Consider the following 55,775-nt stretch of genomic DNA (forward strand, 5'->3'; position numbering starts at 1 on the left):
GCGTAAATAACGCAAATTTACCCTACGCAGAATCTCCGCTTTTTTCATACTCCAAAACGGACAAAAATATCGTGGTAATCGTGCTTGATATGTTTAGCGGTTCGCATACGCCTTTTATTTTCACGCAGTTTCCGCACCTAAAAAGCGCATTAGATGGATTTACGCTTTTTCCAAACGCGATTTCTTCGGGTAATGCGACAATGCAAACGATGGCAACGCTCATCGGCGGGGAGCATTACGCGGTTTATAATATGAATAAAAGGGCGCAGAATCTCGCAGAGCAAATAGATTCTGCGTTTATAAGCACTGCAAATGCCTTTGCGGATGGCGGATTTCAAACTTCGCTTTTGCCATTTGTAGCGACAAATATTCAAAATATTGCGCCAAAGTTTCGCAGTGAGGTTTTCGCCATTAGTGCGAGTAGCAGGGCGTTTGATGAGTATTATCAGCGCAGAGAAAATCTACTTAAAAAAAATATTTATCGAAGCGTTTTAGGGACGCAAATCGCGCTACTGCTGAACTTTGGACTATTCAAATTCGCCCCAGAGTATCCATTTCGCGCAAAAATTTATCGAGATGTGGATGGTTGGATGGTAGATTCTGCGAAGCAAAGGACGCTAAATGCGATGAGTGCGATAAGTTACTCTGCTAGTTTTTACGCATTTACGCAGAATCTGCGCGTAGATTCTGCGAAACCGACTTTTAAATTTATCCACTCGATGATTACGCATTATCCACTCGCGCGATATTTTGATGGGCGGAGTTGCGACTTTTTTAGCGCAAAAACGGCGTGGGATGACTTCCCGCACACAGCGCAGATGAATTATGAAAGTGCGATGGATGCGCGAGATTCATATCAGCATTATGACACCGAAGCGTGTGCCTTGCATTATTTGCGCGATTTCGTGAAAAATCTCAAAAATGCGGGGATTTATGATAACACGCAGATTTTGGTTGTGAGCGACCACGGCGGATATGATGCGATAAATATGCCAAGCGGCAATGCGGATGTGCTGTTTTTATTCAAGGATTTTGGGGTGCGTGGGGAGTTGAAGGTGGATAAGCGCTTGATGGCAAACTTTGATATTGTGAGCATTTTTTGTGCGAATCTAAAAGGCGGATGTCCAAATGTGCCGCCAAATATTTTGCAAAATTATCCGCAAAATAGGGAGTTACTTCACACGATTTTGTATTCGTGGCGATTGGAGCAAAATGAGGCAAATCGGTGGATAATTAGCGATGTGCTCAAAGTGCGGGGCGATATTTATAAGGCGGAGAATTGGGAGTTTGTGAATATGAAGTAGATTTGTGCGAATTTTGCTTTTAGATTCTGCGAAAATTTGGATTTTTTGCATTAGATTCTGCGATTTGACGAAAAACGCAGAATCTCGCACGAAAATCGCAGAATCTAATGTGTGGATTGCTTCGGCACTTCGTGCCTCGCAATGACGACTTTTTTTGAGATATTTCGCTTCGCTCAATATGACAATTTAAATTGGATTGCCACGACTTGCATTCGCAAGTCTCGCAATGACGAAATATTAAAATAATTTGCGTTAGCAAATTACAATCGAAGTAATGGCGGTGTGGCTTTGCACGAAGTTTGCCCCGTTGCTAGGAAATAGAACTAGTGGTTCATTGACGACGCAATGGGGCAAACTTCGTGTGAATTGCATACCCCAGAACAAATTGCCCCCAAAAATCATTCTTAAAACGAATACCCCATTGATAGATTCGCTAGTATCAACCTCCCCAAATCGCCTGATTGATAAATACTCTTTGAGCCGTCTTTTAGATACATTGTCGCACTTGCGCCAAGCGTGAGATTTTCTGTAACGGGGAAGTTTATGCCACCGCCCACGATATACGCGGTGCTATCGGGGATACCGATTTGCTCTTGCGGGACGGGGCTTTCATCATACGCCACGCTCCACATCATTGTGATGCCATTATCCATTCGGTATGTGAATCCCAAGCGATAGGCGTTTGTGTCCTTCCAGCCGTTGCCCATCGCCACTGCGTTATAATTTGCCATATCCATCATACTATCGATTTTCCCAGCCTTTATGAGTTGTGCGACAAGGCTATCGGGGTTTAGTGCGGTAAATGTGGGATTGCTGAAACTAAAATCAAACTTTTTCCCGCCACTCCACCAGATTTTTTCATAGACAAATTCGATGGTTAGATTGTAGATTCGCTGTGCTATGCCGACTTTGAGCTGTGCGGGGAGTTGCGTTTCTAACGCCAAATCTGCTTTCATATTCACATCGCCAATGGGGTCGCCTATGTAAGTATCCGCGTCCAATTTGCCCTTAAACTTAAACTTCACAGGCGAATCAAACACCACACTTGCGCTAAGCGCGTAGTTTTTTGTATTTATGGGGCGATAGGTTATTCCAGCGCGATAGCCAAACGCCAAATCCGCGCCATTGCTTCGCTGCTCGACTTTGGTAGAGCCCTGCAAAATCGTCTTTATATCCATATCGCCCATACCAAAGGCATTTGCGACTTCTTTTGCGCCCCAAAGGTGCTTATATCCGCGCGGTGCGCCGTTTTCATCTTTTTCGGTGGGGTTTGGATAGTTGCAAGGTCCCGGGTCGCCTGTTTGCGGAGAGCCATCAAAGTTATACACCGTGCCCGTGTAGCAATTCACATATAGCGAATTTACGCCAAGCTCGTTTTTCAGCCTATCTAACTCGCTGTAATTCATATTTTGACAGCCAAAAAAGACAGACCAGCCGTTGCGATTGTTAATGCAGTAATTTACGCCATTTACGAATTTAAATCCTGTCGCCTCTTTGCCATTTGGCAGAGTGGTTTTGTAAGTGCGGTAAGGCACGGGATTAAAGTAGGTAGGGAGGCAAATCGTATCCTCATTCGCGCAAGTTTTGTCATTATATTTCCAGCTTAAATTGCCATTTTTCCACTCATTTTGGTAAAAATTCCAATTTTCCTTCATTATCGCATTTGCAGAATCTACGCGCTTATTATACTCGGCGATTTTTTTATAATCGCCCAAAGTGCCGACATTTGGCAGTCCAAACCACCGCTCGGGATTGAAAAGCGTAGGATTATTATACCGCTCTCTATTATTCCAATGCGCCCCGCCACCGACAAAAAATCCCGCAAATCCGCCCATATTTTGCGCGTTATTGATATTATCTATCAGCTCTTTCATCACAGGCGGGATTAGCGCGTCAGGGATTGAATCAAAATCTTGCAATTTTAGCAACACATCGCCTTGCAGTGGGACATAAACGGTGTTATTAAAATTCCCCATTCCATATAAGATTCGCGGGCTAAAACCAATCGAAATTATCTCGCGGAATTGATAAGAAATCGCAGGGCTAAGCTCTAAAATCGCAATCATTACATCTTTTAGAAAATCTCCCGCTTCGCCATTCCAAGTCATCGCCAAACCGCTAGGCGCAGTAAATGCAAGTCCAGCGTTGAATCCGCCCCCGCCGTAGTTTAAAAAACTCTCACTCTTATAAAACACCTTTGGCACGGGGAAAATAGTCGTATCCGCGCTCCCATCGACCATCGCACCATTTGCGCTGTAACCAAAAGTGCCGTGCTGATTTGGGACGGCGTGTTGCACGACAATGGGATTTTTCAGCGTATCAAGTCCGTTAATCCCAAAAAACTTCGCAACCGCCGCCAGAGTATCGTCTATGGGGGGCTTCATAGAGCCGTCATTTTGCAAATAGCCCATATAAGTGCTTGAAGTAAGCCCCCAATTTATGCTACCCTCGCCGATTTGCTTTGTGCGCGTGTCAGTGGTAAAGTTAAAGCCGGGTATATAAATCGCCGTGAGACTCACCTCCAAATCGTGCTTGTCTTTTCGAATGCCGTCCAAAAAGCCCATATTTGCGGGATTAAAATAGCTCGAATCTGCCCCATAAGCAGCCGCCACATACGCGCTACTAAGCGCGATAGAGCGCAGACTTTGCTCATTTATCTTAAAGCCAGAAGCGTGAATCTGCACCGACAACAAAGCTAGTATCACAAGAGCTATTCGAAACATTTTTGCGCTTTATCTCCCCAAAAATTTATCTCCAAAAAAATTGCAAAAAAGTTAAGCATTATAGCAAAATAAAATTATTTTCGCTATAATCCGCAGTTATGAGTAAAAAAGACGATGTTAAGGCGAAAGTCAAATTTTTTCAAGGTTTTATTATGTTGTTTGTAGCCACGCTATTTGCGATATTTGGCTACACGGCGACACATTACAAAGAATTTGACTTGGCGTCTAGGGATAGGCGTTGCAATAGGCATTATCCTATTATCTATTGCGATTTGGATTTTTGTGAAATTATTTTTGCAATATACAAAGAAATTAAGGAAATTAAAATGATTGGAATTTTTGTTTTGATATTTGCGTTTGTGGCGTGTGCTTGGTCGCTATTTTATATCGCTTATGCTGTGGGCGGGGATTTAAAGGATTAGATTCACGCTAAATCGCAGAATCTGCGATATTTTCTACCTCAAATCTACAAATCTTTTATCCGCCAAATATTTCGCCCTTTCATCGCCACCTATAAAATTAAGATTACCATTTTTGTCCCTGCCCTGCCTTGCATTGTGCCTTTTGCAGTATTCATCCAAACTATGAATTTGCAAAAAATCCACCTTTTGCGCGAGCGCAGAATCCACAAAAAATAGATTTGTTCCGCTAGATTCTGCGCCAATAAATTTCATCCCTTTTTTCTCACCAAGTGCGATAAGTGCGCAAATGCTCGCCCCAAAATACAATCCACTATAATCCGCGCTAAATCGCTCAAACTCCGCGCTGTAAGGCACACTTTTAGATTCTGCGCTACCCAAAAGCGCATTATATTCCACAATCACAATCGCAGGGCGGACGCACTCTATCGCCTCCCACACGAAGTAATCCACGCCATCAATATCCACACTCAAAACCGCGACATTTGATAATTTCGCAGAATCCATCCAATTTTTTATAATCTCATTTATGTTTTCACGCGTGATAAAGGCGCACTTCGCGCATAAATCAAACTTCCAATAAATCTCATCATTCCGTATAAAATCAACATTTTTTGCGCTCCCATCGATGACTAATCCCCTAAAATTGCGCTTTTTGAGCAAATATCGTGTATTGCTTTCGCTGTAATTTTGCACGCCAAACTCCACAAACGCCCTTGGATACGCGCTATTTTCCAAATCCAAAATTTCGATTAAAAAGTCGATTATGCCATCCTCGCCATTTTGTGAATACGCGCTAAATTCGAAGTTTTCTATGCTGATTGTTGCGGGAGATTTGGTGGAAGATTCTGCGGATTTGGTGGATTTTACGGGAGATTCTGCGTTTTTTAATCTATTCTGCCCCCCCCCTATTTGCACTTAAAAAATTATGCAAAAATTCCATATTTTTTCGCGCCAAAATCGCAGAATCTAACATTATAATTTTGTCTAATTTAGCATTGATTTCACGGGTGAAAAAATGGTAGATTCTGCGCTTTATACGCATTAAAAATGATTTCATATAACACTCCAAATTTCAAAAAATAAATGGCAATTTTATCTAAAAATAAGCAAAACTTCACGCAAATCTAAAAACCAAAATATGCAGTTTAGATTTAGTTTGGATTTAGTTTAGGTTCGTTTAGATTCGCATTTTGTGCGAATCTAAAAAATTTATCGTTTATGAACCTCATTTGTGTAGAATCTCACAGATTCTACGCCCTCTTTTTGCGCCCACTCAAATGCGCTACTTACAAACGCCCAATTTATGTGCGCAAAATACTTCTCCAAATACGCAGGACGCGCATTTTTGTGGTCGATATAGTATGCGTGTTCCCACACATCTACCACAAGCACGGGGATTTTGTCCTCTGTGATGGGCGTTTGCGCGTTGCTAGTTTGGATAATTTCTAGCTTTTTATTCGCAGGATTATACGCAAGCCAACACCAGCCCGAGCCAAAAAGCGTAGTGGCAGCGTTCAAAAACTTCTCTTTAAACGCCTCCACACTGCCAAATTCTGCCTCAATCGCGCTTTTTAGCTCCGCACTCATCGCCAAATCGCCCTTTGGCGCGATGCAATCCCAATAAAAATCGTGATTATACACCTGCGCCGCGTTGTTAAAGACGCCTCCACTTGCCTTTTTGATGATATCATACAGCTCTGCGCCTTCAAACTCGCCACCTTTGATAAGGTTGTTTAGATTATTGACATAAGTTTGGTGGTGTTTGCCGTAGTGAAAATCAAAGGTAACGGGGCTTAAAAAGTCCCCAAAGCCGTCTTTTTCGTAGGGTAATTTTCGTAGTTCAAACATTATTTTTCTCCTTAACTTTAAAAATATTTTTTTTAGCGCGTTTGATTTGCGACTAAAATTTGCAATTATAGGCAAAATTCCTTGCATTTTCTTTGAAATGCGATAATTTTTTGCAAATTTTGCAATTTCACACACGAAAATGCACGATAAATCGCAGAATCTCGCCCCTGCCAAATCAACTTTTTTCAATCAATTTTTCTTAATCAACTCGCGCAATCTCATCGCGCACTCTTTTAACTCATCCAAATCTTTGCACTCGCCAAAATACTCGCAAAACGCCTCTTTCGCAGAATCTAGCGCATCAAACGCCTCTATTGCCTTAATGCCGTCTTTTGTTAGCCTCGTTCCGCTGCCGCCCTTCCCACCGATAAATCGCTCCACAAGTGCATCGTCGCTTAGATTATTTATCGCATCGACACTATCCCACGCCGCTTTGTAGCTCATCTTCATTTTTTTGGCACTTTGGGAGATTGAGCCCGTTTGCGCCACACCTCGCAGAATCTCAACTCGCCCCACGCCTAAATAATTTTTATTATCTTTTTTTACCCAGATTCTGCTACAAACTTGCATTTTGCGCCTTTTAGTCGAAAAATAAATTGACTTTGTGTCGCTTTTTTTCTTTATACATTAGTGCGTCTGCTTCGATTATGCAGTCTTGGATATTTGCGCCACTGCGATATTCAATCACGCCCTTGCTTACGCTGATTGTGTATGGAAACTTGCCTTTTACATTTTTGTTGTCAAAATCGCTTTGGATTGCCTTCCAAATGCGCTCAATATCGCTCATATTGCGATTTATGAAAATAATCAAAAATTCATCTCCGCCTATGCGGATTATCATCTCATCTTTTTTAATGTGCGATTTTATCGTGGCAATGGTGATTGAGATGAGTTCATCGCCAAATTTATGTCCTAATTTATCATTCGTCTTTTTTAAATTATCAATATCCACTAGGCAAATATGAAGCGAGTTGAAAAATCGCCTAAAAAATATCCCCCTTACAAAAAAGCGATTTAGCGCACTTTTATTTGCCAAACTATAAAAATGCGTAAGTTTTTCTAGCAGTTGAAATCCTCGTCTGCGATTATATGCGCCGGTGAGCTGGTCGGTGTTTGCAAGCAGACTATTTTTAATCCGCCCGATGATGATAATATACATCACAACACTTGTAAAAGTTATGAAAAAATATCCAATAATCCAATATGAAATCCTATCTTTGAAATCCACATATTTTATAAACGCACGAATGCTATCAATGTGATATGGACTATCTTTTTTATCAATCGTCATCATCGATAAAAAATACAAATCCCCCGTTTCGATTACAAATTCATTTACCTTTTTCTCCGGCACGAGCAGTTTATATGTGAAAAGCGCAGAATCTGTCCTAAACTGCCCTTCATTTTTTTCCTGTATTTTTTCCCACTCTTTTGGATATAAAAATCCAAAAGTTTTATTACCCAAATAAATGCTGTTTATATCGCTATTATTTAGCACAAAACTATCTTGCGAGATAAGATACATATCGCTAATATCTATAAACGCATTCACATCCAAATATCCCACGATATATCCTTCAATTGCGCCATTTGTGACGATTGGATAACTCAAAATGCGGTAAGTTGTAAGCGTGTGTGTGTCATAAAGAATGGTGGATTTTATGGTTTGCGTTTTTTTGTGCGGTTTGAAAGTAAAGATTTTCGCTAGATTTGGGTTGTTTGAGTAGATGAACTTCCCATCATTATTCATAATACCCACAAAATCATACATTACACTTTTTGGCAAAAACTTAATCAACTTCTCTTTATCGCTTTTGTAAATATGCTCTAACAATCGCGCAGTGTCTATAAAATATCGCAATTGACGGAAATTCACAGATTCTGCGATATTTGCCGTGCGGGAAATGTGAGTGGATATCATCTGCTCTTTGCGGTTTAACTCCGCCTTAATGGCGTCAGTTCGATTTATGTAAAATAAAATCAAATAAAAAATCGTAAATGCCGTTAGGATAAACATTAAAATATGAATATATTGCCTTGCGATTGAGCGTCTCATTATGCGCCTTTTGTGATGGGATTGCTGATTGCTTCGCCGATGAAAAATCCTTGCGAAAATTCAATGCCTAGATTCTGCGTTAGATTCTGCGTGACTTTTGAGTGCACATGCTCAGCAATGCACTGCACGCCGATATTTCGCGCAAACTCCGTAACCGAGCGGACGATTTTGTGACTGATGGGATTTGCGTCCATATTTTTGATAAATCGCCCATCGATTTTTATGTAGTCAATTTGCATTTTGATTAACCGCCCGAAGTTTGAGTTTGCATACCCAAAGTCATCCACCGCGATTTTAAATCCCATATCTTTCAAAATCAAAATATTGTTAATTATCAAATCATCATCATCAAACTCAATATCTTCAAGCAACTCAATAATTATGCGTTTAGGGTTGATGCCGTGCTTTTTGCAGCGATTGCGGATATAGTCAATCATCTGCGTATCGCGGATATCCTCTTCTGTGATATTGATTGAAAATTCAAAATTATTTTTTGAAAAAGTTTGAAAACTATGATTTATAATCGAATATGTAATACTTCGCATAAATCCCATTCTCCGCACTTGCTCCAAAAAATCAAATGGATACAAAACTCTATCATTTTTCTCATCAAGCAATCTTGCCAAGCACTCAAATTTCGTCACTTTTTGCAAAGCATTATCAAAAATCGGTTGATAAAATGGGATGATATTTCCGCTCTGCACGGCATTTTTTATAAGTGCGTTATACTCAATCTCTTTGCTTTGCTGCTCTTTGAAAATCTCATCATTTATATCCAAAAAATACACTTTTGAAAATAACTTTTTGGCACATTTAATCGCGCTAAATGCCTTTGGCATAATGATATCCGCCCCGCCAATCACAAGTCCGCTAGAAATCGTCACATCCACTTCGCTTAAATTCGTGCAGGACTTTCGCTCAATTATTAGTGTCTTTAAAATATGCGCAAATTCAATGCCCCGCCTCGCATCCACTTCGCCAAACAAAATGCAATATTTATCATCAGATATTTGGAAAAACTTCGCCCCCAAAGGCAAGATTTCATTTATCACACCCAAAATCTCTTCACCTGCTTTTGTCACGATATTTGGCGCATAGATGGAAAACCACTCATCCAAATCCTCCATCTCAAAAAGCAGCAGCATTACTTCCCTATCGCGCGGATAGTCCGCCAAATAATACAGCAACGCCTGCCTATCAAACAAATAATCAAAAAATTCTCGCCCTTTTACGCCCTGCCTAAATGGTATCATTCTAACGCCTTATTTAAAAGATTGCTTTCTAACTCTTGAAATCGCATTCGCATCGCATCAACTTGCTCTTTTTGGATTGGTTGCTGTGTATTATAACTATTTGTAGATGAATTTTGCGACTTTTTTGCAGAATCTTTTGGTGGATTCTGCGAATTTTTAAGATTTGGCGGAATTTCGCCCGCAGGCATTTTGATAAATTTATCCTCGTAGTTTTTCCCCTCGCCCCTATGGCGGATGAAAATATCGCCACTTATATTGTTATAAATGTAAGTATCCTCGCCGTCATTAAACATTACCCACGCGCCAAATAAATGCGTCCAAACCACCGCCATAAAAATCAATATTTTCATAATTTTCCTCCAAAGATTCTGCGAAATTCCCTTGCGTTGCCATTGCCTACGCCCTTTTTCCGTCATTGCGAGATTTTGCGTAGCAAAATCGTGGCAATCCATTATTTTGTCATTTTGAGCCGTAGGCGAAAAATCTCTTTTGTTTTGAGATATTTCGCTTTGCTCAATATGACAAGATTTATTAGATTCTGCGATTTTATCACAAAACGCAGAATCTAGCAAATTCTCCCCCTCCCAAATGCACGCGGGGGATTAAGTGGGTGGGTAATTTTCGCATTAGATTCTGCGTTTTTAGTTTCATTCGCAGAATCTGCGACAGATTCGCCATTTTGATTTTTAGATTCGTTTATTTCTTTTCGCAAAAAGGGCTGCACCCCCCCCCTACCCCGCTCCCCCGACCATTAAATTGTGTCCCAAAAGCTCACGCTTTTTCGCTTTTAGGGGGAGAGCCTCGCTTAATCCGCTTCTAGCAAAAAATCGGCGGTTGCACTACTGCAACCTTGAATCCGATTTTTTGCACCACGAAGCGGGCGAGATTCGGGTGCTTCGCACGGATTATTTTTTTGGATTGCCACGCTCGCTTCGCTCACTCGCAATGACGAATAGATTTTTCCTCCCTTGCGGAGAAAATTCCCACAAATTCCCCCTCCCTTGCGGAGGGGGATTAAGGGGGTGGGTTTTTTAGATTCTGCGAATTATTTTGCATTTTCCAATTTCTCATATAAGTCCAAAATCTCCCTTTTTTTCGCGTAAAAACTATTTTGATTTGCGATTAAATACGCACTTGACTCCATAATAACTTCATCGACTTTTAGATTGTGCTGTTTCATCGTGCTTCCCGTCTCCACAATATCCACGATTGCATCCGCCAATCCCACAAGTGGCGCAAGTTCAATCGAACCATAAAGTTTTATAATCTCTGTCGCCACCGCTTTTTTGGAGAAAAATTCGCGCGTTATGTTTGGCATTTTGGTAGCGATTTTAATCTGCGGTTTGTTAAAGTCCAAAACTTCGCCATTTTTTGAACCAAGCACAACCTTGCACTTGCCGATTTCCAAATCCAAAAGGCGAATAATATCGCATTTATTTTCCTCCAAAACATCCAATCCCACAATGCCTAAATCCGCCGCTTGGTGCAAAACATAACTTGGCACATCTTGATTTCGCACGAGCAAAAAGCGAAAATCGCCCTTTTGCAAAATGAGTTTCCTATCCAAAAAGCAAAATTCATCATCAAATATCCGCCCAATCATCGCCAAAACTTCATCTGCGATTCTGCCCTTTGGCAGTGCGATTGTAATCATCTTTTCCCCTTGTTTATTGCTTTTGTCATCCCTTTGAAAATTAGCGTGCTATCAAAAATCGCATTACTAAAAAACTGCGCTAAAAATTTCCCATCGCCACCTGTGAAATAAATCGCAGAATCTTTTGCAATATCGCCAATATTTAGCACAATGCTTTTTAGCGTCCCGTAACTAATCGCATCTCGCGTATTTTGCGGAATGCAATCAAGCGAAACACCTAAATTAAAATCAACGCTCAGCACCTCGATTTTTGAAAACATTCTTTTATAACTCTCAATGCCGGGCATTATATATCCGCCCAAATGCACGCCCTTGCGGATGATATCGATTGTGATGGCACTTCCTGCATCCACTATTATGCCCTCATCCACGCCAAAGCACGCCGCCTTTCTATCAATCCCCAAACCTTCATAAATCGTATCAAGCGTAATTAGCGGGGCGATATTTTCGCAATTATTGTGCGTTTCTAATAACTTTTTTTCACTTCTAGGATTTACGGAGATATAGTAAATGCGGTAATTTTCATTTTTTTTGGTTAGGGCGTTAAATCCCTCTTTCCAAACTCTGCCTTTGTAATAAAAGTGAAAAAAGGAATTCCCAATATCGCACAAAAGCATCGCTACTTCACTTTTATGATTTTGTTATCATAATAGATGATTTTATCTGTCGCAAAACTGCTTTTATACGCGCCAATGTTGATTTTATAAATGCTATCGCTAAAATCTTTTGGATGGATTTTTATCAAAAATCCCTGCGATTCTAATGCGTAAATATATTCATTCACCGCAAGCGAAGATAGCGTGGCAAAGGGGAATTTCTTTTTATTGAGTTCATTTAAAAGCAAATCTAGCATTATAACTTCGCCCTCCAAACTCAAAATATAAATTTTGTCATTTTTATGCAAAATGTCATTGATATTCACCGCGTAATTAAACTCTTTTCCGCTCACTATCGTGCTAACCTTGCTATTTGTCGCGGCGATTAGATTTTCGCCCTTTACGCTTAAATAAATGACATTGCCAAAATAATTTCCCCCGCCTAGCGTAATATTTCGCAGAATCTTATAGTTATTCGCGCTCACCACGAGCAGTCTCGCATCTAACATAGGAAAAATAATCGTAGAATCCAAAAAATACGGCGAGGCATTTTTCGCACTTATGGCATAAACGCTTCCGCCTTTATCGATGAAAAGTTGCTCATTTGTCTTTGTATCCCACAAAATCGCCGTATTATTCGCAAGCACCACCGCCAAAATATCGCCCTTCACACTCGCACTCAACGGCATAAACTCAAATTCAAAACTTTTCAAAATCTTCCCATCACTGCTTAAAAAATGCACGCTATTATTGCTGTAATCTCCCACAACTATCGCAGAATCTGCCACATTTAAAAATAAATAGTTTTCATTTAATCTCGCCTCAAAAATGCCTTTTTTTGTCACAAGTGCGCCATTTTCCAAAACCGCGCCATTTTTATTTGCCAAAACAATATCGCTTGGCAGTTTGTCATAAATCTCAAATTCGCCACTTATCATTTCCTTTTGTGGCGTGAAATATTGCTTTTCACTGCACCCAAAAAACAAAAGCGCAATCGCCAAAAAAACTATTTTCATTTATGTTCCTTATGCAAGTTGATTGTCGAGTGGTAGAGCAAATCTACCAATTCTTTCAGCGCAGAATCGCTTGAAATCGCACTCAAAATATTTTTTGCCTCGCTGATTTTGCCCTCTTTTAGCAAAATATATGCTTCCTGCACTTTGGCAAAATCGCCGATGGCAAACTTCCCACTTTTGCTTAACGCCCCCGCATCGCGCTCAAAAGAGGCAAAATGATAGTTCGCCAAAAACTGCGCCAAATCGCTTTCTGCGCCTTTTTTGTCCGCATTTTGCGCGACTTCTTGCAGTTGCGCGATATTGCCATTATTTAGCGCGTCTTTTAGCAAAAATAATTCATATAAATTTTTATTGCTTTTTTGCAAGTCCGCGCGGAGATTTTCATCGCTTGGATTTTCAAGCAGTTTTTCCAAAATCGCACTTGATTTTTTTGCATTAGATTCTGCGATATAATTTTTTATCCCAAGCACCGCAAAAAGCGCAATTACCGCAATTACCGCGCCCCAAATAATATGCCGATACCGCCGATACAAAATCTCTAATTTAAACGCACCTTCGATGATTTTCTCATCACTGCTAAATTCATTTTTTATGAAATTTAGATTATTTTTTATGCTCATTTTATTTCCTTAAATGTGATTTTTGGATTCTGCGTTTTTGTGGCAGATTCTGCGAATTTCCCGTCATTGTCATTGCGAGATTTTGCGTAGCAAAATCGTGGCAATCCAAAAATCCCCCCTCCCTTGCGGAGGTTTTCGCCTTTTGTTCCCCCTCCCTTGCGGAGGGGGCTAGGGGGTGGGTAGATTCTGCGTTTTTCGCGTGAATCGCAGAATCTAATTTGCTATTTTCCGTCATTGCGAGATTTTGCGTAGCAAAATCGTGGCAATCCACATTAAAATCATCGTGCGAAGCACCCTTAATCTCGCCCGCTTCGTGGTGCAAAAAATCGGATTCAAACGAGCAGTAGTGCGAGTGCCGATTTTTTGCTAGAAGCGGATTAAGCGAGGCTCTCCCCCCTAAAAGCGAAAAAGCGGCTGCTTTTTGGCGCGTAGGGGGAGCGGGGTGGGGGGTGCAGCCCTTTTGCGAAAAAGAAATGAACTTCAAAAAGTGTTTTGGCGATGGATTTACAGAATCCAAAAGAGACACTTCGCTTCGCTCAAAATGACAAATTGATTTGGATTGCCACGATTCTGCATTCGCAGAATCTCGCAATGACGAAGTATTCGCAAAAATTCCCGTGCGAGTCGCAGAATCTAAATTCGCAGAATCTGCATTTTGGATTGCCACGCTCGCTTCGCTCACTCGCAATGACGAAGTTAGGACAGATTCTGCAAATTTTTGATTTTTTTTCACTAGATTCTGCGAATTTATATTAGTTTCTGCGATTTTCGCGTGAAACGCAGAATCTAATTTGCCATTTTCCGTCATTGCGAGATTCTGCGAAGCAGAATCGTGGCAATCCATTTTATTTTTTGCGAATTGCTTTGTTGTTTTCGCTTCGCTCAATCCGTAGGATTGGATAAAGAAACTTCGGCTTTGCCTTGTTTTGCGAACGAAGTGAAGCAACCAAATGACAAATGAAGTAGATTCTGCGTTTTTGCGTAAGATTCTGCGATTCGCAGAATCTGCGAAATGTTTCCCTAAAAGCAAAAAAGGCGCAGTATCCCATAAAGGCACATTAAGCATCCCAAACGGCGCACACCTAAATCCCCGTGCTGCCAAATCCGCCCTCCCCTCTTTTCGTAGAATCTAGCTCATCGCTTAACGCAAAGTCCGCCAAAAACACCTGCGCCAAAACCGCCTGCGCGATTCTATCGCCCTTTTTTATCTCAAACTTTTCTTTTCCAAAGTTAAACAAAATCACCATAATTTCCCCGCGATAGTCGCTATCAATCGTGCCGGGCGTGTTTAAAACGCTAATGCCGTTCTTAAACGCAAGTCCGCTTCGTGGGCGCACCTGCACTTCGTAACCTTGCGGGATTTCAAAGGCAAGTCCCGTTTTCACCGCGCAAAATCCCCCGGGCAAAATCTCGCTAGATTCTACGCTATGCAAGTCAAATCCCGCAGCACCCGCACTTTGATACTTTGGCAAAATCGCAGAATCTACCAATTTTTTCACCTTTATTTTCACAGCTCAATCTCCCTATAAAAAATCTCCGCAATCTCAAATTCACTCTCGCCACGCGGCAGTTTGATACTCACCTCATCGCCCACACTTTTCCCAATAATGCTTTTTGCAATGGGCGAGTGAAAGGAAATGTAGCCATTCTCCGGCGCACTTTCATACGAACCTACAATCGTATATTCAAATTCCTTTTCGCTCTCAACCTCCACTAACCGCACCGTGCTCCCAAAGCTAACGCTTTTATGCGCGCTCTTTGATGGGTCGATAATCTTAATATTCGCCAAAATCTCGCTCAGCTCGGCAATCCGCGCTTCGATAAACGCCTGCTTCTCGCGCGCCGCGTGATATTCGGCATTTTCCTTCAAGTCGCCGTGTGAGCGCGCGATATCAATCTCTTTAACGATATTTGGTCGCTCAACCTCTTTTAATTCCTTTAATTTCGCGCAAATCGCGTTGTATCCGCGCTCAGTCATTGGCTCTTGTCGCATTTTTGTCCCTTATTTGATTTTCGCTAAATTCTCGCAACTTGGCTTGTATCCGCTATCACACGCCTTTTTAAAGAGTGCCTGTGCTTTCTTTTTGTCGCGTTTTATACCGCCCTCATCGTTGTTGTAAATCACGCCCAAATTATTGCACCCCTGCATTTTCCCGCCATCGCACACTTGCTTAAATAGCGAAAAACTTTGCTTTACATCGCGCTTAACGCCATCTCCGCGATAATATTTCACGCCAAGCACATAGCATCCATCAAGCGATTTTAAATCACACGCCTTTTTGGCAAACGCCACGCCAAGCGCATAATCGCCCAAATCATCGCCATAAATTTCAGCAATATTCGCGCAAGATTTTGCGTCCTTATTTTGGCAGGGTTCAAGTAGCGATTTTATCGCATCTATTGCTTGTTTTGGGGACTTTTTTGGTTTTTTCGCTTCTTTTGTGCTGTCTTTTACGGGAGACTTTTTTTCTAGTGGATTTTTCGCAGAATCTGCGCCTTGTCCGCCCTTATTTGCGGAGGGGGCAAGTGTTTGTGTCGCAGAATCTGCCCCACACTCATCAATCGCGCAAGTCTCACTTGGCGCAGAATCCACCGCATTTGGCGTAAAATCCGCAGATTCTGCGCCTTGCGGTGCTTGTGGCAGTGGCATTTCCAAATCTTCCACTATTTGACTTCCACCGCCAAATCCCACAAGCGAGAGCAAACTATCCTTATATAAAAACCCCGTAACGCCCAGCACCACGACTAAAACAACCATATAAATTATCTTCTTTTTTGACTCCATCTCTACTTCCTTCACAAAAATTTATGAGATTTATAGCATAAATTTCATTTATAAATCATAAAGCAGTTTTGCAACCGCCTGTGCGCTACCTTTCTGCAAGTATTTTCGCAGTGCAGTAGATTTTTGCAAAAATTCATCTTTATTCGCAGAATCTAGCGCATTTAGCAGATTTTCCGCGCTCATCTCATCCTGCACCAATTCCGTGTGAAACGCAGAATCTTCCGCGATTTTCTCATACAAAATATTCGCCAAACCAATGTATTTGATTTTCAAAAAGCACCTCGCGATAAACGCCTCAAATGCGCGAGTTTTATACCCAAGCACAAATGGCGTCCCAATTAGCGCACACTCCAAAGTCGCCGTGCCCGAGCAAATAAAGGCAAAATCGCTTTGAAAAAGCGTCCTATGCGCATCAAAACTAATCTCAAAATCGCTCAAATCGCCGTAAATCTCGGCGAGATTCTGCCCTGCGAATTTGTGCGGGATGATTAAATGAAACTTCGGAGCGCGGCGCGTGGAATGCTGATTTTTGTCGCTAGATTCTGCGAATTTTATATTGTCATTCTGAGCGAGTGAAACGAGCGAAGAATCTCTATTTTTTTGAGATACTTCGCTTCGCGAAGTCAGACAATTCGCAGAATCTACTGCGTCATTTTCCGTCATTGCGAGATTTTGCGTAGCAAAATCGTGGCAATCCATTTTGTCATTCTGATCGGAGTGCGAAGTGCGAAGCGAAAAATCTATTTTTAGATTCTGCGCTTTTATATGGGATTCTGCGCTTTTCATTTCATTCGCAGAATCTGCGATAGTTTCGTTATTTTGTTTATTTGATTCGTTTGTTTTTTCTCGCAAAAGGGCTGCACCCCCCGCCCCGCTCCCCCTACGCGCCAAAAGCTGCCGCTTTTCGCTTTTAGGGGGAGTGCCTCGCTTTTCCGCTTCTAGCAAAAAATCGGCGGTTGCACTACTGCAACCTTGCTCCCGATTTTTTGCACCACGAAGCGGGCGAGATTCGGGTGCTTCGCACGGATTTTGTTTGGATTGCTTCGTTGCACTCGCTTCGCTTCGTGCGCCTCGCAATGACGAATCTATTTTAGATTCTGCGAATTGCGCTTGATTTGCAGAATCTGCTCGCTTTTTTAAAATATCCTTTACCTGCCGAAAAATGGGGAAAATGCGCCGAATTTCACTCAATCGACTGCCGGGCATAAAGGCAAAAATCTCGCTAGATTCTGCGATTTTATAATTTTTCGTGCAAGTCGCAGAATCTCTAAAATATTTTATCTCATCCATCAGCGGATGCCCCACAAACTCCGCTTTTTTCGCATATCTCTCCACCTCAAAGGGCAAAATCGCACAAAGTTTATCGCAATATCGCTCCACCGCCTTCGCACGCCAAGCCTTCCACGCCCACACCTGCGGGAGAATGTAATACATAATTTTTCTTTGCGGAGCGATTTTTTTAATCTTTTTTGCAAGGGGGAGGTTAAACGAACTGCTATCCATAAGCAAAATTTTATCGGCGGAAATGGCGAGATTTAGGCACTTTTTCCGCAAGTCCAAAAAAAATCGCATTTTTTTCAAAACATCCACAAATCCCATCACGGCGACTTTGTTTATATCGCAGATGGATTTGCCGTTGATTGCGAATTGTTTTTGAGTCGCAGAATCTAAAATATTTTCATTAAAAATCCCGCATAGTTCGACATTTTCATACTTCGCCAATTCACGCAATAAATATCGCAAATGCACATTTGCAGAGTATTCAAGCGCGCTTACAAATAGCTTCATTTCGCACTTTTATCTTTCAAATCCCTAATTTCTTTCCGCAACTTGGTATTTTCCAAATCGCTATCAACTAACTGCGCCTTTATGGACTTCAACTCCCAGAGGCACTGCAAATATTTCTCCGCAATCTCCCTGCTATACACATCATCGGCGGGATTTGCCTTCACGACAATGCCATCTTTCAAGCGAATATCAACCTTTGCAAGTGGCGTAAGCGGGAGATTTTTCCGCAGGTTATCAATCGAGTCCGGCACGCTCTCCCTAATTTTCTCGCTTCTATCTTTTAGCAATTCTAACTCATCTTTTGCGCTTTTTATTTCCTCTTGCAGTGCCAAATACTCGCTTCGCAAGTCTTTTAGCGCGTTTTGCTCTTTGCTAATGTTGAACTCATAGTCATTTAGCTCATCTTTAAACTTCTGCATCTCATTTTCAAAAAACTCGACAATCTGCCACGACTCGCGGATATTTTCGACATTTTGTATAAATCGCTCAAACACGCCATCAAACTTTTGATTACCCATCATCCACCTTCCATTTCTAATCTTAGCAAATCTAACTCCATCCCTTTTGCTATCTCAACGCTTCTGCTTCCGCAAAAAATGCAAAGTCCGTATTCTAATCCCTTTGCCTTAAAGTTTGCATTGCAAGTTTGGCAGCGCAACTCAACTGCGATTCTGCGGACTTCTAACGCAGAATCTACGCAAATTTCGCTTTCTTTTTTAAACACCTCAAACGCGCTTTTTAATAGCTCCACCTCCACCGCGCTTCGCTCACCTACGGCGATTGTGATTTTGTGAATTTTTTTTGCGTTATTTTGGCGGGCGTTTTGCTCGCTTAGCTCGATTAAATGCTGGACTATGGAGTATTCGTGCATTATTTTGTCGCTTTTTTTGCTAGAAAAATGATGATTAAAATCACGCAAATGCCTATCGCAGGGAAAATATATGGATTTGAATATTTCTCATACACACGGCGCAAAGTCTCGCCCATCACAAAGGCACTCCCGCCAATCGCCCCCGCCCAAAGAAATGACGCTAGAATATTATACGCCATAAATTTTCTCCCGCTATACTTGCTAAACCCCACAACCATCGGCACTATCGTCTTTATGCCATATAAATATTTGTGAATGAAAATAATCCAAAAGTCAAATTTCTTAATCCAAATGTGGCTTAGCGCAATCTTTCGGCGGTGATTTTTTAGAAATCGCATAACTTCGCTTTTTTGATAGCGCGAGAGATAAAAAAGTGCCGATGAGCCGATGAGATTTGCAAATCCTGCCACAAAAATGCAAAGGGCGATATTTAGGGAGGCGGATTGGATACTTGATAAAATCCCCGCCGCCAAAAGCGCGACAAATCCCCCGCCAAGCGAGTAAAAAAACAAAATCACATAGCCCCACAAGCCAAGCGATTCGCTTAAAGTCTGCAAAAGTGAATCCATAAAAATCCTTTGCATAAATTGCATAAAATTGCACAAATTTTAAACGCGGATTTTAACATAGATTCTGCGAATTTTTGGCATAGATTCTGCAAACTCGCATTTATCGCACGAAAATCGCAGAATCTAATATTTTATGCTACAATTTCGCTTTTTTAAGGACAAATGATGATTACACTAAATCCGCAATATGCGCCATTAGAAATCAAAAGTTTTTTGGGTGGCGATTTGTATTATGGCTCTAAAATCAAGCCCGAGCAGTGCGAAGATTTTCGACAAAAAATCAATAATTATTTGCCCAAATTAGACTTAAATCAAAACGAAGATTATTTAGTCGCAAACGCGCTAAATCCGCTGTTGCAGTCGCTAGGATTTACCACCGCAATAAAGCAAAAATCGCAAGGCAGAAGCGAGATTGACTTAATTATCACGCAAGAAAATAATGTCGCTGTGATTTTTGAGGCAAAAAAGCCCCAAAATGCCGAAATGATAAGCGCGGACAATCCCAACAAAACCGCATTGCACGAGGCGATTTTGTATTATTTGAGAGAAAAAGAACGAGCGATTTTGCAAGGCAAAAGATTCGAGCTAAAATATATCATCATCACGGATTTTTATGAATTTTTCTTTTTCAAAGAGAGCGAATTTGAGCGCGTTTTTTACAAAGATGAGTTTATAAAAAGCCTTTATTCGCGCTACAAATCGCTAATCAAAAGCGATTTGGCGCACGATTCAAAGCGCAATATTGACTTTTATGACGAGTTAAAGGCGTATTTTGGGGCTGAATCTTTTAGCACAAATCTTATGCCCTTGCACCTAAATTTGCAAAATATTGCAAATGCCACAGATTCAAGCGATTTTAAGCCCTTTATAAAGGCGTTTGCGCCTGATTTTTTGCTTGATAGATATATCCACAAAGATGAAATCAACGAAGCATTTTATAAAGAATTGCTCTACATTTTGGGGCTAAAAACTATCGAATCTGGCAAGGATAGAAACAAAATTATCCCAAATAATGTAAGCGGGACGCTCTATCACAATATCGCTGATTCGCTGCCAAATGACGCTGATAAAACGCAAGAAAATATCATCTCACTAATCATCGTGTGGCTTAATCGAATCTTATTTTTGAAGCTGATTGAAGCAAATTTGGTGCGATTTAGCACAAATAGGATTGACAAAAATGCAAACAAATTTTTAACTACCGCGAACATAAAAGATTTTCAAAGTTTGGAGCATTTGTTTTTTGAAGTTTTTGCAAAATCGCACGACAAGCGCGACAAAGATTCGCCCTTTTTTGCCTTGCCATATCTTAACTCATCGCTTTTTTCTCCAAGTCAAATCGAGCAAAATCTAATCCATATTCGCGCTTTAAGCAATGACAAAGAGTTGCTTTCATACAAATCGCAAACCAAAATCAACCTTTTGCGCTATCTTTTGGATTTTTTAAATAGCTATGATTTTGGCAGTGGCGAGGAATACGAAGCCGATACGCTCATAAATGCGAGTATTTTAGGCAATGTCTTTGAGCGAATAAACGCCTACAAAGAAGGCTCTTTTTACACGCCAAACGCGATTACAAGCTATATGTGCGAAGTTGGTTTGCAAAAAATCGTAGTGCAAAAGTTTAATGAAAGATTCGCGTGGGATTGCGCGAATCTCACTGATTTGCGCATACAAGTGGATAGAAATTTCAACAAACACAAAGATGATTTTTTGCAAATTTTGCGCGAAGTAAAGATTTGCGACCCTGCGGTGGGCAGTGGGCATTTTTTGGTATCCGCCCTAAATGCGATGATAGGGATTTATGACGCGCTTGGGCTTATTGAAAATATCGCTTCGGGCAATGTTAGTATTATCGGCGATGAAATCATTGTGCGCGATAGATTGGGGCTAATTTTCACCTATCAAAAACCCCGCGTAAATAGTGAAAATCACAAGATTCAAGTCGCCATTTTTAATCTCAAAAAATCCATAATCGAAAATAATCTCTTTGGCGTGGATATAAATCCCAATTCTGTGGAGATTTGCAAGCTCCGCCTTTGGATAGAATTGCTAAAAAATAGCTATTATTTGGTGGATTCGGCGGAGGGATTTGATGCGAATCTAAGCGATAAGATTCATCAAATGCAAACGCTCCCAAACATTGACATAAATATCAAATGTGGCAATTCGCTTTTATCGCGTTTTAGCCTAAATGATTCGCTCCCCACTACGCAAAATATCAAAAATCAAATTAGCGAATATAAAAAATTAGTGTTTGACTACAAAAACGCCGACAGCGCGATTTTGAAGCCAAACAAAAACGACATAGAAAAAAAGATTGACAATCTAAAAGCGACATTTCGCCTAACGCTAAAAGATTCAAAGACGAAAAAAGAGTTAGAAAAGGCAATCAAAAATCACACCGCGCTTTATGGATTAGTCGCTTTGGAGGGCGAATCGCTGTTTGTGGGATTGGATTGTGGCATTAGCAATTCATTTGCAGGTGTGAATCTAAGCGAAAATGAAAAAAGAGCAGCATTCGCAAGTGCCGCAAATATCAATTTTTTGCGCGATAAGTTAGATTCAAATGGCAATGGCAACGCATTTGAGTGGCGATTTGAGTTCCCAGAAGTGTTAAATGAAAATGGCGACTTTATGGGATTTGATTTAGTCATCGGCAATCCGCCCTATGGCGTGGATTTAAGCGCGGAGGATAGGCAAAAATATAAAAGCATTTACAATCTCATCTCTACAAACACAGCGCAACTTTTTATCCTACTCGCCGACAAAATCGCAAGTCAAAACGGCATAAATACCTTTATCGTGCCAAAATCCCTAGTCTATGTCGCACAATGGAAGCCACTGCGCGATTTTTTGCAACCAAATCTCTTTTTGCTTACCGATTGTGGCAAGGCGTGGAGCTATGTTTTGCTTGAAATGGTGATTTACGCGGTGCATAAAAATCACAAATATGAATCTTATACAAATACATTTTTGCCACCGCTAAATCAGCCCGTAAATGAGCGTGATTTGGGCGTTATCGTGGATAAGAAACTCATCGATTTATTTGGGCTTTTTGTGAATGGTTTGAGCCAAAAGGAAATCGATTTGGGCGTAAAGATTCGCAATACAGGGGAAATGATGGGGAAATATTGTAAAAATATCGGCGGTTCATCATATCAAAACAAACTAAAAAAGCGTGGCAAACACGCATTTATTGGCGGAAAAGAAATCGGCAGATATGGAATCAAATCTTTTAAAGGATTTTGCAATGATATTTCAAAATTGCCAAATTGCGCTAGAATAGTGCCAAATTCGATTTTGGTGCAAGACATTGTCGCACACATTCAAAACCCAAAACCGCATATAAAAATTATCGCTACATTGCCTGATTCGCAAAAAGTATTTTTGCTAAATACGATAAATCAACTTGTATTTACGGAGTTAGATTCGCGCTTTGCTTGGGCACTTTTTAACTCAACTTTGATAAATTGGTATGTTTATAAATTTATCTTTTCAAATTCTATTAGGACAATGCACTTAAACACCACAGCCACCGATAAAATACCGCTCCCAAAACTCACCGCCAAAAATCAAAAAATCACAAATGAAATCATAAATTTAGTGGATAAAATTTTAGCACTAAAAGCGCAGGGCAAAGAAATATCCGCATTTGAATCTAAAATCGATGATTTAATCTACAAACTCTACGCCCTACATTCGCACGAAATCCAAATCGTAGAATCTAAGTAATTTTCGTCATTGCTTTGGTGAATCTAGTTTCGCGCAAAGCAATTCACGCACTTTTAGCACAAATCGCGCGAATGGCACGAATCTTGCTTAAAAACTACAAATTTTTTCATATTTTTTTCACATTTTTTTATAGGATTTGATAAATGCTAAATGGATTTTACGGTGCAACAGGCGGTATGATAGCGCAATTTAACCGCCTTGATACCATTTCAAACAACCTTGCAAACGCAAATACGAATGCCTACAAGCGCGATGATGTCGTAATCGGCGACTTTTTGCGCCTTTACCAAGAGTTTAAGCACGAGTTGCCCTTGCATAATCACACACGTGAGGCGTCCAAATTCTTAAATCGCACGATAAATCGTGTGCCCGGTGTTGTGGAGGAATACAGCGATATGAGCGTGGGGAGTTTTGAGAAGACGGACAATCCGCTAGATTTGGCACTCAAAAATAAGGACGCATTTTTTGCAATTCAAACCCCAAATGGCGTGAAATATACGCGAGATGGGGCTTTCACGCTAGATAATAACGGCGTTCTTGTAACCAAGCGCGGATTCCCCGTGCTTTCACGCGAGGGCATTGATGAGCGTGGCACAATCACCATTGATTTGGCGGTTAGCAATGTTGAGGTAAATCCAAATGGCGATATTTTCGTGCGAAGTATCACAAATGACAGCGTGGGCGTTGCCGAGCCTATCGGTGCGGTTGCGATTGTGAGCTTTGTGAATCCAAAATATTTGAAAAAAATCGGCGACAATCTCTACGAATTGCCAGATGAGCGCATAGATGAGCGCGTGAATATCAACGATGACAATGTCATTGCAAGTGGATTTATCGAAAAAAGCAACATAAATCCTGTGGTAGAGATGACTGCGCTTATCACCACAAACCGCCTTGTGGATATTTATAGCAAGGTGATGAAAACTTATCAAGATGACCTTGCGCCAGAGGCGATAAACAAACTAGCGCAACACAGAGCATAATTTTGGAGCATAAATAAAGGGAGGATAATATGATTCGAGCATTATACACGGCGACTACGGGTATGATAGGAATGCAAACGCAAGTGGATACCACTTCAAACAATATCGCAAATGTCAATACCATCGGCTACAAAAAGCAGCGTGCGGAGTTTGCGGATTTGTTTTACCAAACGATGCAATACGCGGGGACTTCGACAAGTGAGACTACGATTTCGCCCACAGGCATTGAGATGGGGCTTGGTGTGCGAAATGTCGCCATCGCAAAGCATTTCTCACAAGGCAACCCAAAAGAGACAGAAAATAATTTAGACATCGCAATCACAGGGCGCGGATTTTTTCAAATCGAGTTGCCCGATGGGACGATTGCCTACACGCGCGATGGGAGTTTTAAGCTTGATAACGAGGGCAATATCGTAAATAGCGAGGGTTATCGCCTTGTGCCAAATATCACAATCCCCGAAGATTCGACACACATAAATATCGGCACGGACGGCATTGTAAGCGTGGTGCAGGCGAACTCTACGCAGATAAATACGCTTGGGCAAATTGAAACGACCGTTTTCATAAACCCAGCGGGGCTTCATTCGCTAGGCGACAATCTCTACCTAAACACAAATGCTTCGGGTGAGCCGATAAATGGCGTCCCGGGAATGGAAGGATTTGGCGCACTTCGGCAAGGGTTTATTGAGATGAGTAATGTGAAGTTAGTAGAGGAAATGACGGACTTAATCACAGGACAAAGGGCGTATGAGGCAAATTCAAAATCCATTCAAACCGCCGACTCAATGTTGCAAACGGTGAATACGCTAAAAAGAGTATAGATTTTAACGCAGAATCTTAAATAAAAAATGCCTTAACACTCCGCAGAATCTCGTGCGAAAATTTCGCAGAATCTAATATAATTCGCAGAATCTGTGAGATTTTCGCCGTTTTGTCCCTTTAATTCGCAAAATTTATGGATTGCTTCGTTGTTTTCGCTTCGCTCAAACTGCCTCGCAATGACGAAGTGGTGCGTTGTTGTCCGTCATTGTGAGATTTTGCGTTAGCAAAATCGTGGCAATCCAAAAATCCCCATACCTTGCAGAGAAAATTCTCAAAAATCCCCCCTCCCTTGCGGAGGGGGCTAGGGGGTGGGTTTTTTAGATTCTGCGATTTTTATTTGAATCGCAGAATCTGCGAGATTTTCGCCATTTTGTCCCTTTAATTCGCTAGATTTTTTCGCAAAATTTTGGATTGCTTCGTTGTTTTCGCTTCGCTCAAACTGCCTCGCAATGACGAATCGGGCATTGTTGTCCGTCATTGCGAGATTTTGCGAAGCAAAATCGTGGCAATCCATTGTCTTGTCATTATGAGCGAACAAAGTGAGCGAAGAATCTCTATTTAGATTCTGCGATTTTATGTCAGATTCTGCGTTTTTCGCGTGAATCGCAGAATCTACGCCGTTTTTTAGATTAAATTCGCTTTCTTTCTCGCAAAAGGGCTGCACCCCCCGCCCCGCTCCCCCTACGCGCCAAAAGCTGCCGCTTTTCGCTTTTAGGGGGAGTGCCTCGCTTAATCCGCTTCTAGCAAAAAATCGGCGGTTGCACTACTGCAACCTTGAATCCGATTTTTTGCACCACGAAGCGGGCGAGATTCGGTTGTGCTAACGCACGGATTATTTTTACTAGATTCTGCGTTCGCAGAATCTTGGATTGCTTCGGCACTTCGTGCCTCGCAATGACGAAGTGAGGGCAGATTCTGCGATTTATTCCCCCTCCCTTGCGGAGGGGGTTAGGGGGGTGGGTAGATTTAGATTCTGCGAATGAAATAAATTTGGATTGCCACGAAAATGCTACGCATTTTCTCGCAATGACGAAGTGGGGTAGATTCTGCGATTTTCGTGCGAGATTCTGCGAATTTCGCACGAGATTCTGCGAATTTCAAATAAGATTCTGCGATTCGCACGAAAAACGCAGAATCTACCTCGCATATCGCCTCATATCCTCATTAAATCCTTCAATCGTTTGAAGCACGCGGATGAGTGCCATCATAAGCTCTCGCGGGATAAATTCATCCACTTCCACGAGGCGATACAGCTCGCGCGCAAGTTCCTTATTCTCGCGAATGGGGATATTATTCTCCCTTGCAATCTCTTTTATCCGCACGGCGAGCAAATCCGTCCCCTTTGCCACCACCTGCGGAGGTATGCCCTCTTTCACATCCAAATAAATCGCCACAGCATAATGCGTGGGATTTGTGATGACAACCTTTGCCTTTTTGACGCTTGAAAGCATTTTTGATGATGCCATCTTACGCATCATTTGGCGCACGCGGGCGCGGATTTGCGGGTTTCCTTGCAGTTGTTTGAACTCATCTTTGACTTCTTGCTTTGTCATTTTTAGCGAATTTATATATTGCCTTCGCTTTACAAAATAATCCACAACCGCCATAAAGAAAAACAGCACGAGAAGCGCGGATGCGAGGATTAACGCCTTATCTTTCAACCACAAAAGTTGCTTAAAAATATTTAGAAACGCAACGCCCTCTAACTCCCTCAAAAATGTCGCAAAAATGAAAAATCCAAGACACAGCGCGATGCCGACTTTTAGCGTGATGAGCGCACCATCGAGCAGTTTTTTCGCCGAAAAGAGATTTTTTAGTCCATTTATCATATTTATTTTTGAAAATTTTGGAATGATGGTTTTGATGGTGACTAAAAATCCAAACTGCAAAATATTCCCGCCAATGCCGACTAAAATCAACGCCAAAAATATCGGCGCAACGATTAGCAAACTCTCGCCAATCACGCTAAGCGCGAGATTTGCCATCCCGCCACTATCAAAATCCTCTAAATTAAAATCCATCACCAAAATAAATAAATTTCGCACGCGCCCCGCAAGGTAGGGAAGCAGGGCAAAAATCGCGCCAAATCCAAAAAGCAGTGCCAAAAATCCCACGACTTCTTGGGACTTTTTGACATTGCCTTCCTCGCGCGCCTTTTGGAGCTTGTGCTCACTAGGTAGCTCGGTGCGCTCTTCGCCCTGCGCCATTTACGCGCCTAACGCTTTTAGCGCGACTTTGTAATCGCTAGCTGTGTTGATATTCAAAAACTCCGCCCTGTCGAAAAAAATCGACTTTATGTGGGTAGGAATATTTTGCAATTTAAAGTCGCCTTTTTCAATCATTTGGCGCAGAATCTGCGCTAGTGACGCACTCCACACACCCACCAAATAATGCACATTCAAAGAATCTCTAGCGCAAGTAATCTCATAATCCTTTGAGTTTTTGCATAAAATATCGATGGTTTTTGCCCTAATGAGCGGGGAATCGCAGCTTATGAAAAATGCTTTTTTGGATTCTGCGATTAGATTCTGCGAAATGGTTGATTTTGTGGCAGATTCTGCGAATTTTGCAGAATCTACGGGGTTTGCGTTTTGTTCCCCCTCCCTTGCGGAGGTTTTCGCCCTTTGTTCCCCCTCCCTTGCGGAGGGGGCTAGGGGGTGGGTAAAATCAAGATTCGCAGAATCTAAAATTTTTGCGGTGGATTCTGCGAATTTCGTGCTAGATTCTGCGGTGGATTCTGCGCCAAAAAGATGATTTAGCGCATTATAAATGCCAAAAATCGGCGCGAAAATATCGCCATTTTCCACAATAAAAATATCATTTAGATTCTGCGAATTCGCAGAATCTGCGAGATTTGCGGTAGATTCTGCGATTTTCGTGCTAGATTCTGTGATTTTGAGATTCGCAGAATCTATGGCGTTTTTTGAAATAAAATTCGCAGAATCCACATTTTTCGCAGAATCTCCCGCCAAATCCGCCAAAGATTTTTTAATATTTTCCCTTTGATTTTCCTTGCACGAAATAAATACTTTGGGGAAAATTTCTTTCATTTTTTTAAATTGAAATGCGACTAAATTCGCCCCGCCAAATGGCAAAAAGATTTTAGATTCTGCGTTTTTAGTTTTTATGCGTTTGCTTGCTCCACCGCATAAAATCACGCAAGTATCAATATTTTTCAGCATTTATCAAATCTCCAAAAATTTATTACACGATGAAATGATAGCATTTTTGATTTCACTTTTGCTAACCGAAATGCAATTTACTTCATCTTTGTCAAATAAATTTCTTATATTTTTGTGAATTTTTAGGTTGAATTTTTGGCTAATTTTTAGCATTGCGTCTTTTTCGGATTTTTTAGATTCTTCGCTTCGCTCAGAATGACAAATGGGGGATGATTCGGCATTTAGATTCATTAGATTTGCCGAATCTAGCGCGTTTTTGATTGTCGGCACGAATTTGCACCATTCTGCCGTAGAGCAAACGATAATTTTTCGGCTTGAATCTACCTTTTTTGCGCCTAAAATCGCATTTGCCGTATGTGGGTCGATGATAATATTTTGCTTTGCATAATGTGCGATGATTTCTAGCACCACTTCATCATCAAAGCTAAATGCGTCAAAAATTTCTTGTATTTTTGAGAGTTCATTATCGCTTAATTTGTAGCATTTTTTGGTTTCTAAATCGCTCATCAAATCTTTTGTCCGATTCGCCCCAAATAGCGCAAAAAGCACTCGCTCGACATTTGAGCTTTTCAAAATGTCCATCGCAGGGGAGTTTGTCTTAATCAGTGTGCGATTTGAAATGTCATAAATCCCGCGTGTGATGAGCGATTTAAGCACATCGTTGGCGTTTGTGGCGATGATGATTTTAGCAATAGGGACGCCCATAAGTTTGGCATAAAACACACCCAAAGCATTGCCAAAATTCCCGCTAGGCACGACAATATCAAAGCTCTCACCATCCGCAATCTCCCCCAAATCACACAAGAAAATATAGCTGTGAATGTGATAGATGATTTGAAAAGCGATGCGCCCGAAATTCACAGAATTACTCGCGCTTAAATGCAAGTTTTTTGCACTCAAAAATGTGCGAAAATCGCTGTCGTTTAGCAAGGATTTTAGCGCGTTTTGCGTGTCATCAAAGTTACCATCAACCTCCAAAACGGCGATATTTTTGGCGTCATTTGTAGTCATTTGAAGCCGTTGCACCGCGCTTGTGCCATCTTTTGGGAACATACAGATTCCAAAGATATTTGGTTTATTTTTGATTGCCTCCAAAGTCGCTGGTCCCGTGTCGCCACTTGTTGCTGTTAAAATCAAATATCTTTTATTTTGTGCTTTTGATAAATCGCAAAGAAGCGCACCAAAAGGTTGCATTGCCATATCTTTAAATGCGCGCGTTGGTCCTGTGAAAAGGTTTTGTAAAAATATATTTTTCTCGATTTTAGTGTAGCTTAAAGGCAAGTTTGGATTGTCAAAATTCTTGTAAGATTCAAGGCTAATTTTGCGACAATCAATGCCGATTCGCTCAAAAATATAAGAAATTAGCTCGTTATAATTTAGACTTTTAATGGCGCTTAAGTCGATTTTTGGGAGCAATTTTGGCTCATTTGGTAAAGTCCATAATCCGCCAAAACTCGCCTCTGGGTTAAGAGTCGCGCTAAAAAAGTCGCTCTTTTTGTCTCTAATCCCATCATTTCCGCGTGTTTCTACTAACATTTTTTGCATTTTTGCCTCCGTGTGTTTTGTTTGGATTGCTTTGATTCGCGTTGCGAATCTCGCAATGACGAAGTGGGCGTGGATTGCTTCGTTGTTTTCGCTTCACTCAAACTGCCTCGCAATGACGAATCTGTGCTATTTTCCTTTAAAAACTCGCGCACTTTTTTATATTCTTTTTTATTTAAAAAGCGACTTTTACCACAAGGCAAGGCATTTAAGTGGATAAAGCCAAAACTCACGCGCTCTAAATCCACCACTTCCAACCCAAAGTGCGCGAAAAATCGGCGCAATTCCCTATTTTGCCCCTCATTTATGCCGACTTTGATTTTCGTATATCCGCCACTTGTCCGCACAATCTCAAAAAACGCAAATGGCGCAAAATCCATTCCCACAATTTTGCTATTTTTATGCCCTCCAGCCCTTGCGTCCGCCAAACTCAAACCATTTTGCGCCGAATCCAAAATCTTTGCTAACACACTATCTGTGATTTTGCCACTCACTTTGACATTGTAGATTCGCACCAAATCGCTTTTTGTAAGCGCGGTGGCGATTTTCACGCTATCACTTAAAATCAAAAGCCCACTACTCGCAAAGTCCAACCTCCCCACAGGCGTAAAATGCTTGAAGCGAGTTTCAAGCGAATCAAAAATCACTTTGCGCCCTCTATCATCTTTGCGACTTACAAGTTCGCCCTTTGGCTTGTTGTAGGCGATTATGGTGTATTGATTTTGTGGCTTAATTTGGCGCGAATCGATGAAAACTTTGTCATTTTCGCCTACTTTGTCGCTCAAAACCGCGACTTTGCGCCCTATTTTTACCCTGCCACTTTGCACCAAAATATCCGCTTCTCTGCGTGAAAACTTCGTGTTGTGCGATAAAAATTGATTTATTCTCACGCGATTTCTTTCACTTTGCTTTTAAAATTATCATTTATTTTTAGCGCAGTGGTGATTTTGTGCGTGTGTGCGCCGTCCTTTACCATAAAAATCAGCACTTCATCGCCGACATTATTTAGCGCAAGATTTTGAATCTCTTTTAGCTTCGCATACGAAATATCGCAGGGCAAGGCAAAAGTAAAGTTTAGGCAACTATCATTTAAGGCATTTGCATTTATCGCAGAATCTGCCAAATTCGCAGAATCTACGCTAGATTCTGCGTTTTGCGCGTTTGATTCTGCGCTAGATTCTGCGTCTTTTTTAAACTCAGGGATAATCTTTCGCTTTTGCGCCTCTTCAAAGCTCAAAACACCGCTTAGTCGCAGTGAAATGCTTTTATCCCTGCTATCCTCCCCTGCTTGGCACAAAAAGCACAGCGGCACTCCCTGCGCGGCGTTTTCAATCACGGGCAAGTCCTTTTCAAACACGCTAATTTGCACATTTCCCACGCTATCAACTATCAGCACTTCGGCAAATCGCGTCCCCTTTTTGCTTATGCGAAACTTTATATCCTTAATCACGCCCACGATAAACGCCCGTGAGCGGTCTTGCAAATCCTGTATTTGATACCCAAGCACCACGCCTTTAATTTTTTTGATTTTGTCCTTGTAATCCTCCATCGGGTTGCCACTCATAAAAATGCCTATCATATCGTATTCAAAGTCCAAAAGCTCCGCTTTGCTAAACTCATCCACCGCCTTAATATCAAGCGAAATACTTGGCGTTTCCTCCACAAATAGCGCGTTTGAAGTATCATAGCTTGAATTTTCGCGCACTTTATCAGCGAGTAAATCCAAATTTTCGATAATCGTGCGCGTATTGTAGCCCAAATTACCCAAAGAGCCGGATTTTGCGAGAGATTCAAGCACTCGTTTATTTATGACTTTGCTATCCATTTTGCTTAAAAATTCTTCTAAATTATTGAATTTACCGCCATTTTTCGCCCGTGCCTCCAAAATATTTTCGATAGGCTTTTCGCCAATGCCCTTAATCGCGCTAAATCCATAAATGATTTTTTTTGTCCCATCGATTTCAACCACGCTAAAATCTTTATTTGAATAATTTATGTGCGGTGGGAGCACTTCAATCCCCATATTTCGGCACTCTTCGATATATTTGTTGATATTATCGGGCTTGTTTTTCTCGCTTGTCAAAAGTGCTGCCATAAATTCATAGCGGTAGTAAGTCTTTAAATACGCCGTTTGAAAGGTGACAAAGGCATAGGCTGCGGAGTGAGATTTGTTAAATCCATATTCGGCGAATTTTACGATTAGCTCCCAAAGAGATTCGCATTTTTGCCGTGCAAAGCCCTTAGATTCTGCGCCATTTAGAAATTTCTCTTTATTATCCTGCATAATTTTGGCGTCCTTTTTCCCCATCGCACGGCGTATCAAATCCGCCTCACCAAGTGAAAATCCGCCGATGACTTGGACTATTTGCATAATTTGCTCTTGATAAATTATCGCGCCATAGGTTTTTTCTAAAATGGGTTTTAGCTCATCGAAAATGTATTCAATCTTTTGCGTCCCGTGCTTTCGTGCGCTAAACTCATCAATCGTCCCCATCGGTCCAGGACGATAGAGCGCAATCATCGCCAAAATATCCTCAAAAGTGCTAGGACGCAGAATCCTAGCGGCTGAGCGCATACCATTTGATTCAATTTGAAACATTCCTAGCGTATTTCCCGCTTGAATCTCATCATAGACTTTTTTGTCGTTTAAATTTACATTGTTAAAGTCAATTTTTTGTGGGATAATTTCAAGCGCGTTTTGAATCACCGTCAGCGTTTTTAGCCCCAAAAAGTCAAATTTTATGAGATTCACCTTCTCTAAATAATCCATCGAATACTGCGTAACGACTTCGTTGTTGATTAGGCAAAGCGGGATTTTGTCCCAAAGCTCATTTTCGCTATCAATGACAATCGCTGCGGCGTGTGTGCTTGTGTTGCGCTTTTGGGACTCCAAATTTAGACTCATATCCCACACTTTTCGCAAAACTTCATCGCCATTTATCGCATTTGCGATTTTTGGCTCTTTTTCAAAGGCGTCATTTAGGTGAATCTTCAGCTCATTTGGGATTAGCTTTGCAAATTCGTCCGCCTTTTTATACTCCACATCAAAAACCCGCGCCACATCGCGAATCACAGACTTTGCCGACATTGAGTTAAAGGTAACCACGTGCGCGACATTGTATTTGCCATATTTTTGCTCGACATATTCGATGATTTCGCCCCGCCTACTTTGGCAAAAGTCCATATCAATATCAGGCATACTCACGCGCTCAGGGTTCAAAAATCGCTCAAAAAGCAAATCGTGCTTCAATGGGTCAATGTCGGTTATCTCTAAACAAAACGCCACCAAACTCCCTGCCGCACTACCACGCCCGGGACCGACAGGAATCTTTCGCGCCTTTGCTTCTCTCACAAAATCCCACACAATAAGCATATATCCGCAAAATTTCATTGTTGCAATGACTTGCATTTCATATTCTAGCCGTTTTTTGTAGGTTTCGTGCATAGATTCATCGATAGTTTTTAGGCGCGATTCAAGCCCTTTTAGGCATTTGTAGCGAAAATATGGCTCATCATCGCTAAAATCTAACCCATCATTTTTGGCGTATTCGCTTGTAAATTTAAAGCTAGGTGGCGTGGGCGCGGAGTATGGGATAATCACTTCGCCTTTGTCATTTTTAAGCTCAATGCTTTTTAAGTCAATGATGAGATTGCATTTATCTGCGATTTCTTGCGTATTTTCTAGGACTTCGGGTATGTCTGCAAAGATTTTTCGCATCTCTGCTTGGGATTTCACATAAAATTCATTCACAGAGTGCTTCAAGCGGTTTGAATCTTGGAGCTTTTTGCCTGTGGAGATACACATTAGGATTTCTTGGCTAAATGCGTGTTCTTTTTGCGTGTAGTGCGCATCATTTGTAGCGATGAGTTTAATGTCGCATTCACGCGATAATTTTATCACTTGCTCATCGATAAATTTCTGCTCTGCAATGCCGTGCCGCATAATCTCTATGTAAAAATCATCGCCAAAAATGTCTTTGTATTCTAACGCGACTTGCTTTGCGTAGTCATAGCCTTTTGCGCCTGTATTTTTGCGCCCGATTGTGTTTAGGTGGTAATTCACTTCGCCTTGCAAACACGCCGATGAGCAAATAAGCCCCTCACAACGCTGCCTTAAAATCGCTTTGTTGATTCGCGGTTTGCGATAAAAGCCCTTTAAACACGCCATCGAGCTTAAATACATTAGATTTTTGTAGCCCACTTCGTTTTTGGCAAAAAGGCACAAGTGAAATGCGGGGGATTGCGGGTCTTTGGTGTCAAGCGATTCGCCGTTGTGGATATAGGTTTCAATGCCGATTATGGGCTTTATGCCCTCTTTTAGCATTGTGGTATAAAAGTCAATCGCGCCGTGAAGGACGCCGTGGTCGGTAATCGCAACCGAATCCATACCAAAAGATTTGAGTTGTTTTGCGAGTTTTTTGATTTGATTTGCGCCATCAAGCAAAGAATATTCGGTATGCAAGTGCAAATGCGTGAAATTGCCTGAAAAATTGCTCATAATGTGTCCTTTTTGATTTTAGATTCTGCGAATTTTAGCAAAATCATTATTAGATTCTGCGAATTTTATGCGAGATTCTGCGAAACAAATAAAAAACGCAGAATCTAGCGCAGATTCTGCGTTTTTTGTATTAGATTCTGCATTCGCAGAATCTCAATCGAAGTAATGGCGGTGTGGCTTTGCACGAAGTTTGCCCCGTTGCTAGGAAATAGAACTAGTGGTTCATTGACGACGCAATGGGGCAAACTTCGTGTGAATTGCATACCCCAGAACAAATTGCCCCTAAAAGCTATCGATAAATTTCCATATCAACACCGCTACGATTACTATCGGCGCGACATATTTCACAATCACATACCACACATTAAATAGCTTTCGGCTCATAAACCCACGCGCAAATTTATACACAATCTCTTTTCGAACAAAATACGTAATGAAAATCAGCGCAGAGAGCGCGCCTAGTGGCATTATAATTGCCGCTGTGATAAAGTCCATCCAATCAAAAAAGTTCTTGCCAAAGAATGTAAGATACGCCTTCGTCCCTTCACTCATCGATAAAATCACCAAAACCCCTACCAAAAATATCATCACACACAAAGCATAAGACGCCTTTGTGCGCGAGATTTTGTAGGTGTTTGAGAGATATGCCACAGGCGGCTCTAAAATGCTGATTGTCGAAGTGATACCCGCAAAAAGCACCGCCAAAAAGAACAGCGCAGAGATTATCCACCCATAGCTCATATCGCCAAAGACAATCGGCAGACTGATGAAAAGCATACCCGGACCCGAGCTTGCGGGCTGATTATTCTCAAATAAAAATGTAAAAATCACTAGCCCCGCGATGATTGACACCACAATGCCAGATAGCGCAATCCAAATGGCACTTGTTAGCAAGTTTTCGCCCTTTTTGGCGGATGAGCTATAAGTGATAATCGTCCCTACGCCCAAAGACAGCGAGAAAAAGACTTGCGAGAGCGCGATAATCACCACGCTTGGCGTAATCTTACTAAACTCAAACTCAAATAAAAACTTCGCAGAATCTACAAATTTATCCATACTCATCGCGTAAAAAAACAGCCCGATAAAGATGATAAAAAGCAAGGGCATAAGCACCAAATTATACTTCTCCAAACCATCTTTTACGCCCTTTGAGACGATAAATCCCGTGAAAAATATGCAAAATGCAAACGAAATCAAAGACGCCATAAAATTATGCCCGACAAAATTGCTAAACATTTCTCCACTCGCCTTTGCGTCCTGTGGCAGAGAAAAACTACCCACAAAAAGATAGTAAAACACCCACCCAAGCACCACAGCATAAAATGTCAAAATGATAGGACCGCCTACAATCATCAGTCCCGCCTTATTCCAATGTCCGCGCGTGGTTTTATCAAGCTCCCTAAACGCGGCTACGGCGTTTTTCTGCGTTTTGTTGCCGATAATCATCTTTGCCACAAGGATTGGCACGCCGATGGCAATGGTTAGCGCGACATACAGCACCACAAACGCGCCGCCGCCGTATTCTCCCGCCATATACGGAAACCGCCAAATATGTCCAAGCCCAATGGAGCTCCCCAAAGTCGCCAAAATAAACCCGATTTTGCTGAAATTATTCATAATTCGCCTTGCAATTTTTGATAAAAAAGAGCGAAATTTTATTGTAAAATATTTTAAGTTTGCGTTAAGTGGATGAAAAATTATAGATTCTGCGTGTAGATTCTGCGAAATTTGGGTGATTTTGTGTGGTAGATTCTGCGATTTTGGCATTTTTTGCGTTAGAGATTCTGCGAAATTTGGCAAAACGCAGAATCTAACAAAAAATCCCCCCCCCCTCCCGTGCGGAGGGGGATTAAGGGGGGGGGGTGGGTAAAAAATCCCGTCATTGCGAGGCGATTCAACGAATCGCCGAAGCAATCCACAAAAATAAAAACGCCGTCATACTGAGCGAAGCGTTAGCGTAGCGAAGTATCCAAACCACGCGAATCTAAATCGTAGATTTACGCAATGATAGTTTAATAAAACCCTACCACTCACCTTTACTTATCAGCTCTTCAAAAGTTTTTACATCTTTCAGTTTTAAAGTGTCAGGCAATGATACTTTATGTTCCATTAAATCCTTGTTGCCAATAACTTCTGGCGGTTTCATTTCAAAGCGTTCCCTGCCTACATAGCCCGCTTCTGTTACAGGACTTGTTCCTATCATATGATATAGTCTCCATCCTACTTGCCCATACCCTTTTTCAAAAACCCTTAACATCATGTTTCCGCCTACAATATCACCATCGCAATATCTCTTGCGATTAAGTTTAAAGCAAGGTAAATCATCTCTAAATGTTTGTTCTAATTTTTTATAATCATTTTCTAGCTTTTTTACTTGTGGTGAATCGGCTTTGTATATGAAACCGTTATGTTTAACAGCAAATATTTTTTCTATTTTATATATGGGTATTTGTATATCTTGCTTGATTATTTCGCCATTTTTTACTTGTTGTGCATTATGCACTTCTTTTGTAATTTTTACATTAAAGTCATCTTTTCCTCCGCCATTTACCGCGAAAGATTTGGTTTCACTAGAAACTTTTTCTAACAATTTTATTTTAGGGCAATAAATTTTCCAAAGATCGCCACTTCTTAATTGACCTTTTTTATAGTCAATTATATATACGCTCCCAAAGTAATAATCTTTTTGTGTTGCCGCCTTATAAGTTGCTGTTAAATCTTTGTCATCTAAAGACGAAAAAGACCTTTTGTTGAAGTTATCCCATAAGTAACCATTAGTCCTTATAAATGCCTTATCTACTCTCTCAAAACCAATGCAAGAATTTTCTTTTTGTTGCGCATATTCATCCATAAATAAAGCACAGCCATTAAATACTAATCCAAATATTATAGCCACTATAATGCTAAATCCTAACCTTCTCATTTTTCACCTCCATTTTTAGAATACAACACAGGATTTGCCATACCTTTTGTGCGGTAATGCTCGGGGATTCGCTTGTTTATAAAAAGTTCGCGAATCTCTTGCCTTGCGACTTCGCCGTTAAATTCATAGCGTCCTTTTAGGTTTGATTCTTGCCACTTTTCCACTTCAAAGACTTCTTTGACTATGCCATCCATCACGCATAGCACGAATCTATCTTTGGCTTTTTCTGGCGAGATTTTCCACGCATAGCGACAGGTTTCATAATAGCTTCCGCGCTCATCTAAAAATCTTTGCTTGATTTTAATCATAATAAAAGGCGGTTTGTCGCAATCGCTAAATTCCTCGCAAGAATACACTTTTTGCAAGGTTTCAGCCCTAGCAATACCATAATCATCGCTATCTGCGCCACTTTGCTCGTTTGTCAAAAACTCTAAACCATAAAAATCAATCAAAGTCGCTTCTACAACTTCGGCTTCTTTCGCGCTTAATCCGTGTCGCAAAATAAGGTGCATTACCTCTAAATTTTCTTGTTTGATTTGATTGATGATTTTGTGCTTATCTTTTTCGGCATTTTCGCCCATATTTTGCGCTTCTTTTATATGCTGAAAGATTCGATTGCCTTGCCCCTTGCCTATGTAAAAATATCGCCCATTGCGCGGGTCAATAAGCCCATAGACATAGTGCCCTAATTTCTCGCACACTTCATTGCTGAATCTATCGATTGTCATTTTTTGCTCCTTAAAATTAAATTTTTTGCCCCTTTTGATTTTGGGGCGAATCTTGCCTAACCGCCACCTTAAAAGGCGCAGAATCTTGCGTGAAAATCTAAATATTTATTTTCACGCCTTTTAGAAAAATGCAAAGAAATTGGGTAATTTGCGGAGAAAATCGCAATAATAAAAATCGTGGTGGTGAAAATCGTAGAAGTAAAAAGATGAAATTGCGCGAAGATTCGTAGAATCTAATTAAGTGTGTAGTTAAAAACGGGGGGGGGGGATTTGCCTAAAATGCCTAAAATGCGCTGAATCTTTGATTGAATCTTTTGCTAGATATTTGATAAATATTTCGCCAAATGCTTTGTGAAGTTTATCAAATATTTTGCTAAATGCCTTGCTAAATGCGCTCAAACTCTGCCCTTTTTTAAAAAAATGCGAAATTTTATAAAAAATAAACTTAAATAAAAATTGCTATGCGAGATTCGGCGAATTGGATTGCCACGAGAATTCGCATTCGCTCATTCTCTCGTAATGACGAAGTTCGTGGTAGATTCTGCGAATTTGCAAAATCTGCCTTTATTTTGTCATTGCGAGATTTGCGGATGCAAATCGTGGCAATCCAAAAAAAAACAAAAGAGATTTTTCGCTCACTCGCGCGAGAATGACAAGTTAAATAAGTTTCTACGCTTCACGCAAAAGCGCAAAATCTCAATACGCCTTGCTTCTATGCGTGATTTCAAGGCATAAAATTATCAAGACGCTATCGAGCTTTTTAAACTGCTTTTGCGCTTTTTCGTGCAGTTCAAGTTTCATAAGTTAATCTCTTTTTTAAAATCTTGCCACGACACGCTATTCTCGCCGCTCTCCAAATACTCTTTATACGCTATCTCGCCGCGCCTAGCGTCCTCCAAATCATCTAAATAATCCAAAATCATCTCTTTGATGAGATTTTCGCGCGAGAGATTGCGCTCTTTTGCGATGAGTGCGAGCGTTTCCTCCGCATCATTTGGCAAATCTATAACTACGCTCATTTTACGCCCCCTTAAAAAAATATGCGAATTATAGCATTAGATTCTTGCGAATTTCGTGTGATTTTCGCAGAATCTCGCAATGACTAATTTCGCAAAATCTGCCGTAAAAAATACCAAATTTCGCAGAATCTATCGCCCAAAAATCGCCTTTATAAATCGCTTGAATGCCCTTCGCAGTTCTTTTGCATTCGCTTTAATCGCCCTAAAATTCTCTCGCAGATTCTGCGAATATGAGATATTTTGCGGAGATTCTGCGATTTTGGGCGATTCTAAAAACTTTGGCGCATAAACTTCACCCGCCAAATCCGCCACATTTAGCACTTCGCATTGAAAAATCGAAGGCGTTTTTGTCTTAATCGCCTTTCGCAAATATGGCGGGATAAAATAAAATAGCGCGCCAAACCATCCATCCACCGCATAAATCGCGCATTCTTTTGGATAGTTTCTCGCCACCCACAAATACAGCTTTTGGTCATCATCCATTATTTGAAAGCTCACAAACGCGCGGAGTGCTTCTTTTAGGCGGGAGTTAAACTTCAACCACGCATTCCCCCCCCCCCCATAACATTGCCGATTAGAAAATGCTCCGTGCCGTGCGTTAAAATATGTGGCATTGTATGTGAATCAATCGCACCAAGCGAGAAAAGATGGATTTTATCCTCCGCCAAAGTCGCACAAATCGCAGAATCTGGCGCGAGTTCAAAGTCAAACTGCGTAGAATCTGTAAAATAAAATCCATTAAAGTTATATCCAAAGTCCAACCAAAGAAATACGCCGTCCCTAGATTCTGCGTGATTTCGCACAAAATCGCACACAAAAAACGACTTGCAATACATCAAATAATCATAATCCGCGCTCGTATGTGGCGGGTGCGTGGGGTCAAATCGCCCCTGCGTTTGATTAAATCTCGCAAATGTGCCCTTAATCGCCTCATAATCATCAATCGCAAAATCCAAAAGCGACTTTTTGATAATTTGCGTTTTACCCCCATTTCGCGCACTTCTCATCGCATAAATCTCATCTTCAATATCCAAATCCGTGTAAATCACAATGTCATTTTTGACCCCCGCCCAAAAGCCAAAAAATGCCAAATAATCCGCCGTTGTGCGCTTTGCTTTGTAAGATTGCGCGCTAGTTTTTGCCAAGTCTAATTGGTAATATGCCGTGATTATTGTCATTTTTGCGTTCATTTTGCCCCCAATTTTTCTTTTAATAGCTCATTTACCCTTGCGGGATTTGCGCCTTTGGCGTTTTTCATCACCTGCCCTACAAAAAAGCCAAAAAGTTTATCCTTGCCACTTTTATACTCCGCGACCTTATCGGCATTTGCGCTTAGCACGGATTCAATCGCGCCCAAAATCGCGCCATCGTCATTTACTTGCGCTAGCCCTAGCGATTGTATAAGGCTATCTACTTCTAGCTTTTTGCCACTCTCATCTACGCCCCGTTTTTCTACGAGCAAATCCAAAATCTGCTTGCCACTTTTGCCACTTATGGCGTTAGATTCTACGCTTTTTACCAGATTTGCCAAAGTAGCAGAATCCACCCCGCAAGTTTGCAGAGTATTCTCCCCCTTTAATCGCCCCAAAAGCTCATTGCCAAGCCACACAAACGCACCCTTGCCACTTGCACCATTTTTTATCATAGATTCAAAGTATTGCGCAAGTTCTAGCTCATTTGTCAGCATTTGCGCATCTTTTGGCTTCAATCCAAAGTCATTGATATATCGCGTGCGCTTCTCATCGGGCATTTCAGCGATTTGCTGTCCTTCGCGCATTAGATTTTCATCGATAAACACGGGGAGCAAATCAGGGTCTGGGAAATAGCGATAATCCGCCGCTTCCTCCTTGCCACGCATAGAGCGCGTCTGCCCCTTTTGCGTGTCAAATAGGCGCGTTTCTTGCACCACTTCGCTTTCATACTTGCCATCTTCCCACGCCTCTCTTTGCCTTTGCACCTCGTATTCAATCGCTTTTTGGATAAATCTAAATGAGTTTAGATTCTTAATCTCCACACGCGTATAGAGGTTAGAATCTCCACGCGGACGGATTGAGACATTGGCATCACAGCGGAAGCTCCCCTCCTGCATATTCGCATCGCTAATGCCTAAAAATCGCACGATTGAATGGAGTTTCTTTAAATATGCCACCGCTTCATCGCTACTGCGCATATCAGGCTCGCTTACGATTTCTAGCAATGGCGTGCAGGCGCGGTTTAAATCGACTTTTGAGTAGGTGCTTTCGTGGATATTTTTGCCCGCGTCTTCTTCTAAATGTGCGCGAGTTACACCGATAATTTTACGCATTGCGCCATCAGATTCAGAATCTAGCTCAATCTCAATTTCTCCCCGCCCCACGATTGGAATCTCATATTGGCTGATTTGATACGCCTTTGGCAAGTCGGGGTAAAAATAATTTTTTCGCGCAAAAATCGAGTTTTGGTTAATAACCGCATTTATCGCCGTGCCAAATTGAATCGCCTTTTTCACCGCCTCGCGGTTTAGCACGGGCAGTGCCCCGGGCAGTGCAAGGCAAGTGGGGCAGACATTTTTATTTGGCGTATCCCCAAAGCTTGTCGCACAACTACAAAAGATTTTGGTTTTGGTATTTAGCTGGACATGGACTTCTAGCCCGATAATCGTTTCAAATTCCATTGATTTTCCTTATCAAAAAAATAGCGAAATTATAGCGCAGAATCTGCGTTAGATTCTGCGATTTTGTTTAGATTCTGCCTCAAAAAAATAGCGCGATTATAGCAGGTTTTGCGCCAAAAATCACAAATTTATACAGCAGGTAGAATGTAGAGCGGTTCGCATTTGTCGCTAAAAATGCTTGAATCTAGCCTTTTGGGGAGCGTAAAGGCATTTTGGCGTTTGGATTCAAGCGTGGCGGTGCGAATCTCGCCATTTTCCTTAAAAAAGTGGATTTTGCCATAAGCGTTTATAAACTCACTATCGCTAAAATGAAACGAATCTGCGCAAAAAAGGCGTATTTTGCGATTTTGATTCACACTATTTCGCGCGATGATTAGGCTTTGCAAAAAAATATGCGTGAGTTTGAGCGCACTAAAATTGCCCGGTCCATTTGCATAATAAATATCAAAATCTTCGCCTATATCGCGCAAAATCTCGCCAAAAAGTTTTGGCAGAGTGTCGCTAAATTTGCCCTCTTTTGCAAAAGAGCGCGTTAGCATTTTGTCCTCATAAATGCCAAGCATTATGGGCGAATCCACGCTGATTAGCAATAAATCATAATGTTTATTTTTTTGCGCCAAAATCATTTGTCCTTCAAAAATGCAAAATTTCAAAGGCGAAATTGTAACATAAATCTACACAAATCAAAGGCGAATCGCGTTGCGAATCATCAAAATTTGATTGTGCCAGTCGATTCTAGCGGGATAATCCTATCGCCGTTGCCTTTATCGCTCACATAACTCTCGCGCAGTTTTTGGCAAAATTCGCCATCGCCCAATTTACTAGGATTAAAGTGCAAACTCCCCGTGCGCGTGTTTATCCAAAGCAATGGCAGTTTGCTTTCATTAAAACATAGCTTGTCCTTTGCGCCGTCTTTATAAATGGGATAAACGCCGTTATTTTCGTAATACCATCTATTGCTATCAAGTCCCGCGACGCTTATAATCCACTCGCCCCAGCCGCCTTTTAATCTTTTGCCTTTGCCCCACGCCATATTTGGGTCGGTTGGCTTTGCAACTTTTGGATTGATGTTATCTGCGAATATTTTTGCCACAATCGCCTTTTGCGCACTTGCCATATCGCTTCTAGCTACCGCCACCTGCGCATCGCCTCTTGTTGCTACAAATCTAGGCACGATGATTGCCGATAAGGGCAATAGCAAAACAATCGCAAATCCAATCAAATCCGATTTACCTAAAAATCGCTTTTGTCCGTCTTGTGCGGTTTTGAGCTTTGCCCTATTGTCAAGCACAATGCCAAGTGGCACTAAAAACCAATCCAAAAAATAAACAATGCCATATAAAATAGCATACACAATCCCCGCCTCCACACCAACGGCAAAAAACACCACTAACGCCCCGATTATCCCAAAAAGCTTGATAATCCCAAGCAAAATGCTAATAATCCCGCCTTTGTAAAACCTATCAATCCCAAATCCGCCCAAAAAGATTGTTAGGACAAAGCCTATCACGGGGGATTTTAGATTCGCCACGACTACTTTGACATTTTCGTTTTTTACATTTTCGCTCATTTTTCTCCCCCTTATTTTTCTAAAATTTCTTTGATTTGCTTGTAGCCGTATTTCTTTATCAAATCATCGGCTGAACGCCTAGTCTCCCCCGAAGTAGAGCACAGCGGACAAAGTATCTCATCGATATTTTCAAAATAGCCACCAATCCACTCTCTAACGCCCCATTTGTTAAATGGGTGTTCTTTGTCTTTTGCGTAGGTTTCGCTACCACCGATTGTCGTAAAAATCTTTTGGATTTTTGCGGTGCGTAAAATCTCGCTTAAATCCACGAATCTGCTCTCACTAGCGATAATGCTATCATCACTCGCGCTATCTTGCGGATTTTTGTAGCAATATCCCCAAATATCCCAAAGCGCGATACGATTCGACTTCAAAAACGCGATTTTGTCATCTTTTGACTTGCTCTTTAAATCGCTATCGCCAAACAACGCACCCAAAATATCCCAAAATCGATTTTTTAAATCACCATAATAAAATCCCGCTTCTATCGAGCTTTTGGGCGGAAATGAGCCCAAAATCAGCACCTTTGAATCGCTCTCAAACACAGGCGCAAATGGGTGCTTTTGTGCTTTTGTATTCATTTTTTATCCTTTTTTGTTAAATTTTTGCTTGCTAAAAATCATAGATTCTGCGAATAAAAGCGCAGAATCTACGCAGAATCTTTGCGCAAAAATCTAAATATTTATTTTCACGCCTTTTAGAAAAATGCAAAGAAATTGCGTAATTTGCGGAGAAAATCGCAAGAATAAAAATCGTGGTAGTGAAAAGATGAAATTGCGCGAAGATTCGCAGAATCTAATTAAGTGTGTAGTTAAAAACGGGGGGGGGGGATTTGCCTAAAATGCCTTGCAATGAGTGCTTTGTGAAGTTCGCTAAATATCTTGCCAAATGTCTTGCTAAATGCGCTCAAATCTTGCCCTTTTAAAAAAATGCGAAATTTTATAAAAAATAAACTTAAAGAAAAATGCTGTGAGATTCTGCGAAAAAATATTAGATTCACGCGAATCGCAAAAAACGCAGAATCTAAAAACGCCCCACGCAGTCATTGCGAGATTCTGCGATTTTCGTGCGAGATTCTGCGATTCGCCTTCACAATGATTTGATTTATCCTAACGATTCATATTGCTTTATCAGCGTTGATTCGAGTGTGGATTCGTCTAAATGCGGGATTTTGCCAAATTGTGTGCGATTAAATGTCCGCTGTCGCTTTGCCAAAGCCAAAGTATTTTTGATAATCGCGCATTTTGCTTCATCTTGCGTGATTTTGCCATCTAAAAATGGCAAAATTTCTTTGATACCGATTGCTTTTAGTGCCTGTGAATGTGAGAAATTGTCGCGCAAACTTCGCACTTCGCTTACTAATCCCGCGCGAAACATTCGCTCTGTGCGCGTTTGTATGTCATCTCTCAAAATTTCACGCGCCTTTATTAGCTCAAAGATTTTTATCTCACAAGGTAGTTTTTGGCGCGGATTTTGCGCAAAAAACGCGCTTGGAGCTTGGCGCGTAGCAAAATAAATCTGCAAACCTTTTGCGATTCTAAATCTATCATTTGGGCTAATTTTATCAGCAAAATCTCTGTCGATTTCGCGCAAAAGTGCGTAAGATTTCGCCCTATTTTGCGACATTTTTGCGATGAATCGCTCTGCGATTTCGCTTACCTTTGGTGCGATTGACAAGCCATCGATTATGCTTTTTAGATAAAAGCTACTACCGCCTACGATTAGCAATTTTTGGGGATTTTCGCGCTCCAAAACTTCGCACAATAGCTTTAAAAAAATCCCCGCGTTGCATTTTTCGCTTGGATTTAGCACATTTATGCCATAGTGGCAAATCTCGCGCAATTCCGCTACGCTGGGCTTTGCGGAGGCAATGTCTATGCCTTTATAAATGCTAAGTGAATCTAGCGAAAAGATTTTTAAGTCAAATTTTCGCGCTAGGCGAATGGCTAACGCGCTTTTGCCACTTGCCGTAGTGCCTATTATTGCGGGGATTGCGTGAAATTTTTTTGTCAAATGCTATTTGCTTTTTTGTTTGCAGCGTGAATTGCGTCCATAAATGCGCTACGAACGCCCCTATTTTCCAAAATCGCTAACGCCTCAGCTGTGGTCCCAGCGGGGCTTGTGGTATCAGTGCGAATCCTCTGCGCCTCTTGCTTCATAAAAAGTGCGCTAAATCCGCTAAAAAGCCCACGCGTTAATTCTTTGCTAACCTCCAAACTCAACCCTTCGCGCACTCCGGCATCAATCATTGCCTCCGCGACTAATCCCAAATACGCCGTCCCACTGCCAGAAATCGCGCCCGATGGATTGATATATCTCTCTTTATCCACAAAAATGCACTTGCCAAGCGGGGCAAAAATGGATTCGCATTCGCTTTGAATCTGCTCTAAATTTTTGCTTTTGGATTCGGCGGATTCGCCACTAGATTCGCACGATTTGGCATAAATCACGCTTACGCCCATTGCCACAAGCGAAGCGACATTTGGCATTACGCGCACAAAAATCCCAGCCTCCGCGCATTTTTGCAGTCGCTCTATGCTAATCCCAGCCATTATGCTATAAATCGCGTGTGCCTTGCCTGTATAGCGGAACGAATCTAGCGCATAAGGTTTGATTGCCAAAATCACGCGCTTATTTGCAATGTCAATCGCACTTGATTCGGCGCAAGGCGTAATTTTGGCATTTTGCAAGGCGTTTTCGCGGATAAATCGCTCCAATTTTTGGGCATTGCGCCCGATGATTTCAAATGCGAATCTACCATTTAGCCCACACGCGATTGCCTTTGCCATTTTGCCATAGCCGATGATTGAGATTTTTTGCATTGATTTGCCTTTTATTTTGTGCGATTCGCGCTTGAATCGCCACTAGATTCGCCCGAATTATCTCTTTTTAAAAATGTCGCTATTGGCTCAGCAATGCTATAATGCGGATATTTTGGCGCGTCCAACACCACTTGCGCCATTGTTTTATTATCAAAGTTAAATACGATAGGCGCGATAAAATTGATTGTCGAATCGGTGATTTCCTTATAAACCACCATAATATTTGCGATGAGAATATCTTGCGTTTTGCCCTCTTGTAAGTCAAGCAAAACTTGAATAGCACTAGGAATCTCAAAGCTATATTTATCCCAAAGCGCAAATGGATTTACGAGCGTAAAGCAGGGCGTTGGCGCATCGGCGTTGCTTAATTTCAAAAAAATATCATCGATTTTTGTAAGCTTCATTTTGGTAACTTCTTCAAAGCCTAAAATGGGCGATTTTACGATAAATTCTCTTGTTTCCATTGCGCGTCCTCTTAATTTATGATTCGATAGCTTAATGCTTCCAATAAATGCTCTTTTTTAATCTCTTTGCCGTTTTCACAATCTTTCGTTTCCAAATCGGCAATCGTTCGCGCGACTTTTAGAATCTTTTGTCGCCCACGATAACTCAATCCATATCGTTGCGTAGCCAAATCTAGCAATTCTGCCTCCGCATTTTTTAAAGCGCAAAATCGCTCAATCTCGCTATCATCTAATTTGCCATTTAACTTGCGCTGTCCGCGTGAAATCTGCGCTTTAAACGCAACTAGCACTTGTGCGAAAAGCTCCGCTGAACTCACGCGTTCTTCGCTTTTGCTCTCGTCCATTTTGATAAAAATATCAATCCTATCGCGCAGTGGTTCGCTTAATTTGTTGCGATATTTGCGAATCTCCATATCCTTGCAACGACATTCTTTGGTAAGGCTGTAAAGATTCCCGCACGGGCAGGGATTCATCGCGCCGATAAATAACACAGAGGCGGGATAAGTTACCTTAATATTCACACGCGAAATGCTTAATTCATCGTTTTCTAGCGGTTCGCGCAATGATTCTAATGCGGTTTTTTGAAAATTTAGCAATTCATCAAAAAACAAAATGCCATTATGCGCTAGTGAAATCTCGCCCGGTTTGGCGTCATTTTGAATGACAGAGCCTAAAATGGAGGCATTTGAGCTACTTTGATGAGGATTGCGAAATGGGCGAAGCGCAGTGTAAGAGTTTTCGGCATTATTTAACGCGCTAATACTAGCACACTCGCACATTTCAGCAAAGCTAATGGGAGGCAAAATGTAGCGCATTCGTTTGGCTATCATTGACTTGCCACAGCCCGGGCTGCCTTCAAAGATGATATTGTGAAATCCCGCAGCTGCGATTAGCGCGGCTCTTTTGGCGACAATCTGCCCTTTGACATCGCTAAAATCCATTGCAAACGATTCATCATAATAATATTTTTCGCCCTTAATTTCGACATTTTTAAAGCTAAATTCGTATTGTTTTGCTTTATTCGTGGGATTTTTTAGGATTGCGATTGCCTCCATCAAATCACTTGCATAATAAATATTTAGATTTGGTATGTTTGAGTAGAGTTTTTCGCCCTCTTTTGGGAGTAAAACATTGCTTTTTGGGTAGGATTTGGATATTTCAAGCAAAAGCGGATAAATCGCATTTGTGTTTTTGATATAGCCATCTAATCCCAATTCGCCAAAGGCAAACCAATTTTTTAAATCCACTTCTTGCTTTTGGAGTGCGACTAAAAGGGCGATGGGCAAGTCAAAATGACTGCCATTTTTGGATAAATCCGATGGCGATAGATTTATGGTGATTTTAAAATTTAGCGTTTGAAAGTTGTTGTGTGCTAACGCGCCTTGCACTCGTTGCTTTGCCTCTTGAATCGCGCTCCCAGCCAAACCGCTAATCACAAAGCTAGGCAGTCCGCGCGAAAATGTCGCTTCTACTTGAATCACCTTTGCGCCAACGCCGTAAGCTGTGGCACAAAGCAGCTTTTTTACCATTAGGATTTGCCCTTTGAATCGCTCTTTTTGGTGCGATTAGATTCGTGCGAATCGCCCTTTGAATCGCTTTTTAAATCACCTTTTTTGGCGTGAATCTTTGCCTTTTTTTCATAAAAATCCTTTGCTTTGTAAATCTTTGGCGGTTTGTGGAGTAATTTTAACTCATAAGATTCGCGGAAATCCTCGCTCATTTCGGGCAAATGAACGCTTTGGAATCCCTCTTTTTGCAATCTTTTGTATTCTTTTTCAAACTTTTTGCGCTTCAAAATCGATAGCTTATCCACAAAAAGCACACCATTTAAATGGTCAATTTCGTGCTGAATTGCAACAGCCAAATAATCCTCCGCCTCTAAAATCCACTCAACGCCGTATCTATCGCAATATTTTAAGACAATATTGCTAAATCGTTGCACCATTTCAAAAAAGTTTGGCACACTCAAACAGCCCTCTTGAAATAAAATTTCGCCCTTTGCCTCCAAAATCTCTGGGTTTATGATTTCAAGCAAATCATCTTTATGAAACTCTTTATCCTCGCGTGGCAGGTTGATTACAAGCATTCGTTTGGCGATGCCTACTTGAATCGCAGCCAAACCCACGCCACCTTTTTCTAACATCGTCTCATACATATTGTCTAAAATTTCGTGCAGATTCGCGTCAAAATTTTCAACAATCTTTGATTTTTGGCGCAACCGCGAATCTGGGTAAGTTACGATTTCTAAAAGCATTTAAATCCTTGCGAATCTTTAAAAAAATTGCGCGATTCTACTATAAAATTTAAAAATTTCACAAATATTTCACTTTTAGCACATAAAATTTCATCGCTTTTTTAAGCTAAATCTTAAATTTTAAAAGGAGAAACAATGAAAAAGTTGTTTTTGTTAGTAGCATTTTTGGGCGTGGCGTTGGCGGATATGGTAGTCCCTGCGACTAATTTACCGCCAAATGCGCAAAGTTTCATCACCCAAAATTTCAAAGGCGCGAACATAATGTATGTGAAAATGGACTACGATGAGTTTGAGGCAATGCTAAGCAATGGCGTCCAAATCGAGTTTTTCACAAATGGCGAATGGAAGGAAATCAAAAGCTATATGGGCGTGAATCCCGCTTTGCTCCCCGCACCTGTGGCAGCAGGAATCGCAAAATCCTTTGCTGGTGCGCAAATCATCAAAGTAAAAAAAGAGTGGAATAACTTTGAAGTCAAATTAGCAAACCGCATAAAAGCCTACTTTGACGCGAATGGGAATTTGATGGGACAGAAATATGATGATTAGGTAAAATGCGTTTGTCTTTTAGTGATAAATCGGGGAGACTTGCAACTCGCTTCGTCAATCCGTAGGATTTGCGAGCGAAGCGAAGCAACCATTGACGCAAAGTCCTATTTCCTCGCTCGTGGCTTCGCAACCCCGATTTCTCATCTAAAATACTTCCGCATTCTGCGTTAGATTCTGCGATTATTTTATATTTTGCGAATCTAAAATATTTCACATTCTGCATTAGATTCTGCGAATTTTACCAAATTCGCAGAATCTAATGCAGAATCTCGCAAAATTTTTATATAATCCACTTCATTTTAATTTACAAAGGACAAATATGAAAATGGCAAATATCAGCGATATCGTGGCGTTTTTTGATAAAAATTTCACGGGATTTTTGGCGACAAAGGGGACTTGCGGAAATCCGCGCATTCGCCCGATGCAAAGCGCACTTGTTTATAAAAACAAAATCTATTTTTGCACTTCAAAGCGTAAAAATTTATACAAGCACATTCAAAATCATAACGGCGTAGAATACTGCTCGTGCGCGGATGATGGGGCGTTTTTGCGACTTCGTGGGGAGGCAAAAATAGTCGATGATTTGGACGCGAAAAATGCAATGTTTGAAAAATATCCATCGGTAAAAGAGAAATATAAAAGCGCGGAAAATGCGGACTTTGCGGTGTTTTATTTAGAAAATATCAGCGCGCAATGGCAAAGAGATGGCGAAGTGATAAATTTTAAGGGGTAGATTCTGCGATTTTGTGTAGATTCTGCAATTTTGGGGCGATTTTGATTTAGATTCTGCAATTTTCGTGTGAATCGCAGAATCTAATGGATTGCCACGATTTTGCTTCGCAAAATCTCGCAATGACGAAATTTAGCGCAGATTCTGCAAATTTTAAATAATTTAGAGCGCAGATTCTGCGATTTGATATAAAAAACGCAGAATCTCCCCAAATTTTGCAGAATCTAAACGCAGAATCTAAATATCCAAATTTTTGACTTCTTTGGCGTGTGCTTGTATAAAATTTCGGCGCGGTTCGACTTCGCTTCCCATAAATAAGCGAATCTTATCCTCACTCTCCACCTCATCGCCGATTTGGACGCGAAGTAAAGTGCGATTTTCCTTTGTCATCGTAGTCTCCCAAAGTTGCTCGGGATTCATCTCGCCTAGCCCCTTATATCGTTGAATCGTTGCGCCTTTTTTCGCGCTATTTTCGATTTCCTCTAAAAATTCGATTATGTCGCGATTCGCCAAAAATTCCAAATCTCTATCTTTGATTTGCCCATAGATTTTTTGCGCATCTAAAAAATACTTGTCGTCAAACAAATCATAGCTGATTTTTAGCTCATTTAGCCCTAATTTTGTCTGCACATAAAGCATAATGTAAGATTCGCCTTGCATTTTGTTTAAAATATTGCAATTAGATTCGCCTAAAAATTTCTCCACACGCGCGGACAAATCGCCCAAACTCAAATCTCTCAATCCATCATTTTCGATAAAAAAGCGCAAAATATTGCTTGAAAAATACAGCTTTTCTAATCGCTTCAAAATCGCGCGATAATGCGAAATATTTTTCAAAATATCAATTAGCTCGACATTGCCAATGCCCTCAAAGTTGAAATTTTCAATGCCATTTTCGATGAGAAATGAGCTCAAATGTCGCTCATCTTTCAAATAAATGGATTTTTTGCCCTTTTTAAAAAGATAAAGCGGCGGTTGCGCGATATAAATATGCCCATTGTCAATCAGCGGACGCAAATATTTGTAAAAAAATGTGAGAAGTAGCGTCTGTATGTGGCTACCATCGACATCTGCGTCCGTCATTAAGATGATTTTGTGGTAGCGGAGCTTCGCCAAATCAAATTCATTGTCAATGCCACAGCCAAAGGCGGTAATCATATTGATGATTTCATCGGTTTTTAGGATTTTGTTAATATTGCTTTTTTCAACATTTAAAATCTTACCGCGCAGTGGCAAAATCGCTTGATAAGCCCTATCTCTGCCTGTTTTCGCGCTTCCCCCAGCCGAATCGCCCTCTACTAAAAAAATTTCAGAGATTGTCGGGTCTTTGCTTTGACAATCTGCTAATTTGCCCGGCAAAGTCCCAAAGCTATTTACTTCTTTGCGTGTGAGTTCTCTTGCCCTTTTTGCTGCTTCTCTCCCTTTTGCCGCTAAAAGTGCCTTTTGAATAATCGCCTTTGCGTCATTTGGATTTTCCTCAAAAAATTTAGAGATTTTTTCATAAGTTAGCCGTTGCACGATATTTCGCACAAATGAATTGCCTAATTTGCCCTTTGTTTGCCCCTCAAATTGCGGGTCCATAACTCGGGCTGATACCACAGCCACAAGCCCCTCACGGACATCATCGCCTTGAATTTTAGAGTCTTTTTCTTTGCTATTTAGATTTATGTAGTTCATAATCGCACGGCTAAGTCCCATTCTAAACCCTGCTTCGTGTGTCCCGCCCTCGATTGTGCGGATATTATTCACAAAGCTTAACAATTTTTCGCTATATGAGCTATTGTAAGCTAATGCGATGTCAATCTCTACTTCATTGCCCTTTTCGCCGTCTTTGTCGCTAAAAAAGATGACTTGTGAGATTAACTCATTGTTATTCAAATCCTCTACAAATTGCTTTAATCCGCCCTCAAAGTGAAATTTTTCGCTTCGCCCCGCAATCTCATCGCTAAAATTTATCTCAATATTTTTGTTTAAATACGCCATTTCTTTGAATCTATTGCATAAAATATCACTATCAAATGTCGTAATCTCCATTATTTCGCCATCAGGGAAAAATTCGATTGTCGTGCCGTTTTTAGTCGAATCGCCGATGATTTCAAGTGGTGTTTGTGGGATTCCTTTGGCAAACTCTTGGCGGTAGATTTTGCCATTTTTGTGAATTGTCATAATGAGCTTTTTGCTAAGCGCATTTACCACGCTAACGCCCACGCCGTGAAGTCCGCCAGAGACTTTGTAAGTGTCTTTGTCAAATTTGCCCCCAGCGTGAAGCACGGTTAGCACAACGGTTGCAGCGGGGAGATTTTCGCCCTCGTGCATATCAACGGGGATTCCGCGCCCATTATCCTCGACTATGACACTACCATCTTTTGTAAGAGTGATATTGATTTTATTGCAAAATCCCGCCATCGCTTCATCGATAGAGTTATCCACCACTTCATAAACCATATGATGAAGTCCGTTGATATTCGTATCGCCGATATACATTCCCGGGCGTTTTCTAACCGCTTCTAAACCCTTTAAAACCTTAATATTTTTTGAGCTGTATTCATTCATCTTTGCAAAGTCCTTTAAAAATATTTAGATTCTGCGATTTAGCGCAGAATCTATTGCAGAATCTAATCAATAATAGGCATAAATGTTAGTAAGAAATTATCGCTTTTTAGCGTTGAAGCAGCGTGTAAATTTTCATTTATGCCAAATTCAAATGTTTGCGTATTGATATGCGCCACAAAGTCCAAAATATGCTTTGAATTGACCGTTATTGAGAATGATTCATCGCCTAATTTTTCTGCAAATTCTTTATTTAGCTCACTATCAAGCTCAATCTCCGCATTTGCTTCAAAATCCTTGTCGCTATATACCACTTCAAAGAAAATGCTGTCTTTTTTAAATGTAAGACGCGCTTGAAACCACACAGAGTTGATGATTTTTAACGCTTCTGCGATTTTGTCTTTGTCAATATGGACGCGGTATTTTATGTCTTTTGGTATGACTTTTTCATAATCGATAAAGTTGCCATTTGGGATTTTTGTCCAAAAGGTGAATTTTTCATTTTCGATTATGATGTGTTTGTCATTAAAGTAAATATTTGAATCTTCGCTAAAAAGCTTTTGAACCTCCATAATGGACTTTTTGGGGAACATAAAATTCATTTTATCCACGCTTTGGCTATCAAAGCTAATGACTTCAAGTCGTTTTGTATCGGTGGCTACGAAGTTGAATTTGTATTCTTTGATGTCAATTAGCGCGTTGCGGTATTCTGTGCGCGGATTGTTGATTTCAATGACGGGCAATAGCCGTTTTAGCGAATCTATTAGATTTTTTGAATCAATATTTAGCTTTGATTTTTCGTAATTTTGCGGAAATTCAGGGAAATTATCGCCGATAAAGCTTGGCAATTTTATCGTAGATTTACCTTGCTTAATCTCTAATTTTTCGCCCTTTTCGCCGTAATCTTTCTTTTCTATTTTGATAATCTCATCTTTTAGACTTTTTAGCGAATCTAAAAATTTCTTACCATTTATCGCTAAAATGCCTTCTTCTTTCACATCGCACTCTACTTTTATAATAAGTCCCATTTCGTAATCCGTGCCTTTTAGGATTAGATTTTGCGATTCAGCGATGATTAGAATGCAAGAAGTTATCGTGCTATTATCTCGCTTTTCTAAAAATGGCTGAATGTTGCTGATGGCAGATTCAAGGGTGGATTTGTCGATTTCTATTTTCATTTTTTCTCCTTTATTTAAGATTCTTAGTAATAGTAGTAGAGATGTGAAATATGTGAAAATCTCATCGTTTCTATCAATTTCTACCGCTAAATACGCAGAATCTTTTGTTTTTATTTATGTGAAAATAATGTGCATATTTTGGCATAATTTTGCTTGATTATTTTTTAATTTCTTTAATTTTTGATTGAATTTCTAAAATTTTTTGTTTTAGCGCAGAATCTTTCTCAATATCGCTTTGGATTTTTTTGACTGCTTTGCTGATTGTGCTGTGGTCTTTCATATCCAATGCTTTGGCGAGCTCGGGCATCGAGTTTGATGAGATATTGCGCCCTAAATAAATTACGATTTTTCGCGCTAGTAAAATGTCCTTTGTGCGCTTTTTGCTTTTGATGTCGCTTGGTTTGATATTTAGGTGCTTTGCGGTGTTTAAGATGATTTCATCAAGGGTGATTCGCCCAATTCTACTTCGCTTGCTGTTTTCAATCTCATTTCGCACCAAATCGATGGTAATTTCTTGATTCATAATCGATGAAAATGAATTTATGGTGGTTAAAATGCCCTCAATCGTGCGAATATTGTCATTTATATTTATTGCGATATATTCGATGATTTCATCGCTGATTTTTATCAAATCTAATTCGCATTTTTTCTTAATGATGGACTTTTTTAGCTCAAATTCAGGCGGATTTATGCGCGAGATTATGCCTGATTCAAAGCGGGATTTTAGTCGCTCTTCAATTCCATTTAGCTCTTTTATGGGTTTATCGGAGGTTAGCACGATTTGCGAATTATTATTTTTTAAAATATTAAATGTTTGAAAAAATTCTTCTTGAATCTTACTTTTACCACTGAAAAATTGAATATCATCAATCAGCAAATAATCGCACTTGCGGTATTTCTCGCGGAATCGCTCCATAGTTTTATTACTCAAATGTATCATATAATCATTCAAAAATTCTTCGCTTGTGATTAAAATGACATTTTTTTGTCCGGCGTTGTAGTTGCCGATGGCATTTAGCAAGTGCGTTTTGCCAACGCCCGTGTTACCGCTGATAAAAAGCGGATTGTAGTTTTTGCCCTGCTCTTTTGCCACGAGTTTTGCGAGTTTTAGCGGGTGCTCATTTGACTTGCCAATCTCAAAGTTATCAAATGTAAAACTCGCGTTCAAAACGGAGTTTTTATACATAATTTTTTCTTTGAAAATCGCAGAATCTGCGGTAGATTCAGCGAAATTTTGCTTTAAAATGAATTTGATTTCTGGTTTGATATCCGTATGTGTTTCAAAAAGTAACGAAATGCGATTTGCAAAATGCGTTTTTAGCCAATTTTGCAAATACACATTATCCACTTCTAACACGCGCACATTGGCATTTGACTGCTCTTCGTTATATTTTATATTCTTAATATAACGATTAAAAATCGCAGAATCTAACTTTTTACCCAAATCTTTTAAAATAATATCCCAAATCATTTGAATCTCCGCTAATATTCGATAAAATTCACAATCCAAACTATGTGAAAAACCTGTGAATTTGATGTGAATTATGTTGAATTTGATGTGAATTATATGTGAAATAAGTTTAAAAAAAGGATAGGTATGAATATTTTAGGCATTGACCCGGGGACGAAAAATTGCGGATACGCGGTGATTTGCGGGGAGAAAAATAAATTATCGCTTTTAGAAGCGGGACTAATAAAAATGAAAGAAACCAAATTGCAACACCAAATCGCGGAGTTTAACGAAGGATTTAATCTCATTTTGGCAAATCATAAGATTGATTCAGTGGCGATGGAGGATATTTTCTACGCGTATAATCCAAAATCTGTGATAAAACTCGCGCAATTTCGGGGCGCAATTAGCTTTAAAATAATCCAAGAGTTAGGCAACTTTGCCGAATACACGCCTTTGCAAGTCAAAAAAACGCTCACAGGCAACGGCAAAGCGGATAAGATTCAAGTGGCATTTATGGTAAAAAAAATTTTGGGGATTAGTAAAGAAATAAAGCCGCTAGATGTGACGGACGCGATGGCGGTGGGGATAACGCATTACTACAATGTGCGGTTTTTGTAA

Annotated in this window: 64 protein-coding genes and 1 pseudogene; 12 read left to right on the forward strand and 53 right to left on the reverse strand. The window is 40.8% G+C overall.

Annotated elements, in window-relative coordinates; all coding sequences use genetic code 11:
* On the forward strand, positions 1 to 1,304 hold a 1,304-nt coding region (locus tag ACWIUE_RS06045; RefSeq protein ID WP_454135768.1), incomplete at its 5' end, for a sulfatase-like hydrolase/transferase.
* A 19-nt stretch (positions 1,305 to 1,323) separates the two neighbouring features.
* On the opposite strand, the gene ACWIUE_RS06050 is transcribed toward ACWIUE_RS06045, so the two are convergent.
* The 3 genes from ACWIUE_RS06050 to ACWIUE_RS06060 are packed head-to-tail and all read right to left on the reverse strand — an operon-like array spanning position 1,324 to position 4,027.
* On the reverse strand, positions 1,324 to 1,563 hold the full coding sequence (locus ACWIUE_RS06050; RefSeq protein WP_454135770.1) for a hypothetical protein: 240 nt from the start codon (positions 1,561 to 1,563) through the stop codon (positions 1,324 to 1,326).
* Positions 1,557 to 1,688 (reverse strand): hypothetical protein, encoded by a 132-nt coding sequence (locus ACWIUE_RS06055; RefSeq protein ID WP_454135771.1) that lies wholly within the window; start codon positions 1,686 to 1,688, stop codon positions 1,557 to 1,559. Before ACWIUE_RS06055 ends, ACWIUE_RS06050 begins: the two co-directional genes overlap by 7 nt.
* A gap of 20 nt (positions 1,689 to 1,708) precedes the next feature.
* On the reverse strand, positions 1,709 to 4,027 hold the full coding sequence (locus tag ACWIUE_RS06060) for an outer membrane protein transport protein (protein WP_454135773.1): 2,319 nt from the start codon (positions 4,025 to 4,027) through the stop codon (positions 1,709 to 1,711).
* A 98-nt stretch (positions 4,028 to 4,125) separates the two neighbouring features.
* Between ACWIUE_RS06060 and ACWIUE_RS06065 the strand changes: the two genes are divergently transcribed.
* On the forward strand, positions 4,126 to 4,449 hold the full coding sequence (locus ACWIUE_RS06065; RefSeq protein WP_454135774.1) for a hypothetical protein: 324 nt from the start codon (positions 4,126 to 4,128) through the stop codon (positions 4,447 to 4,449).
* Between the two features lie 33 nt (positions 4,450 to 4,482).
* Here the strand turns inward: ACWIUE_RS06065 and ACWIUE_RS06070 are convergent, their stop codons facing one another.
* The 20 genes from ACWIUE_RS06070 to ACWIUE_RS06165 all read right to left on the reverse strand — a co-directional run bounded on the left by ACWIUE_RS06070 (position 4,483) and on the right by ACWIUE_RS06165 (position 19,505).
* Complete coding sequence (locus ACWIUE_RS06070) at positions 4,483 to 5,364, reverse strand: hypothetical protein (protein WP_454135776.1); 882 nt, start codon at positions 5,362 to 5,364, stop codon at positions 4,483 to 4,485.
* Positions 5,339 to 5,506, reverse strand: coding sequence for a hypothetical protein (locus ACWIUE_RS06075; RefSeq protein ID WP_454135777.1), 168 nt, complete (start codon positions 5,504 to 5,506; stop codon positions 5,339 to 5,341). Before ACWIUE_RS06075 ends, ACWIUE_RS06070 begins: the two co-directional genes overlap by 26 nt.
* A 152-nt stretch (positions 5,507 to 5,658) precedes the next feature.
* Positions 5,659 to 6,297 carry a superoxide dismutase [Fe] gene (sodB, locus tag ACWIUE_RS06080; RefSeq protein ID WP_454135778.1) on the reverse strand — a complete coding sequence of 213 codons (639 nt, stop codon included), beginning with the start codon at positions 6,295 to 6,297 and terminating at the stop codon, positions 5,659 to 5,661.
* 189 nt (positions 6,298 to 6,486) lie between these two features.
* Positions 6,487 to 6,867 carry a winged helix-turn-helix domain-containing protein gene (locus tag ACWIUE_RS06085; RefSeq protein WP_454135780.1) on the reverse strand — a complete coding sequence of 127 codons (381 nt, stop codon included), beginning with the start codon at positions 6,865 to 6,867 and terminating at the stop codon, positions 6,487 to 6,489.
* Between the two features lie 10 nt (positions 6,868 to 6,877).
* Positions 6,878 to 8,353: a GGDEF domain-containing protein gene (locus ACWIUE_RS06090; RefSeq protein WP_454135782.1), complete on the reverse strand. Its 1,476-nt coding sequence runs from the start codon at positions 8,351 to 8,353 to the stop codon at positions 6,878 to 6,880.
* The gene (locus ACWIUE_RS06095; protein WP_454135784.1) at positions 8,353 to 9,606 is read right to left on the reverse strand and encodes an EAL domain-containing protein; all 1,254 of its coding nucleotides are present in this window, start codon (positions 9,604 to 9,606) and stop codon (positions 8,353 to 8,355) included. Before ACWIUE_RS06095 ends, ACWIUE_RS06090 begins: the two co-directional genes overlap by 1 nt.
* Complete coding sequence (locus ACWIUE_RS06100; protein WP_454135786.1) at positions 9,603 to 10,178, reverse strand: hypothetical protein; 576 nt, start codon at positions 10,176 to 10,178, stop codon at positions 9,603 to 9,605. The genes ACWIUE_RS06095 and ACWIUE_RS06100 overlap by 4 nt, the downstream gene beginning before the upstream one ends.
* A complete protein-coding gene (locus ACWIUE_RS06105) occupies positions 10,172 to 10,330 on the reverse strand; it encodes a hypothetical protein (RefSeq protein ID WP_454135788.1) in 159 nt (52 codons plus the stop codon). The genes ACWIUE_RS06100 and ACWIUE_RS06105 overlap by 7 nt, the downstream gene beginning before the upstream one ends.
* A gap of 321 nt (positions 10,331 to 10,651) precedes the next feature.
* Positions 10,652 to 11,260 carry an ATP phosphoribosyltransferase gene (gene hisG, locus ACWIUE_RS06110; protein WP_454135790.1) on the reverse strand — a complete coding sequence of 203 codons (609 nt, stop codon included), beginning with the start codon at positions 11,258 to 11,260 and terminating at the stop codon, positions 10,652 to 10,654.
* Positions 11,257 to 11,877 carry a type III pantothenate kinase gene (locus tag ACWIUE_RS06115; protein WP_454135792.1) on the reverse strand — a complete coding sequence of 207 codons (621 nt, stop codon included), beginning with the start codon at positions 11,875 to 11,877 and terminating at the stop codon, positions 11,257 to 11,259. Before ACWIUE_RS06115 ends, hisG begins: the two co-directional genes overlap by 4 nt.
* Positions 11,878 to 11,879: 2 nt before the next feature.
* A complete protein-coding gene (locus ACWIUE_RS06120) occupies positions 11,880 to 12,872 on the reverse strand; it encodes a hypothetical protein (RefSeq protein WP_454135794.1) in 993 nt (330 codons plus the stop codon).
* Positions 12,869 to 13,492 (reverse strand): hypothetical protein, encoded by a 624-nt coding sequence (locus ACWIUE_RS06125; RefSeq protein ID WP_454135796.1) that lies wholly within the window; start codon positions 13,490 to 13,492, stop codon positions 12,869 to 12,871. Before ACWIUE_RS06125 ends, ACWIUE_RS06120 begins: the two co-directional genes overlap by 4 nt.
* A 1-nt stretch (position 13,493) precedes the next feature.
* Complete coding sequence (locus ACWIUE_RS06130; protein WP_454135798.1) at positions 13,494 to 14,594, reverse strand: hypothetical protein; 1,101 nt, start codon at positions 14,592 to 14,594, stop codon at positions 13,494 to 13,496.
* Complete coding sequence (gene dut, locus ACWIUE_RS06135; RefSeq protein WP_454135800.1) at positions 14,575 to 15,003, reverse strand: dUTP diphosphatase; 429 nt, start codon at positions 15,001 to 15,003, stop codon at positions 14,575 to 14,577. The genes ACWIUE_RS06130 and dut overlap by 20 nt, the downstream gene beginning before the upstream one ends.
* Entirely contained in the window at positions 15,000 to 15,485 is a 486-nt protein-coding gene (gene greA, locus ACWIUE_RS06140) for a transcription elongation factor GreA (protein ID WP_454135802.1), read from the reverse strand. Before greA ends, dut begins: the two co-directional genes overlap by 4 nt.
* 9 nt (positions 15,486 to 15,494) lie before the next feature.
* Positions 15,495 to 16,277, reverse strand: coding sequence for a tetratricopeptide repeat protein (locus tag ACWIUE_RS06145; protein ID WP_454135803.1), 783 nt, complete (start codon positions 16,275 to 16,277; stop codon positions 15,495 to 15,497).
* A gap of 48 nt (positions 16,278 to 16,325) precedes the next feature.
* Complete coding sequence (locus ACWIUE_RS06150; RefSeq protein ID WP_454135805.1) at positions 16,326 to 18,065, reverse strand: hypothetical protein; 1,740 nt, start codon at positions 18,063 to 18,065, stop codon at positions 16,326 to 16,328.
* On the reverse strand, positions 18,062 to 18,586 hold the full coding sequence (mua, locus tag ACWIUE_RS06155) for a nickel-binding protein Mua (protein WP_454135807.1): 525 nt from the start codon (positions 18,584 to 18,586) through the stop codon (positions 18,062 to 18,064). Before mua ends, ACWIUE_RS06150 begins: the two co-directional genes overlap by 4 nt.
* Positions 18,583 to 18,936, reverse strand: coding sequence for a hydrogenase/urease nickel incorporation protein HypA (gene hypA, locus ACWIUE_RS06160; protein WP_454135809.1), 354 nt, complete (start codon positions 18,934 to 18,936; stop codon positions 18,583 to 18,585). Before hypA ends, mua begins: the two co-directional genes overlap by 4 nt.
* A complete protein-coding gene (locus ACWIUE_RS06165; protein ID WP_454135810.1) occupies positions 18,936 to 19,505 on the reverse strand; it encodes a DedA family protein in 570 nt (189 codons plus the stop codon). Before ACWIUE_RS06165 ends, hypA begins: the two co-directional genes overlap by 1 nt.
* A gap of 18 nt (positions 19,506 to 19,523) precedes the next feature.
* On the opposite strand from ACWIUE_RS06165, the gene ACWIUE_RS06170 reads away from it, so the two are divergent.
* From ACWIUE_RS06170 to flgG, 4 genes are all read left to right on the forward strand, one after another.
* Entirely contained in the window at positions 19,524 to 19,661 is a 138-nt protein-coding gene (locus tag ACWIUE_RS06170) for a hypothetical protein (protein WP_454135812.1), read from the forward strand.
* 9 nt (positions 19,662 to 19,670) lie between these two features.
* On the forward strand, positions 19,671 to 23,240 hold the full coding sequence (locus ACWIUE_RS06175; RefSeq protein WP_454135813.1) for a type IIG restriction enzyme/methyltransferase: 3,570 nt from the start codon (positions 19,671 to 19,673) through the stop codon (positions 23,238 to 23,240).
* Positions 23,241 to 23,383: 143 nt separating this feature from the next.
* Positions 23,384 to 24,223 carry a flagellar hook-basal body protein gene (locus ACWIUE_RS06180; RefSeq protein ID WP_454135815.1) on the forward strand — a complete coding sequence of 280 codons (840 nt, stop codon included), beginning with the start codon at positions 23,384 to 23,386 and terminating at the stop codon, positions 24,221 to 24,223.
* A 29-nt stretch (positions 24,224 to 24,252) separates the two neighbouring features.
* Positions 24,253 to 25,044, forward strand: a complete 792-nt coding sequence (gene flgG / locus ACWIUE_RS06185) for a flagellar basal-body rod protein FlgG (RefSeq protein ID WP_454135817.1) — start codon at positions 24,253 to 24,255, stop codon at positions 25,042 to 25,044.
* A 118-nt stretch (positions 25,045 to 25,162) separates the two neighbouring features.
* Here flgG and ACWIUE_RS06190 read toward each other — a convergent pair whose 3' ends face one another.
* From ACWIUE_RS06190 to ACWIUE_RS06235, 10 genes are all read right to left on the reverse strand, one after another.
* Positions 25,163 to 25,288, reverse strand: a complete 126-nt coding sequence (locus ACWIUE_RS06190; protein ID WP_454135818.1) for a hypothetical protein — start codon at positions 25,286 to 25,288, stop codon at positions 25,163 to 25,165.
* A 58-nt stretch (positions 25,289 to 25,346) separates the two neighbouring features.
* Positions 25,347 to 25,709 (reverse strand): hypothetical protein, encoded by a 363-nt coding sequence (locus ACWIUE_RS06195; protein WP_454135820.1) that lies wholly within the window; start codon positions 25,707 to 25,709, stop codon positions 25,347 to 25,349.
* Between the two features lie 76 nt (positions 25,710 to 25,785).
* The gene (locus ACWIUE_RS06200; RefSeq protein WP_454135821.1) at positions 25,786 to 26,127 is read right to left on the reverse strand and encodes a hypothetical protein; all 342 of its coding nucleotides are present in this window, start codon (positions 26,125 to 26,127) and stop codon (positions 25,786 to 25,788) included.
* Between the two features lie 54 nt (positions 26,128 to 26,181).
* A complete protein-coding gene (gene flhB, locus ACWIUE_RS06205) occupies positions 26,182 to 27,252 on the reverse strand; it encodes a flagellar biosynthesis protein FlhB (protein ID WP_454135823.1) in 1,071 nt (356 codons plus the stop codon).
* Entirely contained in the window at positions 27,253 to 28,227 is a 975-nt protein-coding gene (locus ACWIUE_RS06210) for an NTP transferase domain-containing protein (RefSeq protein WP_454135825.1), read from the reverse strand.
* 3 nt (positions 28,228 to 28,230) lie between these two features.
* Positions 28,231 to 29,772, reverse strand: a complete 1,542-nt coding sequence (gene thrC / locus ACWIUE_RS06215) for a threonine synthase (RefSeq protein ID WP_454135827.1) — start codon at positions 29,770 to 29,772, stop codon at positions 28,231 to 28,233.
* Complete coding sequence (locus tag ACWIUE_RS06220; protein WP_454135828.1) at positions 29,757 to 30,659, reverse strand: pseudouridine synthase; 903 nt, start codon at positions 30,657 to 30,659, stop codon at positions 29,757 to 29,759. The genes thrC and ACWIUE_RS06220 overlap by 16 nt, the downstream gene beginning before the upstream one ends.
* Complete coding sequence (gene dnaE, locus ACWIUE_RS06225; protein ID WP_454135830.1) at positions 30,656 to 34,267, reverse strand: DNA polymerase III subunit alpha; 3,612 nt, start codon at positions 34,265 to 34,267, stop codon at positions 30,656 to 30,658. Before dnaE ends, ACWIUE_RS06220 begins: the two co-directional genes overlap by 4 nt.
* A gap of 104 nt (positions 34,268 to 34,371) precedes the next feature.
* Complete coding sequence (locus tag ACWIUE_RS06230; protein WP_454135832.1) at positions 34,372 to 34,542, reverse strand: hypothetical protein; 171 nt, start codon at positions 34,540 to 34,542, stop codon at positions 34,372 to 34,374.
* 7 nt (positions 34,543 to 34,549) lie between these two features.
* Positions 34,550 to 35,884 carry a sodium-dependent transporter gene (locus ACWIUE_RS06235; protein WP_454135834.1) on the reverse strand — a complete coding sequence of 445 codons (1,335 nt, stop codon included), beginning with the start codon at positions 35,882 to 35,884 and terminating at the stop codon, positions 34,550 to 34,552.
* Positions 35,885 to 35,999: 115 nt separating this feature from the next.
* On the opposite strand from ACWIUE_RS06235, the gene ACWIUE_RS06240 reads away from it, so the two are divergent.
* Entirely contained in the window at positions 36,000 to 36,137 is a 138-nt protein-coding gene (locus ACWIUE_RS06240; protein ID WP_454135836.1) for a hypothetical protein, read from the forward strand.
* Between the two features lie 153 nt (positions 36,138 to 36,290).
* Here the strand turns inward: ACWIUE_RS06240 and ACWIUE_RS06245 are convergent, their stop codons facing one another.
* The 3 genes from ACWIUE_RS06245 to ACWIUE_RS06255 form a co-directional block, all read right to left on the reverse strand.
* Positions 36,291 to 37,190, reverse strand: a complete 900-nt coding sequence (locus tag ACWIUE_RS06245) for a hypothetical protein (protein ID WP_454135837.1) — start codon at positions 37,188 to 37,190, stop codon at positions 36,291 to 36,293.
* Positions 37,187 to 37,918, reverse strand: coding sequence for an LEM-3-like GIY-YIG domain-containing protein (locus ACWIUE_RS06250; RefSeq protein WP_454135839.1), 732 nt, complete (start codon positions 37,916 to 37,918; stop codon positions 37,187 to 37,189). Before ACWIUE_RS06250 ends, ACWIUE_RS06245 begins: the two co-directional genes overlap by 4 nt.
* 249 nt (positions 37,919 to 38,167) lie before the next feature.
* Positions 38,168 to 38,317 (reverse strand): hypothetical protein, encoded by a 150-nt coding sequence (locus ACWIUE_RS06255; protein WP_454135841.1) that lies wholly within the window; start codon positions 38,315 to 38,317, stop codon positions 38,168 to 38,170.
* Positions 38,318 to 38,401: 84 nt separating this feature from the next.
* Here ACWIUE_RS06255 and ACWIUE_RS06260 point away from each other — a divergent pair, with 84 nt between their 5' ends.
* Positions 38,402 to 38,653 carry a hypothetical protein gene (locus tag ACWIUE_RS06260; RefSeq protein WP_454135842.1) on the forward strand — a complete coding sequence of 84 codons (252 nt, stop codon included), beginning with the start codon at positions 38,402 to 38,404 and terminating at the stop codon, positions 38,651 to 38,653.
* Positions 38,654 to 38,715: 62 nt separating this feature from the next.
* Here the strand turns inward: ACWIUE_RS06260 and ACWIUE_RS06265 are convergent, their stop codons facing one another.
* From ACWIUE_RS06265 to ACWIUE_RS06295, 7 genes are all read right to left on the reverse strand, one after another.
* Positions 38,716 to 38,937 carry a DUF6290 family protein gene (locus tag ACWIUE_RS06265; protein ID WP_454135844.1) on the reverse strand — a complete coding sequence of 74 codons (222 nt, stop codon included), beginning with the start codon at positions 38,935 to 38,937 and terminating at the stop codon, positions 38,716 to 38,718.
* Positions 38,938 to 39,066: 129 nt separating this feature from the next.
* On the reverse strand, positions 39,067 to 39,477 hold the full coding sequence (locus ACWIUE_RS06270; RefSeq protein WP_454135846.1) for a hypothetical protein: 411 nt from the start codon (positions 39,475 to 39,477) through the stop codon (positions 39,067 to 39,069).
* Positions 39,474 to 40,127: a WlaTC/HtrL family glycosyltransferase gene (locus tag ACWIUE_RS06275; protein WP_454135848.1), complete on the reverse strand. Its 654-nt coding sequence runs from the start codon at positions 40,125 to 40,127 to the stop codon at positions 39,474 to 39,476. Before ACWIUE_RS06275 ends, ACWIUE_RS06270 begins: the two co-directional genes overlap by 4 nt.
* On the reverse strand, positions 40,124 to 41,590 hold the full coding sequence (gene gatB / locus ACWIUE_RS06280; protein ID WP_454135850.1) for an Asp-tRNA(Asn)/Glu-tRNA(Gln) amidotransferase subunit GatB: 1,467 nt from the start codon (positions 41,588 to 41,590) through the stop codon (positions 40,124 to 40,126). The genes ACWIUE_RS06275 and gatB overlap by 4 nt, the downstream gene beginning before the upstream one ends.
* A gap of 128 nt (positions 41,591 to 41,718) precedes the next feature.
* On the reverse strand, positions 41,719 to 42,216 hold the full coding sequence (locus tag ACWIUE_RS06285) for a hypothetical protein (RefSeq protein WP_454135852.1): 498 nt from the start codon (positions 42,214 to 42,216) through the stop codon (positions 41,719 to 41,721).
* Positions 42,217 to 42,299: 83 nt separating this feature from the next.
* Positions 42,300 to 43,160, reverse strand: coding sequence for a hypothetical protein (locus ACWIUE_RS06290; protein WP_454135853.1), 861 nt, complete (start codon positions 43,158 to 43,160; stop codon positions 42,300 to 42,302).
* 11 nt (positions 43,161 to 43,171) lie between these two features.
* The gene (locus ACWIUE_RS06295; RefSeq protein ID WP_454135855.1) at positions 43,172 to 43,741 is read right to left on the reverse strand and encodes a uracil-DNA glycosylase family protein; all 570 of its coding nucleotides are present in this window, start codon (positions 43,739 to 43,741) and stop codon (positions 43,172 to 43,174) included.
* A gap of 348 nt (positions 43,742 to 44,089) precedes the next feature.
* On the opposite strand from ACWIUE_RS06295, the gene ACWIUE_RS06300 reads away from it, so the two are divergent.
* Positions 44,090 to 44,263 (forward strand): hypothetical protein, encoded by a 174-nt coding sequence (locus ACWIUE_RS06300; RefSeq protein WP_454135857.1) that lies wholly within the window; start codon positions 44,090 to 44,092, stop codon positions 44,261 to 44,263.
* Position 44,264: 1 nt separating this feature from the next.
* Here the strand turns inward: ACWIUE_RS06300 and miaA are convergent, their stop codons facing one another.
* The 5 genes and pseudogenes from miaA to def all read right to left on the reverse strand — a co-directional run.
* Complete coding sequence (gene miaA, locus ACWIUE_RS06305; protein WP_454135859.1) at positions 44,265 to 45,173, reverse strand: tRNA (adenosine(37)-N6)-dimethylallyltransferase MiaA; 909 nt, start codon at positions 45,171 to 45,173, stop codon at positions 44,265 to 44,267.
* A complete protein-coding gene (locus ACWIUE_RS06310) occupies positions 45,170 to 45,982 on the reverse strand; it encodes a pyrroline-5-carboxylate reductase (RefSeq protein ID WP_454135861.1) in 813 nt (270 codons plus the stop codon). Before ACWIUE_RS06310 ends, miaA begins: the two co-directional genes overlap by 4 nt.
* A gap of 11 nt (positions 45,983 to 45,993) precedes the next feature.
* The gene (fliW, locus tag ACWIUE_RS06315) at positions 45,994 to 46,446 is read right to left on the reverse strand and encodes a flagellar assembly protein FliW (protein ID WP_454135863.1); all 453 of its coding nucleotides are present in this window, start codon (positions 46,444 to 46,446) and stop codon (positions 45,994 to 45,996) included.
* Between the two features lie 11 nt (positions 46,447 to 46,457).
* Positions 46,458 to 47,975: a YifB family Mg chelatase-like AAA ATPase gene (locus ACWIUE_RS06320; protein ID WP_454135865.1), complete on the reverse strand. Its 1,518-nt coding sequence runs from the start codon at positions 47,973 to 47,975 to the stop codon at positions 46,458 to 46,460.
* 218 nt (positions 47,976 to 48,193) lie between these two features.
* Positions 48,194 to 48,700, reverse strand: a pseudogene (def, locus tag ACWIUE_RS06325) (peptide deformylase); the annotation flags it as partial.
* 135 nt (positions 48,701 to 48,835) lie between these two features.
* Between def and ACWIUE_RS06330 the strand changes: the two are divergent.
* On the forward strand, positions 48,836 to 49,246 hold the full coding sequence (locus ACWIUE_RS06330; protein WP_454135867.1) for a PepSY-like domain-containing protein: 411 nt from the start codon (positions 48,836 to 48,838) through the stop codon (positions 49,244 to 49,246).
* Here ACWIUE_RS06330 and ACWIUE_RS06335 read toward each other — a convergent pair.
* Entirely contained in the window at positions 49,173 to 49,469 is a 297-nt protein-coding gene (locus ACWIUE_RS06335) for a hypothetical protein (protein WP_454135869.1), read from the reverse strand. The two genes, ACWIUE_RS06330 and ACWIUE_RS06335, sit on opposite strands and share 74 nt — an antisense overlap.
* Before the next feature lie 102 nt (positions 49,470 to 49,571).
* Between ACWIUE_RS06335 and ACWIUE_RS06340 the strand changes: the two genes are divergently transcribed.
* Entirely contained in the window at positions 49,572 to 49,979 is a 408-nt protein-coding gene (locus ACWIUE_RS06340) for a pyridoxamine 5'-phosphate oxidase family protein (protein WP_454135988.1), read from the forward strand.
* Here the strand turns inward: ACWIUE_RS06340 and ACWIUE_RS06345 are convergent.
* From ACWIUE_RS06345 to dnaA, 4 genes are all read right to left on the reverse strand, one after another.
* On the reverse strand, positions 49,920 to 50,099 hold the full coding sequence (locus tag ACWIUE_RS06345; protein WP_454135870.1) for a hypothetical protein: 180 nt from the start codon (positions 50,097 to 50,099) through the stop codon (positions 49,920 to 49,922). The genes ACWIUE_RS06340 and ACWIUE_RS06345 overlap by 60 nt on opposite strands.
* Before the next feature lie 114 nt (positions 50,100 to 50,213).
* The gene (gene gyrB / locus ACWIUE_RS06350; protein WP_454135871.1) at positions 50,214 to 52,529 is read right to left on the reverse strand and encodes a DNA topoisomerase (ATP-hydrolyzing) subunit B; all 2,316 of its coding nucleotides are present in this window, start codon (positions 52,527 to 52,529) and stop codon (positions 50,214 to 50,216) included.
* A gap of 62 nt (positions 52,530 to 52,591) precedes the next feature.
* Complete coding sequence (gene dnaN / locus ACWIUE_RS06355) at positions 52,592 to 53,704, reverse strand: DNA polymerase III subunit beta (RefSeq protein ID WP_454135873.1); 1,113 nt, start codon at positions 53,702 to 53,704, stop codon at positions 52,592 to 52,594.
* 157 nt (positions 53,705 to 53,861) lie between these two features.
* On the reverse strand, positions 53,862 to 55,175 hold the full coding sequence (gene dnaA / locus ACWIUE_RS06360; protein ID WP_454135875.1) for a chromosomal replication initiator protein DnaA: 1,314 nt from the start codon (positions 55,173 to 55,175) through the stop codon (positions 53,862 to 53,864).
* Positions 55,176 to 55,301: 126 nt separating this feature from the next.
* On the opposite strand from dnaA, the gene ruvC reads away from it, so the two are divergent.
* Complete coding sequence (gene ruvC, locus ACWIUE_RS06365; RefSeq protein ID WP_454135877.1) at positions 55,302 to 55,775, forward strand: crossover junction endodeoxyribonuclease RuvC; 474 nt, start codon at positions 55,302 to 55,304, stop codon at positions 55,773 to 55,775.

The sequence above is a fragment of the Helicobacter sp. 23-1045 genome (assembly GCF_053654655.1).

Excerpts from the sequence above, each read along its gene's own strand:
- ACWIUE_RS06075 (WP_454135777.1), bottom strand. The coding sequence starts at position 5,506 with ATGAAATCATTTTTAATGCGTATAAAGCGCAGAATCTACCATTTTTTC.
- dnaE (WP_454135830.1), bottom strand. The coding sequence starts at position 34,267 with ATGAGCAATTTTTCAGGCAATTTCACGCATTTGCACTTGCATACCGAA.
- ACWIUE_RS06095 (WP_454135784.1), bottom strand. The coding sequence starts at position 9,606 with ATGATACCATTTAGGCAGGGCGTAAAAGGGCGAGAATTTTTTGATTAT.
- dnaN (WP_454135873.1), bottom strand. The coding sequence starts at position 53,704 with ATGAAAATAGAAATCGACAAATCCACCCTTGAATCTGCCATCAGCAAC.
- ACWIUE_RS06250 (WP_454135839.1), bottom strand. The coding sequence starts at position 37,918 with ATGACAATCGATAGATTCAGCAATGAAGTGTGCGAGAAATTAGGGCAC.
- thrC (WP_454135827.1), bottom strand. The coding sequence starts at position 29,772 with ATGCAAAAAATGTTAGTAGAAACACGCGGAAATGATGGGATTAGAGAC.
- ACWIUE_RS06320 (WP_454135865.1), bottom strand. The coding sequence starts at position 47,975 with ATGGTAAAAAAGCTGCTTTGTGCCACAGCTTACGGCGTTGGCGCAAAG.
- hisG (WP_454135790.1), bottom strand. The coding sequence starts at position 11,260 with ATGATTACAATCGCACTGCCAAAGGGCAGAATCGCAGATGAAGTTTTG.
- ruvC (WP_454135877.1), top strand. The coding sequence starts at position 55,302 with ATGAATATTTTAGGCATTGACCCGGGGACGAAAAATTGCGGATACGCG.
- hypA (WP_454135809.1), bottom strand. The coding sequence starts at position 18,936 with ATGCACGAATACTCCATAGTCCAGCATTTAATCGAGCTAAGCGAGCAA.
- ACWIUE_RS06310 (WP_454135861.1), bottom strand. The coding sequence starts at position 45,982 with ATGCAAAAAATCTCAATCATCGGCTATGGCAAAATGGCAAAGGCAATC.
- ACWIUE_RS06125 (WP_454135796.1), bottom strand. The coding sequence starts at position 13,492 with ATGAGCATAAAAAATAATCTAAATTTCATAAAAAATGAATTTAGCAGT.
- ACWIUE_RS06210 (WP_454135825.1), bottom strand. The coding sequence starts at position 28,227 with ATGCTGAAAAATATTGATACTTGCGTGATTTTATGCGGTGGAGCAAGC.
- ACWIUE_RS06145 (WP_454135803.1), bottom strand. The coding sequence starts at position 16,277 with ATGGAGTCAAAAAAGAAGATAATTTATATGGTTGTTTTAGTCGTGGTG.
- ACWIUE_RS06165 (WP_454135810.1), bottom strand. The coding sequence starts at position 19,505 with ATGGATTCACTTTTGCAGACTTTAAGCGAATCGCTTGGCTTGTGGGGC.
- flhB (WP_454135823.1), bottom strand. The coding sequence starts at position 27,252 with ATGGCGCAGGGCGAAGAGCGCACCGAGCTACCTAGTGAGCACAAGCTC.
- ACWIUE_RS06115 (WP_454135792.1), bottom strand. The coding sequence starts at position 11,877 with ATGCTTTTGTGCGATATTGGGAATTCCTTTTTTCACTTTTATTACAAA.
- flgG (WP_454135817.1), top strand. The coding sequence starts at position 24,253 with ATGATTCGAGCATTATACACGGCGACTACGGGTATGATAGGAATGCAA.
- ACWIUE_RS06065 (WP_454135774.1), top strand. The coding sequence starts at position 4,126 with ATGAGTAAAAAAGACGATGTTAAGGCGAAAGTCAAATTTTTTCAAGGT.
- ACWIUE_RS06295 (WP_454135855.1), bottom strand. The coding sequence starts at position 43,741 with ATGAATACAAAAGCACAAAAGCACCCATTTGCGCCTGTGTTTGAGAGC.
- dnaA (WP_454135875.1), bottom strand. The coding sequence starts at position 55,175 with ATGATTTGGGATATTATTTTAAAAGATTTGGGTAAAAAGTTAGATTCT.
- ACWIUE_RS06085 (WP_454135780.1), bottom strand. The coding sequence starts at position 6,867 with ATGCAAGTTTGTAGCAGAATCTGGGTAAAAAAAGATAATAAAAATTAT.
- ACWIUE_RS06275 (WP_454135848.1), bottom strand. The coding sequence starts at position 40,127 with ATGAACGCAAAAATGACAATAATCACGGCATATTACCAATTAGACTTG.
- ACWIUE_RS06235 (WP_454135834.1), bottom strand. The coding sequence starts at position 35,884 with ATGAATAATTTCAGCAAAATCGGGTTTATTTTGGCGACTTTGGGGAGC.
- ACWIUE_RS06120 (WP_454135794.1), bottom strand. The coding sequence starts at position 12,872 with ATGAAAATAGTTTTTTTGGCGATTGCGCTTTTGTTTTTTGGGTGCAGT.
- ACWIUE_RS06265 (WP_454135844.1), bottom strand. The coding sequence starts at position 38,937 with ATGAGCGTAGTTATAGATTTGCCAAATGATGCGGAGGAAACGCTCGCA.
- gyrB (WP_454135871.1), bottom strand. The coding sequence starts at position 52,529 with ATGAATGAATACAGCTCAAAAAATATTAAGGTTTTAAAGGGTTTAGAA.
- ACWIUE_RS06290 (WP_454135853.1), bottom strand. The coding sequence starts at position 43,160 with ATGAGCGAAAATGTAAAAAACGAAAATGTCAAAGTAGTCGTGGCGAAT.
- sodB (WP_454135778.1), bottom strand. The coding sequence starts at position 6,297 with ATGTTTGAACTACGAAAATTACCCTACGAAAAAGACGGCTTTGGGGAC.
- mua (WP_454135807.1), bottom strand. The coding sequence starts at position 18,586 with ATGATGGGTAATCAAAAGTTTGATGGCGTGTTTGAGCGATTTATACAA.
- fliW (WP_454135863.1), bottom strand. The coding sequence starts at position 46,446 with ATGGAAACAAGAGAATTTATCGTAAAATCGCCCATTTTAGGCTTTGAA.
- ACWIUE_RS06150 (WP_454135805.1), bottom strand. The coding sequence starts at position 18,065 with ATGAAGCTATTTGTAAGCGCGCTTGAATACTCTGCAAATGTGCATTTG.
- ACWIUE_RS06285 (WP_454135852.1), bottom strand. The coding sequence starts at position 42,216 with ATGATTTTGGCGCAAAAAAATAAACATTATGATTTATTGCTAATCAGC.
- gatB (WP_454135850.1), bottom strand. The coding sequence starts at position 41,590 with ATGGAATTTGAAACGATTATCGGGCTAGAAGTCCATGTCCAGCTAAAT.
- ACWIUE_RS06340 (WP_454135988.1), top strand. The coding sequence starts at position 49,572 with ATGGCAAATATCAGCGATATCGTGGCGTTTTTTGATAAAAATTTCACG.
- greA (WP_454135802.1), bottom strand. The coding sequence starts at position 15,485 with ATGCGACAAGAGCCAATGACTGAGCGCGGATACAACGCGATTTGCGCG.
- ACWIUE_RS06180 (WP_454135815.1), top strand. The coding sequence starts at position 23,384 with ATGCTAAATGGATTTTACGGTGCAACAGGCGGTATGATAGCGCAATTT.
- ACWIUE_RS06175 (WP_454135813.1), top strand. The coding sequence starts at position 19,671 with ATGATTACACTAAATCCGCAATATGCGCCATTAGAAATCAAAAGTTTT.
- ACWIUE_RS06090 (WP_454135782.1), bottom strand. The coding sequence starts at position 8,353 with ATGAGACGCTCAATCGCAAGGCAATATATTCATATTTTAATGTTTATC.
- ACWIUE_RS06245 (WP_454135837.1), bottom strand. The coding sequence starts at position 37,190 with ATGAGAAGGTTAGGATTTAGCATTATAGTGGCTATAATATTTGGATTA.
- ACWIUE_RS06060 (WP_454135773.1), bottom strand. The coding sequence starts at position 4,027 with ATGTTTCGAATAGCTCTTGTGATACTAGCTTTGTTGTCGGTGCAGATT.
- ACWIUE_RS06335 (WP_454135869.1), bottom strand. The coding sequence starts at position 49,469 with ATGCAGAATGTGAAATATTTTAGATTCGCAAAATATAAAATAATCGCA.
- ACWIUE_RS06300 (WP_454135857.1), top strand. The coding sequence starts at position 44,090 with ATGCGAAATTTTATAAAAAATAAACTTAAAGAAAAATGCTGTGAGATT.
- ACWIUE_RS06330 (WP_454135867.1), top strand. The coding sequence starts at position 48,836 with ATGAAAAAGTTGTTTTTGTTAGTAGCATTTTTGGGCGTGGCGTTGGCG.